The 55,017-nt window shown below is 63.6% G+C and carries 55 protein-coding genes and 1 tRNA gene (2 of these 56 only partly in view); 27 read left to right on the top strand and 29 right to left on the bottom strand.

Going from position 1 to position 55,017, the window contains the following annotated elements:
• From BSL82_RS02870 to BSL82_RS02850, 5 genes are all read right to left on the bottom strand, one after another.
• Positions 1-1,345, bottom strand: the 5' portion of a protein-coding gene (locus tag BSL82_RS02870; RefSeq protein WP_072595951.1) for a bifunctional protein tyrosine phosphatase family protein/NAD(P)/FAD-dependent oxidoreductase. The gene continues 233 nt to the left of window position 1, outside the view; 1,345 of the gene's 1,578 nt are visible here — the first part of the coding sequence; the start codon lies at positions 1,343-1,345; its stop codon lies beyond the left edge, outside the window.
• Positions 1,346-1,350: 5 nt separating this feature from the next.
• Entirely contained in the window at positions 1,351-1,800 is a 450-nt protein-coding gene (locus tag BSL82_RS02865) for a YeeE/YedE family protein (RefSeq protein WP_072595950.1), read from the bottom strand.
• 1 nt (position 1,801) lies between these two features.
• Complete coding sequence (locus BSL82_RS02860) at positions 1,802-2,239, bottom strand: YeeE/YedE family protein (protein WP_072595949.1); 438 nt, start codon at positions 2,237-2,239, stop codon at positions 1,802-1,804.
• Positions 2,236-3,114, bottom strand: coding sequence for an MBL fold metallo-hydrolase (locus BSL82_RS02855; RefSeq protein WP_226998684.1), 879 nt, complete (start codon positions 3,112-3,114; stop codon positions 2,236-2,238). The genes BSL82_RS02860 and BSL82_RS02855 overlap by 4 nt, the downstream gene beginning before the upstream one ends.
• 289 nt (positions 3,115-3,403) lie before the next feature.
• A complete protein-coding gene (locus BSL82_RS02850; protein WP_072595947.1) occupies positions 3,404-4,747 on the bottom strand; it encodes an erythromycin esterase family protein in 1,344 nt (447 codons plus the stop codon).
• A 209-nt stretch (positions 4,748-4,956) separates the two neighbouring features.
• Here BSL82_RS02850 and BSL82_RS02845 point away from each other — a divergent pair, with 209 nt between their 5' ends.
• The 4 genes from BSL82_RS02845 to BSL82_RS02830 are packed head-to-tail and all read left to right on the top strand — an operon-like array spanning position 4,957 to position 8,598.
• Entirely contained in the window at positions 4,957-6,510 is a 1,554-nt protein-coding gene (locus BSL82_RS02845; RefSeq protein WP_072595946.1) for a PAS domain-containing sensor histidine kinase, read from the top strand.
• Positions 6,500-7,129, top strand: a complete 630-nt coding sequence (fixJ, locus tag BSL82_RS02840) for a response regulator FixJ (RefSeq protein ID WP_072595945.1) — start codon at positions 6,500-6,502, stop codon at positions 7,127-7,129. The genes BSL82_RS02845 and fixJ overlap by 11 nt, the downstream gene beginning before the upstream one ends.
• A 57-nt stretch (positions 7,130-7,186) precedes the next feature.
• A complete protein-coding gene (locus tag BSL82_RS02835; RefSeq protein WP_083579005.1) occupies positions 7,187-7,603 on the top strand; it encodes a response regulator in 417 nt (138 codons plus the stop codon).
• Positions 7,603-8,598 (top strand): zinc-dependent alcohol dehydrogenase family protein, encoded by a 996-nt coding sequence (locus BSL82_RS02830; protein ID WP_072595944.1) that lies wholly within the window; start codon positions 7,603-7,605, stop codon positions 8,596-8,598. Before BSL82_RS02835 ends, BSL82_RS02830 begins: the two co-directional genes overlap by 1 nt.
• 8 nt (positions 8,599-8,606) lie before the next feature.
• On the opposite strand, the gene BSL82_RS02825 is transcribed toward BSL82_RS02830, so the two are convergent.
• Entirely contained in the window at positions 8,607-9,755 is a 1,149-nt protein-coding gene (locus BSL82_RS02825; protein ID WP_158010639.1) for a L,D-transpeptidase family protein, read from the bottom strand.
• Positions 9,756-9,908: 153 nt separating this feature from the next.
• On the opposite strand from BSL82_RS02825, the gene BSL82_RS02820 reads away from it, so the two are divergent.
• Positions 9,909-10,718: a universal stress protein gene (locus tag BSL82_RS02820; protein ID WP_072595942.1), complete on the top strand. Its 810-nt coding sequence runs from the start codon at positions 9,909-9,911 to the stop codon at positions 10,716-10,718.
• A gap of 14 nt (positions 10,719-10,732) precedes the next feature.
• Positions 10,733-11,401 (top strand): phosphoribosyltransferase, encoded by a 669-nt coding sequence (locus BSL82_RS02815; protein WP_072595941.1) that lies wholly within the window; start codon positions 10,733-10,735, stop codon positions 11,399-11,401.
• A gap of 18 nt (positions 11,402-11,419) precedes the next feature.
• Here BSL82_RS02815 and BSL82_RS20285 read toward each other — a convergent pair whose 3' ends face one another.
• The 4 genes from BSL82_RS20285 to BSL82_RS20895 all read right to left on the bottom strand — a co-directional run bounded on the left by BSL82_RS20285 (position 11,420) and on the right by BSL82_RS20895 (position 14,039).
• On the bottom strand, positions 11,420-11,569 hold the full coding sequence (locus tag BSL82_RS20285) for a hypothetical protein (protein WP_158010638.1): 150 nt from the start codon (positions 11,567-11,569) through the stop codon (positions 11,420-11,422).
• The gene (locus BSL82_RS02810; RefSeq protein WP_083579003.1) at positions 11,566-12,963 is read right to left on the bottom strand and encodes a bifunctional aminoglycoside phosphotransferase/ATP-binding protein; all 1,398 of its coding nucleotides are present in this window, start codon (positions 12,961-12,963) and stop codon (positions 11,566-11,568) included. The genes BSL82_RS20285 and BSL82_RS02810 overlap by 4 nt, the downstream gene beginning before the upstream one ends.
• A gap of 156 nt (positions 12,964-13,119) precedes the next feature.
• On the bottom strand, positions 13,120-13,623 hold the full coding sequence (locus BSL82_RS02805) for an Hsp20/alpha crystallin family protein (RefSeq protein WP_072595939.1): 504 nt from the start codon (positions 13,621-13,623) through the stop codon (positions 13,120-13,122).
• A 209-nt stretch (positions 13,624-13,832) separates the two neighbouring features.
• Positions 13,833-14,039, bottom strand: a complete 207-nt coding sequence (locus BSL82_RS20895; RefSeq protein ID WP_158010637.1) for a hypothetical protein — start codon at positions 14,037-14,039, stop codon at positions 13,833-13,835.
• Between the two features lie 158 nt (positions 14,040-14,197).
• On the opposite strand from BSL82_RS20895, the gene BSL82_RS02800 reads away from it, so the two are divergent.
• On the top strand, positions 14,198-14,776 hold the full coding sequence (locus BSL82_RS02800; protein WP_158010636.1) for a murein L,D-transpeptidase catalytic domain family protein: 579 nt from the start codon (positions 14,198-14,200) through the stop codon (positions 14,774-14,776).
• Positions 14,777-14,824: 48 nt separating this feature from the next.
• Here BSL82_RS02800 and BSL82_RS21525 read toward each other — a convergent pair whose 3' ends face one another.
• On the bottom strand, positions 14,825-15,154 hold the full coding sequence (locus BSL82_RS21525; protein WP_226998600.1) for a PfkB family carbohydrate kinase: 330 nt from the start codon (positions 15,152-15,154) through the stop codon (positions 14,825-14,827).
• Between the two features lie 49 nt (positions 15,155-15,203).
• On the opposite strand from BSL82_RS21525, the gene BSL82_RS02790 reads away from it, so the two are divergent.
• Positions 15,204-15,602, top strand: a complete 399-nt coding sequence (locus tag BSL82_RS02790; protein ID WP_072595937.1) for a hypothetical protein — start codon at positions 15,204-15,206, stop codon at positions 15,600-15,602.
• Here BSL82_RS02790 and ppsA read toward each other — a convergent pair.
• Positions 15,599-17,980 carry a phosphoenolpyruvate synthase gene (ppsA, locus tag BSL82_RS02785; RefSeq protein ID WP_072595936.1) on the bottom strand — a complete coding sequence of 794 codons (2,382 nt, stop codon included), beginning with the start codon at positions 17,978-17,980 and terminating at the stop codon, positions 15,599-15,601. The genes BSL82_RS02790 and ppsA overlap by 4 nt on opposite strands.
• Positions 17,981-18,195: 215 nt before the next feature.
• On the opposite strand from ppsA, the gene BSL82_RS02780 reads away from it, so the two are divergent.
• Positions 18,196-19,794 (top strand): MBL fold metallo-hydrolase RNA specificity domain-containing protein, encoded by a 1,599-nt coding sequence (locus BSL82_RS02780; RefSeq protein WP_072595935.1) that lies wholly within the window; start codon positions 18,196-18,198, stop codon positions 19,792-19,794.
• A 228-nt stretch (positions 19,795-20,022) separates the two neighbouring features.
• On the opposite strand, the gene BSL82_RS02775 is transcribed toward BSL82_RS02780, so the two are convergent.
• Positions 20,023-20,098 (bottom strand) — tRNA-Lys (locus BSL82_RS02775).
• A gap of 417 nt (positions 20,099-20,515) precedes the next feature.
• Between BSL82_RS02775 and BSL82_RS02770 the strand changes: the two genes are divergently transcribed.
• Together BSL82_RS02770 and BSL82_RS02765 are read left to right on the top strand one after the other, a co-directional pair.
• The gene (locus BSL82_RS02770; protein WP_072595934.1) at positions 20,516-20,803 is read left to right on the top strand and encodes a hypothetical protein; all 288 of its coding nucleotides are present in this window, start codon (positions 20,516-20,518) and stop codon (positions 20,801-20,803) included.
• Between the two features lie 195 nt (positions 20,804-20,998).
• Positions 20,999-21,613: a PEPxxWA-CTERM sorting domain-containing protein gene (locus tag BSL82_RS02765; protein WP_072595933.1), complete on the top strand. Its 615-nt coding sequence runs from the start codon at positions 20,999-21,001 to the stop codon at positions 21,611-21,613.
• 405 nt (positions 21,614-22,018) lie between these two features.
• On the opposite strand, the gene BSL82_RS02760 is transcribed toward BSL82_RS02765, so the two are convergent.
• From BSL82_RS02760 to BSL82_RS02750, 3 genes are all read right to left on the bottom strand, one after another.
• Entirely contained in the window at positions 22,019-23,035 is a 1,017-nt protein-coding gene (locus tag BSL82_RS02760) for a GNAT family N-acetyltransferase (protein ID WP_158010634.1), read from the bottom strand.
• Positions 23,035-24,153: a polysaccharide deacetylase family protein gene (locus BSL82_RS02755; protein ID WP_083579002.1), complete on the bottom strand. Its 1,119-nt coding sequence runs from the start codon at positions 24,151-24,153 to the stop codon at positions 23,035-23,037. The genes BSL82_RS02760 and BSL82_RS02755 overlap by 1 nt, the downstream gene beginning before the upstream one ends.
• A gap of 70 nt (positions 24,154-24,223) precedes the next feature.
• The gene (locus BSL82_RS02750; RefSeq protein WP_072595931.1) at positions 24,224-25,465 is read right to left on the bottom strand and encodes a multidrug effflux MFS transporter; all 1,242 of its coding nucleotides are present in this window, start codon (positions 25,463-25,465) and stop codon (positions 24,224-24,226) included.
• 147 nt (positions 25,466-25,612) lie between these two features.
• Between BSL82_RS02750 and BSL82_RS02745 the strand changes: the two genes are divergently transcribed.
• Both BSL82_RS02745 and BSL82_RS02740 read left to right on the top strand, forming a co-directional pair.
• The gene (locus tag BSL82_RS02745) at positions 25,613-26,203 is read left to right on the top strand and encodes a CAP domain-containing protein (protein WP_083579001.1); all 591 of its coding nucleotides are present in this window, start codon (positions 25,613-25,615) and stop codon (positions 26,201-26,203) included.
• A gap of 137 nt (positions 26,204-26,340) precedes the next feature.
• Positions 26,341-26,949: a PilZ domain-containing protein gene (locus BSL82_RS02740; protein WP_072595930.1), complete on the top strand. Its 609-nt coding sequence runs from the start codon at positions 26,341-26,343 to the stop codon at positions 26,947-26,949.
• A gap of 13 nt (positions 26,950-26,962) precedes the next feature.
• Here the strand turns inward: BSL82_RS02740 and BSL82_RS02735 are convergent, their stop codons facing one another.
• Genes BSL82_RS02735 through BSL82_RS02720 form a run of 4 tightly spaced genes read right to left on the bottom strand, consistent with a single transcriptional unit; the run spans position 26,963 to position 31,635 of the window.
• Positions 26,963-28,171: an ABC transporter permease gene (locus BSL82_RS02735; RefSeq protein WP_072595929.1), complete on the bottom strand. Its 1,209-nt coding sequence runs from the start codon at positions 28,169-28,171 to the stop codon at positions 26,963-26,965.
• A 2-nt stretch (positions 28,172-28,173) separates the two neighbouring features.
• Positions 28,174-28,881, bottom strand: coding sequence for an ABC transporter ATP-binding protein (locus tag BSL82_RS02730; RefSeq protein WP_072595928.1), 708 nt, complete (start codon positions 28,879-28,881; stop codon positions 28,174-28,176).
• Entirely contained in the window at positions 28,874-30,220 is a 1,347-nt protein-coding gene (locus tag BSL82_RS02725) for an efflux RND transporter periplasmic adaptor subunit (protein WP_072595927.1), read from the bottom strand. The genes BSL82_RS02730 and BSL82_RS02725 overlap by 8 nt, the downstream gene beginning before the upstream one ends.
• Positions 30,217-31,635: an efflux transporter outer membrane subunit gene (locus BSL82_RS02720; RefSeq protein ID WP_072595926.1), complete on the bottom strand. Its 1,419-nt coding sequence runs from the start codon at positions 31,633-31,635 to the stop codon at positions 30,217-30,219. Before BSL82_RS02720 ends, BSL82_RS02725 begins: the two co-directional genes overlap by 4 nt.
• Before the next feature lie 200 nt (positions 31,636-31,835).
• Between BSL82_RS02720 and BSL82_RS02715 the strand changes: the two genes are divergently transcribed.
• From BSL82_RS02715 to BSL82_RS02700, 4 genes are read left to right on the top strand one after another with little or no spacing between them, the layout of a single operon-like run.
• Complete coding sequence (locus BSL82_RS02715; protein ID WP_226998599.1) at positions 31,836-32,792, top strand: bile acid:sodium symporter family protein; 957 nt, start codon at positions 31,836-31,838, stop codon at positions 32,790-32,792.
• 57 nt (positions 32,793-32,849) lie between these two features.
• Positions 32,850-33,386: a DUF1285 domain-containing protein gene (locus BSL82_RS02710; RefSeq protein WP_072595925.1), complete on the top strand. Its 537-nt coding sequence runs from the start codon at positions 32,850-32,852 to the stop codon at positions 33,384-33,386.
• Positions 33,383-33,982, top strand: a complete 600-nt coding sequence (locus BSL82_RS02705) for a CoA pyrophosphatase (RefSeq protein ID WP_072595924.1) — start codon at positions 33,383-33,385, stop codon at positions 33,980-33,982. The genes BSL82_RS02710 and BSL82_RS02705 overlap by 4 nt, the downstream gene beginning before the upstream one ends.
• A complete protein-coding gene (locus BSL82_RS02700; RefSeq protein ID WP_072595923.1) occupies positions 33,979-35,226 on the top strand; it encodes a CCA tRNA nucleotidyltransferase in 1,248 nt (415 codons plus the stop codon). Before BSL82_RS02705 ends, BSL82_RS02700 begins: the two co-directional genes overlap by 4 nt.
• On the opposite strand, the gene BSL82_RS02695 is transcribed toward BSL82_RS02700, so the two are convergent.
• The 5 genes from BSL82_RS02695 to uvrC all read right to left on the bottom strand — a co-directional run bounded on the left by BSL82_RS02695 (position 35,186) and on the right by uvrC (position 43,030).
• A complete protein-coding gene (locus tag BSL82_RS02695; protein ID WP_083579000.1) occupies positions 35,186-36,940 on the bottom strand; it encodes a putative bifunctional diguanylate cyclase/phosphodiesterase in 1,755 nt (584 codons plus the stop codon). The genes BSL82_RS02700 and BSL82_RS02695 overlap by 41 nt on opposite strands.
• 115 nt (positions 36,941-37,055) lie before the next feature.
• Positions 37,056-39,305 carry a DNA topoisomerase IV subunit A gene (gene parC / locus BSL82_RS02690; RefSeq protein WP_072595922.1) on the bottom strand — a complete coding sequence of 750 codons (2,250 nt, stop codon included), beginning with the start codon at positions 39,303-39,305 and terminating at the stop codon, positions 37,056-37,058.
• The gene (gene welK, locus BSL82_RS02685; RefSeq protein ID WP_072595921.1) at positions 39,302-40,327 is read right to left on the bottom strand and encodes a beta-1,4-glucuronosyltransferase WelK; all 1,026 of its coding nucleotides are present in this window, start codon (positions 40,325-40,327) and stop codon (positions 39,302-39,304) included. Before welK ends, parC begins: the two co-directional genes overlap by 4 nt.
• Before the next feature lie 48 nt (positions 40,328-40,375).
• Positions 40,376-41,107 carry a DNA repair protein RecO gene (gene recO / locus BSL82_RS02680; protein ID WP_072595920.1) on the bottom strand — a complete coding sequence of 244 codons (732 nt, stop codon included), beginning with the start codon at positions 41,105-41,107 and terminating at the stop codon, positions 40,376-40,378.
• Positions 41,108-41,113: 6 nt separating this feature from the next.
• A complete protein-coding gene (gene uvrC, locus BSL82_RS02675) occupies positions 41,114-43,030 on the bottom strand; it encodes an excinuclease ABC subunit UvrC (protein ID WP_193408604.1) in 1,917 nt (638 codons plus the stop codon).
• 56 nt (positions 43,031-43,086) lie between these two features.
• On the opposite strand from uvrC, the gene BSL82_RS02670 reads away from it, so the two are divergent.
• Together BSL82_RS02670 and BSL82_RS02665 are read left to right on the top strand one after the other, a co-directional pair.
• Complete coding sequence (locus tag BSL82_RS02670; protein WP_072595918.1) at positions 43,087-43,851, top strand: SDR family NAD(P)-dependent oxidoreductase; 765 nt, start codon at positions 43,087-43,089, stop codon at positions 43,849-43,851.
• Between the two features lie 9 nt (positions 43,852-43,860).
• Positions 43,861-44,265 carry a dihydroneopterin aldolase gene (locus tag BSL82_RS02665; protein ID WP_072595917.1) on the top strand — a complete coding sequence of 135 codons (405 nt, stop codon included), beginning with the start codon at positions 43,861-43,863 and terminating at the stop codon, positions 44,263-44,265.
• A gap of 6 nt (positions 44,266-44,271) precedes the next feature.
• Here the strand turns inward: BSL82_RS02665 and BSL82_RS02660 are convergent, their stop codons facing one another.
• Positions 44,272-45,123, bottom strand: coding sequence for a hypothetical protein (locus BSL82_RS02660; RefSeq protein ID WP_158010633.1), 852 nt, complete (start codon positions 45,121-45,123; stop codon positions 44,272-44,274).
• A 279-nt stretch (positions 45,124-45,402) separates the two neighbouring features.
• Between BSL82_RS02660 and BSL82_RS02655 the strand changes: the two genes are divergently transcribed.
• From BSL82_RS02655 to BSL82_RS02635, 5 genes are all read left to right on the top strand, one after another.
• Positions 45,403-46,023 carry an energy transducer TonB gene (locus BSL82_RS02655; RefSeq protein ID WP_335743902.1) on the top strand — a complete coding sequence of 207 codons (621 nt, stop codon included), beginning with the start codon at positions 45,403-45,405 and terminating at the stop codon, positions 46,021-46,023.
• A 74-nt stretch (positions 46,024-46,097) separates the two neighbouring features.
• Positions 46,098-46,847, top strand: a complete 750-nt coding sequence (locus BSL82_RS02650) for a MotA/TolQ/ExbB proton channel family protein (RefSeq protein ID WP_072595915.1) — start codon at positions 46,098-46,100, stop codon at positions 46,845-46,847.
• Between the two features lie 110 nt (positions 46,848-46,957).
• Positions 46,958-47,440 carry an ExbD/TolR family protein gene (locus BSL82_RS02645; protein WP_193408603.1) on the top strand — a complete coding sequence of 161 codons (483 nt, stop codon included), beginning with the start codon at positions 46,958-46,960 and terminating at the stop codon, positions 47,438-47,440.
• A 25-nt stretch (positions 47,441-47,465) separates the two neighbouring features.
• A complete protein-coding gene (locus BSL82_RS02640; protein WP_072595913.1) occupies positions 47,466-47,894 on the top strand; it encodes an ExbD/TolR family protein in 429 nt (142 codons plus the stop codon).
• A gap of 78 nt (positions 47,895-47,972) precedes the next feature.
• Positions 47,973-48,692, top strand: coding sequence for an NYN domain-containing protein (locus BSL82_RS02635; protein ID WP_072595912.1), 720 nt, complete (start codon positions 47,973-47,975; stop codon positions 48,690-48,692).
• A 43-nt stretch (positions 48,693-48,735) separates the two neighbouring features.
• Here the strand turns inward: BSL82_RS02635 and BSL82_RS02630 are convergent, their stop codons facing one another.
• The 3 genes from BSL82_RS02630 to BSL82_RS02620 form a co-directional block, all read right to left on the bottom strand.
• Positions 48,736-50,547, bottom strand: a complete 1,812-nt coding sequence (locus BSL82_RS02630; protein ID WP_072595911.1) for an ABC transporter transmembrane domain-containing protein — start codon at positions 50,545-50,547, stop codon at positions 48,736-48,738.
• Positions 50,548-50,604: 57 nt separating this feature from the next.
• Complete coding sequence (gene gor / locus BSL82_RS02625) at positions 50,605-51,951, bottom strand: glutathione-disulfide reductase (RefSeq protein ID WP_072595910.1); 1,347 nt, start codon at positions 51,949-51,951, stop codon at positions 50,605-50,607.
• Positions 51,952-52,026: 75 nt separating this feature from the next.
• Positions 52,027-52,416, bottom strand: a complete 390-nt coding sequence (locus BSL82_RS02620) for a GFA family protein (protein ID WP_226998596.1) — start codon at positions 52,414-52,416, stop codon at positions 52,027-52,029.
• 50 nt (positions 52,417-52,466) lie between these two features.
• Between BSL82_RS02620 and BSL82_RS02615 the strand changes: the two genes are divergently transcribed.
• The 3 genes in view from BSL82_RS02615 to BSL82_RS02605 are tightly spaced (each overlapping or abutting the next) and all read left to right on the top strand, a layout consistent with a single transcriptional unit that may run on beyond the window.
• On the top strand, positions 52,467-53,639 hold the full coding sequence (locus BSL82_RS02615; protein WP_072595909.1) for an aminotransferase class I/II-fold pyridoxal phosphate-dependent enzyme: 1,173 nt from the start codon (positions 52,467-52,469) through the stop codon (positions 53,637-53,639).
• The gene (locus BSL82_RS02610; protein ID WP_072595908.1) at positions 53,639-54,283 is read left to right on the top strand and encodes an alpha/beta fold hydrolase; all 645 of its coding nucleotides are present in this window, start codon (positions 53,639-53,641) and stop codon (positions 54,281-54,283) included. Before BSL82_RS02615 ends, BSL82_RS02610 begins: the two co-directional genes overlap by 1 nt.
• Positions 54,280-55,017, top strand: partial view of a methyltransferase domain-containing protein gene (locus tag BSL82_RS02605; protein ID WP_072595907.1) — the 5' portion only. 30 nt of this gene lie beyond the right edge of the window; the window shows 738 of its 768 coding nt (coding positions 1-738); its start codon is at positions 54,280-54,282; the stop codon falls past the right edge of the window. The genes BSL82_RS02610 and BSL82_RS02605 overlap by 4 nt, the downstream gene beginning before the upstream one ends.

Here is a 55,017-nt window from a genome sequence, read left to right as displayed (position 1 = left end):
CGGCCACCGGCTCCCGGCCGTCGAGCGTGGCAAGGGCGTTGACCGCCACCACCGGTGCCTGCTTGCGTACTGCCGCCGCGGTCTTGGCATTGGAGGCCGAGCAGGCGTCGCCCAAGGCAAAGACATTGGGGTAGCGCGGATGGCGCAACGTCGCTTCGCTCACCTCTATGAAGCCGGAAGGGGCCGCCAGGGGACTGGATCGCACGAAATCGGGCGCGGTTTGCGGCGGCACGACATGGATCATGTCGAACCGCTCTTCGACCCGCGTGAGTTGATCACCGCGCTTCTGTTCAAATGTTGCGATCCGGGCTTCTCCGTCGATGGCGACCAGTCTGGATTCCAAGTTAAGATGCGCACCGTAGCGCTCGATATATTCCATAAGCGCCGGAACATAGATTGGCACACCGAACAGCACGGCACCGGCGGTGTGGAACTGCACGTCGATGTCCTTGAGGACTCCGGCGCGCTCCCAGATGTTGCACGAGAGGTACATGGCCTTCTGTGGTGCACCAGCGCACTTGATCGGCATGACCGGCTGCGTGAACAGCGCGCGGCCGCCCTTGAGCTCCGTTACCAGGCGGTGGGTATAGGGAGCGAAATCGTAGCTGTAGTTCGAGGTGACGCCGTTGCGCCCCAGCGTGTCCCGCAAACCCGGGATCGCATCCCAGTCCAGCTTGATGCCCGGACAGGCGATCAGCACGCGGTAGGACAGGTTTCTGCCATCGCAGAGCAGCACCTTGTTCTCGTCAGGGGCAAATCCGCTGGCCGACGCCTTGATCCATTTTGCGCCCTCCGGGATCAGCCTTGCTTCCGCCCGCCGGGTGAACTCCCGGTTGAAGATACCGGCGCCCACCATTGTCCAGCCGGGCTGGTAATAGTGCGCTTCGCTCGGCTCGACGATTGCCAAGCTAAGCCCGGGATTGCGCCTCAGAATGCTGGCTGCAGTTGCGATGCCCGCGCTGCCGCCACCGACGATGACGATGTCGTAAGTATCTCCCTCGGCGTCTGGGGGGGCGCAGGCACCCGCCATTTCCGCCAGCTTCCTGGATCGCGCTCCCGATCGGCAGTAGGCCAGCACCGGGGCAGGCAGTTCCTCGAGCGCCCGCTTCATGGCAAGCCCGTCCTGGCCCGTAATGGACCCCGACACGGCCGGAACATGCGCAAATCCAAGGCCGCCGCGCCTCGCCGCCGCGCCGATTTCCTGCGCGGCGGGTTGCCCCTGATCTTCCCCATCCGGCCGATTGCAGATGATCGAGCGGAAACCGGCGGCAGCTATCTCTTCCACCTCGTCAGGGCGAATCTGCGGGGAGGTGCTCAGGCGTGACGTCAGCTTGGTAAACTTCATGCCACTTACTCCGGAACTGCTTGCCGGCGCAGCGGCTTGGCAGCGATGAACCGCTGAATGCCCATGCCCGCGAGCATGGCAACGACGAAAGGCAGGACACTGAGCGGCGACAGGGCCAGCGACGCAACCGCCGGGCCGGGACAAAGGCCCGCGAGGCCCCAGCCGACGCCGAACAGGATCGAACCCGTTATCAGGCGTCCGTCGAGATCCTTGCGGTCGGGCAGCGAAAATCGCTCGGCGAAGATCGGCGTCCCCATCCGGCTGCGGATTCGCCATGCCACCGCCATCACGAGCACCGCGCTGCCCATGACGAAGGCCAGCGTCGGATCCCATGCGCCGAAGACGTCGAGGAAGCCCCGCACGCGGGCAGGATTGGTCATTCCGGAGAGGGTGAGGCCGGCGCCGAACAATGTCCCCGAGACGAGCGGCGGAAGAAGTTTCCTTACAAGCGACATGTCACCCTCCGATCATCGATTGGATGAACACCGTTACGATACCGGCCGCGATGAACGACAGGGTTGCAACGATCGACCGCTGAGACAATCGGCTCACGCCGCAGACCCCGTGCCCGCTCGTGCAACCGCTGCCCATGCGGGTGCCGAATCCCACCAGCGCTCCGGCCACCACCAGCACCGGCCACGCGGCAAAATCGGCCGGCTCCCAACGGGTGGTCAGAGCGATCAGGAGTGCGCCCAGCGGAAGCCCGACAAGGAATCCCCAGGCGCTGGACATCTCCATGTCGCCTGGCGCGATTCCGGTGCCGCGGGCAAGAATGCCCGACACCCCTGCGATGCGGCCGGCGCCGAGCAGCATCAGCGCTGCGGCCAGGCCGATGAGCACGCCGCCGGCAAGGCCGTGCAGCGGCTGGGCGTCGGGAAAGCCGGGGAGCATCATAGCACGTCCACCGGCAGCTTGAGGTAAGACACACCGTTTTCCTCGGGCTGGGGCATGTGCCCGCCGCGCATGTTGACCTGGATCGAAGGCAGGATGAGGCGCGGCATCTCCAGAGTCGCGTCACGCTGGGTGCGCATCTCCACGAACTCGGCTTCGGTCACGCCTTCATGCACGTGGACGTTTGCGGTGCGTTGGGCGAGCATGGTCGTCTCCCACACGAAATGATCCCGATTGGGCGCCTTGTAATCGTGACACAGGAACACTCGGGTTTTGTCGGGAAGGCGCATCAGGCGACGTACCGAGCGATAGAGCCTGGCGGCATCCCCGCCCGGGAAGTCGGCGCGAGCCGAGCCATAGTCGGGCATGAACATGGTGTCGCCGATGAACGCGGCGTCGCCCACCACATAGGCGAGATCGGCAGGGGTATGCCCCGGCACGTGAAGCGCGATCAGCGGGATCTCGCCTATCATCAGCTGTTCGCCGTCGGCAACGAGCTGGTCGAACTGCGAACCGTCGCGCGCGAACTCGGTGCCTTCGTTGAATATCTTCCCGAACACACCCTGGACGGTGACGATTTCCCGACCGATGACGAGCTTGCCGCCAAGCTTTTCCTGAAGATAGGGCGCGGCCGAAAGGTGATCGGCATGGGCATGGGTCTCGAGAATCCAGTCGACCGTGAGGCCCTGTTCCCGAACATGGGCAACGATCTCGTCGGCGGACTTGAAGCTCGTCCTTCCGGAGGGCTGATCGAAGTCCCACACGCTGTCGATGATCGCCGCCCGCTTTGCGACAGGATCACTGACCACGTAACTTGCGGTGAAGGTCGGCTCATGGAAAAATGACTTCACCTGTGGCGCGCGCAAATCTCCAGCCATTACACTCCGGACTTGAGCGATCGCCTGCTCAATAACGGTGTCGTTGGTCATTGCTCGTCTCCAATCGGCTTGGCACCGGTAGCTTCGCGCCCAGTTCCGGAAAAAAGATCTTGATGAAGCGTGAGTATCCGCTGCGCACGCGGATCGCATATACGGTAATATACGCTCTGCGCTTCCTTGCGGGTCGCCACGAGCCCCTCCTCGCAGGTTCGGGAACGCGCAGAAGCGCCTTCAGGCCCAGTGGCGGGATATGACCTGCGCAGGGCACTTGTGGGCGGCGTGCACCATTTCACAATCCAAAGGGCCAGGTTTCAGGTGCTCCATGCGGGCGTTCATGGCCCAGGGGCGTGACGGCGCTCGTCTGCTCGAACCAAACCCAGGCGTCGAACTGTTCGGCCATGACCGCCTCGAAATAATGGCTCGCGCGTTCGGTTTCGGGCCGATAGACAACCCCGATCGCGCGTTCCAGCAATGGCTGGGAAAGCCGCGACACCAACTCGCTTCCTCCCCTGTGGCGCCAGTCGGTCAGGCTGCGGGCGATGCCGGTGCGGCGGAAAGCGTGCTCGTAGCTGTCGGCGCGCGCCGGCCGCACGGTCTTGATCTGCATATCCGCGCCCCAGTCACTCGCCGCCGCGACCGTGCCGGTATCGGTGCCGAAGCCGATCAGCACCGCTTCATCGCCATGCGCCATTCGGCAGAGCTCGCCGATGTTGAACTCGCCCTGCCACCCCATGGCCGTTGCCGCGGCATTGCCGATATGGCTGTTATGGGCCCAGACCACCGCTTTTGCGCCATCGCCCCGATGCGCAAGAAGCGCCTGGAGCGTTTCGAACATGTGCCGGTCGCGCAGGTTCCAGCTCTCGGTCGAGCTGCGGTACATGGCACGGTAATAGCGTTCGGCGGCGCGAACGATCCGGGCGTTCTGCATGGCGTCGAACCAGCTCTCGCCGTCCTGCTCGAGATAGTCGAGCCTGGAAGAGAGCATTGCGCGCAGCTGTTCCACCGCACGATCCTCGCAGCTTGGGCGCCCTTCCAGCATGACGGCCCTTCCGTAATGGGCCGGTTCGTCCTGCCACGGCGTCAGGCAGCCATAGCGCTGCCGTGCAATTTCCGCCGCCTTCGCATCGACCTTGTCCAGATAGGTGAGCACTGCGTGGATCGATTCGCTCAGGCTGTACACGTCCAGACCGTTGAAGGAAACGCGGTCCCCCTCCGCCAGCGATGCGTTGTGGCCCCGCAGCCAGTCGGCAAATTGCAGCACTTCCTGATTGCGCCACATCCAGGTGGGGAAACGCGCGAAGACGTCGCCCCTACGCGGACGCGGCGCCTGATGCCGCACATAATCGTCTATCCGCGCGGCGTCCGGCCAATCGGCCTCCACCGCCACGACGTTGAAGCCATGTCGTTCGACAAGACGCCGCGTGATCGCGGCGCGCGCCAGATAAAATTCGGACGTGCCGTGCGTCGCCTCGCCAAGCAGGACCACGCGCGCGTCGCCGTAGCGGTCGAAAAAAGCTCCGAACTCCTCGGCCGGTTGGGGTGCGGGCAAAGGCTCCGCCCGGGCGCGGAGCACTTCGATCAGTTCGGCCGGCGCCTGGCGCGCGATGCGATCATAGGTGAACGACTTTGCCATGAGCTTGCCTTGTGGTGGAAAAGGGCTGCCGCAATGTCTGTGCGACCATGGTCCTCCGGAAGACTGCCGTCCATAAGGGCAAATCCGGATAGCGGCTTTTCAAATGAAGCACATTAAAGGCGATCCGGTTCGCCATTCCTGCATGAACTCTACTCACCCAAGGCAAATCGCGTTAACCTATCGCTTTGGCGACGAGTTGGTTTCGATTCATGGATGAGACGAAGAAGCGGCTCTCCGACAGCAAGGCCGACGCCGGCGAAGCCATTCGCCAGCCGGATATCGTCGCGGATGAGCTTAATCTTCTGATCGACGGCGCGCTTGGCTATGCCATTTACATGCTCGATCCAAACGGCAAGGTCACGATCTGGAACGAAGGCGCAAGACGCCTGAAAGGCTGGCCGGAAGCGGAGGTGATCGGAAAGGACGCCGCCCTGTTCTATCCGGTGGAAGCGGTTGCGCAGGGAAAGCCGCAGGAGGACCTTGCCGCCGCGCGCCGCCTCGGGCGCTTTTCGGCGGAAGACTGGCGGCGGCGCAAGGATGGTTCGGAGTTTCTGGCGCATGTCACCATCACGCCGCTTTATGACGATAGCGGCAGGCTGCGCGGCTATGGCAAGGTCGTTCGGGACATAACCGAGGAAAGGGCGGCCGAGCGGCGACAGGCGCAAAGCGAGGCCCATGTCCGCTCGATATTGTCGACCGTGCCGGACCCCATGGTGGTGATCGACGATCACGGCGCAATATTGTCGTTCAGCACCGCCGCCGAACGGCTGTTCGGATATGTCGAGGAAGAAGTGGTGGGCAAGAATGTATCGATGCTGATGCCCTCGCCCTACCGCGAACAGCATGACGGCTATCTTCAGCGCTACCTGCGTACGGGGGAAAAGCACATCATCGGCATCGGACGCGTGGTCACCGGCCAAAAGCGGGACGGCACGACATTTCCGATGGAGCTTTCGGTCGGCGAGGCGACCAGCGATCAGCGCATCTTCACCGGCTTTATCCGCGACCTGACCGAGCGGCAGCGGGCGGAGGAGAAAATGGAAGAGTTGCGGGCCAGCCTCATTCATGCCGCCCGCGTAAGTGCAATGGGAACGATGGCGTCCACCCTGGCGCATGAGCTGAACCAGCCCATCACCGCCGTGAACAATTATGTCGAGGGCGTACGGGACATGCTTCCCGACGCTGACGCGCTCATCAGGGAAGCGCTTGACGACGCCTCAAGGGAAGCGCTCAGGGCGGGCGACATCGTCCACCGTCTGCGCGATTTCGTGGCCCATGGCGAAGTCGGCCGGAACCTCGAGAATCTTCCGGCGCTGATCGGGGAAGCCGTCGCGCTGGGCGCGATCGGCGCGCGCGGCGGCGGTGTCGAGGTTCGGACCGATCTGGATCCGGCGGCCAGACTCGTTCTGGTCGACAAGGTGCAGACGCAGCAGGTGCTGATCAATCTCATCCGCAACGCGATGGAGGCGATGAGTGGCTCGCCCGTGCGACAGCTCGTCATATCAAGCCGCATACAGGACCGGCAGTTCGTGCGGGTCTCGGTCGAGGACAGTGGGCCAGGCGTTCCAAAGGCGATCGCGGAGAATCTGTTCCGCGCATTTGTCAGCACCAAGGCGCAGGGCATGGGGCTGGGCCTTTCCATCTGCCGGACGATCATCGAGGCCAATGGCGGGCGGATATGGCTGGAACCTCGCTCCGGTGGCGGCTCGATTTTTCATTTCACACTGGCGCGCGTGGAGGGGGAGGGGGTCGATGAGCGGTAAGGGGATCGTGCATCTGGTGGACGATGAGGAATCGCTGCGCCGATCGACGAGCTTTGTTCTCAAGACTTCGGGATACGGCGTCGTCACCTATGAATCCGGCCCGGCCTTCCTGCAGCAGGTCGCGCATGCCGAGCCGGGCTGCGTTCTTCTGGACGTGCGCATGCCGGAGCTTGACGGCCTTGAGGTGCAGCGTGCGCTGCATGAACGTGGCGTCGCGATGCCGGTCATCGTCTTCACCGGCCATGGCGATATCTCGATCGCCGTCCAGGCGATGAAGCAGGGGGCGGTGGATTTCATCGAAAAGCCTTTCGAGAAGGCGACGTTGCTCGGGAGCCTTGAATCGGCGTTCGATCGGTTGCGCGACAGGCACAGGCAGGCCGCCGCGGCGTCCGAGGCGTCGGTGCGTATCGCTGCGCTGACCGGCCGTGAACGCGATGTGCTTGCCGGGCTGACGCGGGGGCATCCCAACAAGACGATCGCCTATGACCTGGGCATTTCGCCTCGCACCGTGGAAGTGCACCGGGCCAATCTGATGCAGAAGCTTGAGGTGCGCAGCCTGTCCGATGCGCTGCGTATCGCCTTTGCCGCAGGCCTTGCGGACGACGATCCATCTGTATGACTACGTAATGACCTGAGCCACCCCGATGGCAGTATGCGCGTATGAGGCGCGACTGGCATGTTGATGATCGATCGGGATGAAGGGCTCTGGCATCCAAAGATCCTGTTGGCGGAGGATGACACGGCCGTCCGGCGTTCCCTCCAGCTCCTGCTGCTGGGCCAAAATCTGGATGTCCGCTCCTATGCGACCAGCTCGGAGCTTATCGCCGATGAGACCAACCGCGACGCGCTTTGCCTCATTTCCGACTATCGGATGCCCGGGCTGGACGGCATTTCCCTGCTCCGTCAGATGCGGTTTCTCGGTTGGGGCGGGCGGGCGGCCCTGATCACCGCCTATCGCTCCCCCAAGCTTGAGGCAGAGGCGGCTTTGACCGGCTATGAACTGATCATCGACAAGCCTGTCCGGGGACAGCACCTTCTGGATACTGTTTCTCGATTGACGGCCCGACCGACGATCGAGTCCGGAGAGGGCTGATGCGCTTCATGACGGCGATGCAGATCGACGCGCCGGGCAGGCCGTTGCGGCGCGTCCAGCGCCCGGTCCCGACGCCGGGCCGGAATGAATTGCTCATCAGGGTGTCGGCGTGCGGTGTCTGCCGGACGGACCTGCATGTGCTCGACGGAGAGATCGCGGCCAGCTACCCCATCATCCCGGGGCACGAGATTGTGGGAGAAGTGCTTGAGGTCGGCGCGGAGGTCGAGGGATTTTCGCCCGGGCAACGTGTCGGCGTTCCCTGGCTTGGCCATAGTTGCGGGGTCTGTCCCTATTGCCTGTCGGACCGGGAAAATCTCTGCGATCATCCGGAGTTCACCGGCGCCACGCGGGATGGCGGCTATGCTACCCATGTCGTTGCGGACGCGCATTTCTGCTTTGCGCCGCCGTCGCGTTTTTCCGATGTGGAGGCGGCCCCCCTGCTTTGCGCAGGCCTGATCGGCTGGCGCGCGCTGCGAATGGCAGGCGACGGCAGACGCATCGGACTTTACGGCTTTGGCGCGGCCGCGCATATCCTCGCGCAGATCGTCGCCTGGCAGGGGCGTGAAGTCTATGCCTTCACGAAGGAAGGCGATGAGGGCGGGCAGCAATTCGCGCGGTCGCTGGGGTGCCGCTGGGCGGGCGGGTCGACCGACCTGCCGCCCGAAAAACTGGATGCCGCGATCATATTCGCGCCGGTCGGCTCCCTCGTTCCCGCAGCGCTGAAGGCGGTTCGCAAGGGCGGCAAGGTGGTGTGCGCGGGCATTCACATGAGCGATATTCCCGGCTTCCCCTATGCCGATCTGTGGGGTGAACGCCAGATCGTCTCGGTCGCCAACCTCACGCGGGACGATGGGCTGTCATTCTTCGATGTCGCCGAACAGGCGCCCATCCGCACGGTCACGGAAACATTCGCGCTTGAAGAAGCGAATATCGCGCTGGAGCGGCTGAGGTCCGGACGGCTCACGGGCGCGGCGGTTCTGATCCCCGGCCGATAGGAACATGACTATTGGAGAGCGCACCTGTCCTCGTCGCTCCCCGCCTTCACGGGCCGCGGATCACGGCCGTAGATGTCCGGGAAAAACCTGATCCCGCCCAGATCGTCCGGTTCCGCGGTGAAATAGGTCACATAGACCGGAATCTGGCGGTCGAGCGGCACCGTCAACGTATGGCCCGCCGCGACAAGCGCATCCACCTTTTTCCTGTTCCAGTCGGACTGCGCTTCGAGCAGAGCGGTCGCAAGGCCCAGTGCATCCCCCACCCGAACGCATCCATGGCTGAAGGCTCGCACATCGCGTTCGAACAGCGATTGCGCGGGCGTGTCGTGCAAATAGATGCTGTACGGATTGGGCATCACCAGCTTCATCCGACCAAGGGCGTTCTGGGGGCCGGGCCGCTGGCGGTAACGCCCGTCCTGCACGACATAACCCCTGCGGGCGGCTTCGGCGGGTCTGGTTCGCACCAGCTTGCCGACGCTTTCGGCGACGATGCTTTCCGGTATCTCCCACCAGGGGTTGAAGGTTACGCCGGTGACCTGCGCCGCAAATACGGGCGTCGGTGTTTTCGTCTTGCCGACGATCACCTGCCAGCGGCCGAGGCGCTGGTTGTTCTGCCACAGCGTCGCCTCGAAAGCAGCCGCATTGACGACCAGATAACGTGCGCCGAGCGCCCGGGGCATCCAGCGCCAGCGATCGAGGTTCGCGGCAATAGCGGCGCGGCGGTCGGGATCGGTCTCGGACGCATAGGCGCGCGCCAGCGCCAGATAATCGGGATGGATCGGCCGCGCCTCGGCGAACAACGCGTCGATTTCACCCCGCCCGACCGCGTCGGCGACCGCCGCCTCGGCATCTTGTCGCTTCTCTTGTCCGATCCTCCAATAGGCGGGGGCCTCATCCTGACAGCATCCTGTCCGATGGGCCTTGAGCAGACGGACGGCCGCGGCCGTGGCGGCCTGATCGACCAGTCCGGAATCATGCTGCGCGAGGGCGGCGCGCACCTTGCCCGCCTCCCTTGCCGCCGGCTCAAGCCCTTCACTGCCGGAGGATTGGAGGCGGCCGAGAAGCTGCCGCACTTGTTCGCCATTCCAGTGAGGCGTACCGGCAGCGGCGGCGGCAGGGAGGAGAAGGGCGAGCAGAAGCAGAAAAGTTCTTTTCATCGGCAGGTTTATCGCTGTCCGCGATACCGTGGACAATAGGGACTTTCCCGAAGTGGCTAGGGTCAGGACCCTCGTAATGTTCCTTAATGAACGCATTGCCATTCCGGTCCAACATCGCCCTCGACTCCGAAAGGATATTCGAGGGAGACGAAGATGAAGAACGTGCTGCTTCTGGTTCATGACGATTCCGGCCAGGAAGCCAGGCTTCAATGCGCGCTTGACCTGACCCGCGCCTTGTCCGGCCATTTGTTCTGCATGGATGTTGTTCAGGTGCCGGTGCTTGTCGGGGCCGAGTTCGGAGCGGCGCAGGCCCAGGCAATGCTGCTGGAGGACACGCGCGAAACCGAAGCTGCAAATGAAAGGAAGATCAAGGCGCGGCTGACGGTTGAAGATATCGCCTGGAACTGGCGGAATGGCGTGGGTGACATGGCGCCTCTTCTGATCGAGGCTTCAAACCTTGTGGATGTGCTGGTGCTCAACACCGCCTTGCCCTCCGGTTCGGGGCCGGACATGAGGTGGATCATCTCCTCTGTGGTCACGGAAAGCGGCAAGCCGGTGCTTGCGGTGCCGCCCGCCACCAAAAAGCTGGACGTCACCGGCGAGGCGCTGGTCGCGTGGAACGGCTCGCCCCCTGTGGCCGAGACGCTGCGGGCGGCGGTTCCGCTTCTCTCGCTCGCGGCCGGCGTCAAGATACTCCAGATCGGCGAGGCCGAAGGCGAAACCGCCGAAGAGGCGGCGGCCTATCTGTCGCGCCACGGCATTCACGCTAGGATCGAGCGCCAGGATGCTTCAGTCGACGGCGGCAGCGATGGCGAGAGATTGCTGGCCTACTGCCGGTCTATCGAGCCCGCATATTGCGTGATGGGCGCTTATGGACATGGGCGGATCAGGGAAAGCCTGTTTGGTGGCGTCACCCGACTCCTGTTGAGAGATTCGCCTGTGCCACTGTTCATTGGCCGGTGATTGGAAGGTGAGCGATGATCTTTCGTGACAGACAGGACGCAGGGCAACAGCTTGCGCGCCGACTTCGGCATCTTGCGAACGAGCATCCGCTTGTTCTGGCCTTGCCCCGTGGCGGCGTTCCCGTCGCATTCGAGATCGCAACCGCGCTGAAAGCGGATCTCGATCTGCTGTTCGTCAGAAAGCTGGGCGCGCCCGGTCATGAGGAACTTGGATTGGGCGCGGTCGTCGACGGTGCCGACCCGCAGCTCGTCCTCAACGAGGATATCGTTCGCGATCTCGCCCCCAGCCCCAATTATCTGCACGCGGAAATGCAGCGGCAGCTCGCCGAAATCACACGGCGGCGCGAGATATACATGCACGGCATCCCGCCGATCGACGTCGCCCGGCGCACCGTGATCCTGGTGGACGACGGCATCGCGACGGGGGGCACCGTCCGGGCCGCGCTCAAAGGCCTGCGCAAGCTTGGTCCGGCAAGGCTGATACTGGCGGTGCCGGTTGGCCCACCGGACATGCTGGCAAAGCTTAGACAGGAATGCGACGAGCTTGTCTGCCTGGCCGAGCCCGCACCCTTTTTCGCGGTCGGCGCGCATTACGGCTATTTCGACCAGACCAGCGATGAAGAGGTCGTGCGGCTGCTGCAACAAGCCCGGCTGGAGAAGGCGGGAAGCGCCGCAGCCCGATGACCGGCTCCCCCGTCATGGTCACCCCTGGCGGGCTTGCAGCAGGGTGTTGACCATCACCCAGAAGCCGGGCCAGCGACCGAGCGCGATCAGGATGCCAATAGAGCAGAGCGCGACCAGCCCGAGCAGGCCCGCGCCCACCAGCATCTTCCCGCGTCGCTCTCCGGTCATATCAGCCTCAGCGACAGCCGCGCGGCTTCAAGCGTCCTTTCAAAAGCGCCCGAGGCATCGATGGAGACCCAGCCGTCCAGCCGCCCGATGGCGTATGCAGACTGCGTCCGCGCAATTATGACGTCGGCATCGGATGCGTCGCTTGTGCGGGCAAGAACGCGTTCGACACGCCGTTCTTCTTCCGTCGCCAACCATATACCGGTGAAGGTCGTACCAGTATCTCCGGCTACCGCCTCTATGGCTTTTCGTTCGGGCTGCCTTGCGAACACCGCATCGGCGACGGCTGAATGTCCATGCCCCAGCGCGTCGACCGTGAGCGAGCGCAGCAGCCCGTAAGCCTGAGCATTGGCCGCCAGCGAATAGCGACTTTCATCAAGCGATGTTTCGGGAGCAACACCCGCCAAGCGCTTCCGCAACACGTCGCTGCGGAATATGCGTGCGCCGGGAGCCCTGCCAAGCTCATGCGCAAGCGACGCCGCCAGGGTCGACTTGCCCGAACCTGAAAGGCCGCCAATGGCGACGAGCCGGGGCTCGACCGGCTCGACCAGTTCGGACGCGAGCCTCAGATAGGCCTGCGCCTGTGCGGCAAGCTCCTTGTTTCCTGCCCCCTGCGCCTGAAGCGCAAGGACATGGGTGAGCACCGCCGCGCGCATCGAAAGGAACAAGGGCAGCAGCGGCAAGCCTGCCTCGTCCTCCGGTGAAAGGTCGAAATAGCGGTTGAAGACAAGGTTCGCTTCCTTCCGACATCCGTAATGCCAAAGGTCCATCAGAAGAAACGCCAGATCGTACAGCACATCGACCGTCGCTAGATCGGGGCTGAACTCCAGACAATCGAACGGAACCGCCTCGCCGTCGATCATCGCGATGTTGGTGAGGTGCAGATCGCCATGCCCATGACGGACGCGCCCCATCCGCCGCCGCTCTTCCAGCAACGGCGCAAGGCTTCGCCACAAGGTGCGATGCTGACCGGCAAGATCGCGGACGAGGGTGCGGTCCAGAATGTCGGGAAACTTCCGCATGCTTGAGACATTGCCCTCGATAACCTCCAGAAGGGCGAGAGCGGCGCCGGGGGAACTGCTCACCTCTACCGATGCGTGAAAGCTGTGGATTCTGTCGCCGAGCCTCCGCAGCACGGCCGGCGGCAGCGGGTTGGCGGCGATGTGCCTGTCCAGCCGCGCATCGTCCGGAAAACGCAGCATCTCGAGCAACCATTCGACCGGACGCCCTTCGCCGTCGAGAGCGAGCCCGCCATCTACGTCGCTGGTGATTGCATGCACGGCGATATAGAGCGCGGATGCGGTTCGCCTGTTGAGCCGCAATTCGGTCTCGAGAGCGGCCTTTCGAAGCTCCAGCCTTGAAAAATCCAGATAGTCGAGATGGACGGCGCGCTTCATCTTCCAGGCGCGATCGCCGACCAGGAAGATGGAGGCGGCATGAGTATCGATCCGTTGCGCTACATCGCCGCCCAGCCCGCCGGTTTCGATAAAGGAAACCGCATCCGCCTGACGATCTGCCGGGGCAGCTTCAGGACGGATGCGGGGGGGAGGTGTTCATGCCTTTTCGACTGTGATCTTGCGAGTGTGCGCCGCCGCTTTCTCGTCCTTTGCAAGGGTTACGGTCAGCACTCCGTCCTTGAACTGAGCCTTGATCGCATCGGGATTCACGTCGCTGGGTAGCGGAACGTCACGCTCGAACGCGCCGTAACGGCGCTCGCTGAACAAGAAGCCCTTTTCCTTGCGCTCGGTTTCTTCCTTCTTTTCGCCCGAAATACGGAGGACGCCATCGGCAACGCTGATGTCGATGTCCTTCTCCGCAAGACCAGGAAGTTCGGCAGTCAGGCGGTACGCCTTTTCATCATCCACCATGTCCAGCGCGGGGACGGGGGCGAGACCACGCTGGCCAAAATTGAAGACACTCCGCGTGGGGCGACCGAAATCATCGAAGAGCCGGTCGATTTCCGTGCGAAGCCAGCCCAACGGCTCGCCCAATGGCCGATCGAAGATGGATAGGGGAGACTGAGATTTGCTTGCAGGAGCCTTGGTCATCTCGTTCATGATGCTTTCCTCCGGTTGGGTTCTTCTCGCCGGCACGCCGCCGTGGAGCGAGGAGGTTTCAAGTTACCGGCACGGGGGGAAGAAGCTCTATTCGCAAATCTACCTATGCGACGAAAGACCAGCGAGCCTGTGAGTGAAGTTGTCGCTTGATTTTCAAGGATAGTTCCGAAGATCGCTTGGTGAAGTTTCGTTGCGTCGACCCGATCCGTTCAACCGCAGATCACATGACGCAGTTCCCGTCGCTGCGCGTGAGGAACTTCCGGACCATATCCAAGCCTCAATCTGTTTTGGGGAAAGCCGGAGACGCCGAACTCCCGCAGGCGGAGACGCGGCGCAGGCACTTCGACAGGCTGGTTGAGATAGGCGGTGCACAATCCGGCTGCTGTCACCTGCAGCAATATGTCCCCACGCGCCAATCCCGTATTGAGCCCCGCCAATGGCGTTTTCGCCAAAATAGGTGTATGATCTTTCTTTCAGACGACCCGCGAACGGGATCGTTTTCTACACTTGCATGGGATTGAAAGCGCTTCTGTTGGACAGACCATTGATTTCGCGACGCCAAATATTGGCGGGCATGGCGACGGCCGTGGCCATTGGAATATCCCCCCCGTCGGCGGCTTCGACGATCACCAAAGCGCGTGGAATATCGCCCGGGCTATTGGACGACGCGCTGAATGCATTCGACCGTCATCGCGCGGTGATTCAGCACCGGGACTATATCGGCATTGCCGATTTTTCCCTGCCTTCGTGGAAGCCCCGTTTTCACATCGTGAATCTGGAAGATGGGCAAAGCCGCTCGTTTCTGGTCGCGCACGGCCGCGGCTCGGACCCGGCGCACCAGGGGTGGCTGCAACGGTTCTCCAACTTGCCCGGCTCGAGCGCGACATCCTCGGGCGCGTATCTGACGGGCTCGGATTATCAGGGACAGCACGGCCTTTCACAACGGTTGACCGGTCTTGATCCTGACAACAGCAACGCCGCCGTGCGTGCAATCGTCATCCATTCGGCATGGTATGTCAGCCACAAAATGATCGACGATCACGGTAAGCTTGGGCGGAGCGAGGGCTGCTTTGCTTTTGATGAGGCTGATCTGAGCGCGGTGATGTCCCGCCTGAAAGCCGGTCGGATGATCTACGCGGCCAAGCCCGCATGAACCGGAGCCAGGCAGATGTTCATGCGCTTGTCCCGTGATCGGCCATAGTCACGATTGTCCGGTGACCGGTACGAGCATCTCAAAATAATGCTCGATGTCCTTCCGGTGGCAAAGGCCGGTGCCGGGAGTCATCACTGCGGCCGTTCCTGCCGCCCTGCCGAGCCTGAAGGCGTCTTCGGCGCTCCATCCTTGCGCAAAGCCGTGGGTCATTGCGCCGACGAAGCCGTCGCCCCGGTCTCCCTCGTCATGCGCGTCTTGTGCGTGTGCCGCGCCTTTTGCGCTTCCGGGGCTCCATCGATTGCCGGACTCAACGTCAGGGTTATAATCTTCGTTATCGGAATATCGCCTCGATAGATCTGGCTGTTTTGACAATGGCATCCTCGGGTGCAGAATTGAAAACCGCCTCAACCGACACAGGACCCACATCATGCGGCTGACGTCCGATCACAAGTCCAACGGCCTGATCCTGGCGACGCTGATCTTCGCCGCCCAGTCTGCGCACGCGCAATCGCTTCCCGTCGAGGTTGTCGGAGAGCGGCGAGCGAGCGCGGTCGAGAAGGTGGAGATCGAGGAAAGCGCGGTCGTCGACGGCACGGCCGATATCGAGGTGATCGAGCACCGTCAGGTCCGCGATCTCAATCGCCAGACCGCAGCGCGCCTCGCGGCGGCCGAAGCGAAGGGGGAGGCGGCGCGGCGCGAGCATGAAGAAGCGGTCGCACGGGCGCGCATCGAACGGCAACTCTATGAGGAGGCGCTCGCCAGGCACCGCGCCGCGACCGAACGCTGGCGACAGGACGTGCAACGCGCCTCAGCAAAGACGCCCTAGCCGGGCGCGGTTTCGGCGCGCGCGATCTCGGCGATCGTGGCGACGAAGCTGTCGGGGTTCAGCGAAATGGAATCTATGCCTTCGCCCACAAGGAAGCGGGCGAACTCCGGATAGTTGCTAGGCGCCTGACCACAGATTCCGATCTTGATCCCGGCTTCGTGCGCCTTGCGGATCGCCTCGGCGATCATCCGGGTGACGGCCGGGTTCCGCTCGTCAAACAGCTGGGCGAGGATGCCCGAGTCCCGGTCCACGCCAAGCACAAGCTGGGTCAGGTCGTTGGACCCGATCGAAAAGCCGTCGAACCGCGTCGCGAACTCTTCGGCCAGCACGACGTTGGACGGTATTTCGCACATCATATAGACCTGAAGGCCATTCTCGCCCCGGCGAAGGCCGTTTTTCGCCATTTTCTCCAGCACGCGGTCTGCCTCCTCCGGCGTGCGGCAGAACGGCACCATGATGACGACATTGGTGAAGCCCAGCGTTTCGCGGACCCGCTTCAGCGCACGGCATTCAAGCGCGAAGCCTTCACGATAGCGGTCGTCATAATAGCGGGAAGCGCCCCTGAAGCCGAGCATCGGATTCTCTTCCTCCGGCTCGAACACTGATCCGCCGATCAGATGGGCATATTCATTGGTCTTGAAATCGCTCAGCCGGACGATCGCCGGGTAAGGATGATAGGGGGTGGCCAGCCTTGCGATGCCCCTCGCCAGCGTATCGACGAAATAATCGGCGGGTGTGTCATGGCCGCGCGTCAGTTCGCGGATGCGGCGCTGGTCTTCGGCGCTGGTCCGCTCCGGATGGATGAGCGCCATCGGATGCGCCTTGATCAGCGCGTTGATGATGAACTCCATCCGGGCGAGGCCCACGCCGCGCGCCGGGAGACGCCACCATTGAAACGCCGCCGCCGGATTGGCGATGTTCACCATCACGTCGGTGCGGGTGTCGGGCAGGGACCCCACGTCGATCTCCGACTGGTCGAAGCCCAGCAGGCCCTCATAAACCGTCCCGGTATCGCCCTCGGCGCAGGATAACGTGATGTCCTGCCCGTCGCCGATGACGCTGCTCGCGTCGCCCGTGCCGACGATGGCCGCTACCCCCAGTTCACGGCTGACGATCGCCGCATGGCTGGTGGTTCCGCCATGATCCGTCACGATTCCGGCAGCGCGCTTCATGATCGGAACCCAGTCGGGATCGGTCGCTTCGGTGACCAGAACCGCGCCGTCCTGGAAATCGGCAATGTCGGCGGCGCTGCGGATCACGCAGGCCCGGCCCGATGCAATCGCGCTTCCGATCGCGGCCCCCGTGGCGAGGACCTTTCCCTTCTCCTTCAGCCGATAGTGTCTGAAAGCGGTGGCGCTGCCCGTCGCCTGCACCGTCTCCGGCCGCGCCTGGACGATGTAAAGCTCCCCGGTCTCGCCATGCTTTGCCCATTCCATGTCCATCGGGCGGCCGTAGTGCTGCTCGATCAGCACCGCCCAGCGGGCCAGCTGGAGAATGTCCTCGTCATCAAGGACGAAGCTCTCCCGCTCGGCCGCGCTCGTATCGACGATCCGGGTGCGCCTGCTGCCGCCTTCGGCATAGACCATCTTCAGCGCCTTGCCGCCCCTGGTCTTTTCGATGATGGGCCGCGCGCCGTCCGTCTGGAGCAGCGGTTTGAAGACCATATATTTGTCCGGATTGACGCTGCCCTGGACGACCATTTCGCCAAGACCCCAGGCGGCGCTGATCACCGCCGCATGCGGAAAGCCGGTCTCGGTATCGATGGAGAACATCACGCCCGACCCTGAAAGGTCGGACCGCACCATCTGCTGCACGCCGATCGAAAGGGCCACGTCCATATGGTCGAAGCCCTTGGCCTCGCGGTAGCTGATCGCCCGGTCGGTGAAGAGCGATGCATAGCAGCGGCGGCATGCGTCAAGCAGCGCCCGCCGGCCCCGGACGTTCAGAAACGTCTCCTGCTGGCCGGCAAAGCTGGCGTCGGGCAGGTCCTCGGCGGTGGCGCTGCTGCGAACGGCGGTTGCCGGATCGGGCAGGCGCAGCCTTTCGCCCAGCTCCTCATAGGCGGCGCTTATCCGGTCGGCGATGGCGGATGGAAATGCGCTGTCGAGAAAGCGGCCGCGGATCGCCCGGCCAGCCTCCGCAAGGCTGGTCTTTCCCGCACGATAGGCCTCCAGATGGCTGCGAATATCGGGCTCCAGATCATTGGCCGAAACGAACTCGCGATAGGCGGCGGCCGTGGTGGCGAAACCCGCAGGAACGCGAACCCCTGCGGAGGAAAGTGCGACGATCATCTCGCCCAGTGAGGCGTTCTTCCCGCCGACCGCAGCGACGTCGCCAATACCGATTTGGTCGAACCAGATTACGGACTGCTGTTCCATTCCACCCTCCGGCTGGTGCGGCGCATCGGCGCATCGGACGAGTCCCGGCACAGGTTGCGCTCGCCCTGGCGCTCCATCAACCTTGCCGCAACGACCATCATACAGGGCGGGCCTTCGGATTGCGAGCAGCCACCCATTAACGCAAGTGGCGCTGCGGGCTATCGCCGCGCTACAAGGGCTGGCGGAAACCCTGCGCCAGAAGGATGGGAGTTCAAATGGGGGAGAGCCTCGAAATCACCTTTCACGGTGCGGCCCGCACGGTCACCGGCTCCTGCATGCAGTTGAGATATGGCGATCTGGCGGTGCTGATCGACTGTGGGCTCTTCCAGGGTTCGCGGACGCTTGAAACGCTCAACCGGGAAGCCTTTCCCTTCGATGCGTCGAGATTGGCCGCCGTCATCCTCAGCCACGCCCATATCGATCACAGCGGGTTGTTGCCCAAGCTGGTGGCCGAGGGCTATGGCGGCCCGATCTGGTGCACCTCCGCCACCCGCGACCTGCTTTATCACATGCTGCCGGACGCCGGACGCATACAGGAAAGCGAGACCGAGCGGCGCAACCGTCGCGCCGACCGGGCCGATGAGGAGCCGGTGCCGCCCATCTACACCGAGGCGGATGCAATGGCCGCTTATGCCCAGACCAAAGGCGTCGAGTTCGAAAGCTGGGTCGCGCTTGCGCCCGATTTCAGGTTCCGGCTTTGGAACGCGGGACACATACTCGGTTCCGCCTCGATAGAATTGGAAGCCGGGACGACGCGCCTGCTCTTTTCGGGAGACGTCGGGCCGGATCACAAGGCGTTTCACCCCGATCCCACGGCCCCGGCCGGGTTCGATCATGTGATCTGCGAAAGCACTTATGGCGACCGCATTCGGGAGGAGGTCTCGATAGAGGAGCGCCGGACCCTGCTGGAAGCGGAAATCAGCGGGGCGCTGGTCCGTGGCGGCAATCTGGTCATCCCCGTGTTCGCGCTGGAGCGGACGCAGGAGCTACTGCTCGACATCGCCAGCCTCATCAACGCCGGCCGCCTCCCGCATCCGCGCGTCTTCATCGATTCACCGCTGGCGACGCGGGCGACCAGCGTGTTCGCCAAATACGCGGGGCATCTCGAGGACATGGGTTCGGGCGAGATATTCGGGCATCCGGCCTTTCATTTCATGGGCAGCGCCGCTGAATCGATGCGCCTCAATAACCTGTCGGGCGCGATCATCCTCGCCGCATCGGGCATGTGCGAGGCGGGCCGCATCCGTCATCACCTGCGCCACAATCTCGGCCGGCGTGAATCGACCATATTGTTCGTCGGCTTTCAGGCGGCGGGCACGCTGGGGCGCGCGATCGTCGACGGGGCGCGGCGGGTACGCATATCGGGGCATGACGTGGCGGTGAAGGCGCAGGTCCGGCGAATCGACAGCTATTCGGCCCATGCCGATCAGGACGACATCCGCGCCTGGATCAAGGCGCGTAGGCCGATAGCGGGCAGCCTCTTTCTGACCCATGGCGAGGCGGACGCCATCGAAACGCTGCGGCGGCGGCTGCAATCGGACGCTGCGGCCGACTCCATCGTCACCCCGCAGATCGGCGAGCGCTATGCGCTGGCGTCGGGCGAGGCGGCGCGCCGTCTCTCGACCGGCCGGGTGAATGTACAGGAGGCGGTGGAGCGCGACTGGCAGAATGACTACGCCGACTTCGCCACCAATCTGAAGCGGGAACTGCAACGGATCGACGACGCCCGCGAGCGGCGCGAAGCCGTGCGGCGTATGAAGGAAGTCCTGCAATCCTATCACGACCAACGCGGGAGGAAGAAGGCTGGGCACTAGGCGAAGAACATTGGCTGCAATGCTCATGCTCGAGTGCTGACCGTTTCTCATCGTGGCAGCCATAACGGTGGTACATGCCCACGATGCCGGCCTTTGATCCGCTCAAATTCAGGACCGCTTCCACCACTTCCAACCGGATCCCCAATCTTTGGCGACAAATAAGGAAAGCCCCGGACGTGGGGGATACGTCCGGGGTTCCAGCGCAGATTGCCCTGCAAATCCTAACTGTGGTGAACGGGGCGGGACTCGAACCCGCGACCAGTTGATTAAAAGTCAACTGCTCTACCGACTGAGCTACCCGTCCACTCGCCGCCGCGTGTAGCCATCTCGACCCACCAAAGCAAGGGCAGCTCGGACGTGGGGATTTGCTGTCAGATTGCCACCATTTGTCCCCACACTGACCATTTTTTGATGGTAGGGATATGGCCAAAAAGGTAGGGTTTCCGGGGCTTTTCGGCCCCTCGCTCAGACATGACATACTAACTGTTGATCAGTATGTCGCTGGTTCGAATCCAGCTGGGCTCGCCAGAAACCCTCGTTTAGGCTAACATTCTGGCCAACTTCTCAGGCAAGCAAACAGCCCCAGCCATGAGGCTGGGATGGGCGTGGTTTGCCGTGCTATCAGGCGGCCTGTAGAGGCTGGACTCTCCCGTGCCAAAGTATCGATAACTCACTGCTTTTGTGGCCTCGACGATTTCCGAGCCTGTTTAGAAGGTGCTTTATGGACCGCCCCCGACAGCCTGGAGAATGGAAGAATCCGGATCGAGAGCGCTCCGAGCTCGAAAAGGGTTGGCCGCCCCATGTCTGGGGAATAGGCCTCGACCGTCTCGGTTACCTTGGCGTTGATCAGGACGCGAATCTCTATTGGGATGGAAAGCCGATTGAGATCTCCCGCCAGGTTGACCTGAAGTTCTGGCAGAAGGTTGGTGCGGTGCTCGTGACCATTTCTGCAATTGTCGGTGCCGGAGCAGCCGTTGCTTCGGCTATTGCGGATTGGGTTCGGCCATAATCTGAGGCAAGTTGACGTGGCCTGCAGGGGATGAGCCTTGGTTAAGCCGGGGGCGCTCACTGTCCTGCCGCTCCCGCGCCATGTCGGCCTTCTTTACAGCGTTCCCCAATCGTTTCTGTGCCGAATTGATCCGACACCCCGTTAACCGTGATTGGTCCCCTTCTTGCTTATCTCCCTGCAACAGGGAGATCAGACATGAAGTGGTTGCTCAGCCTTTTGGCTCTCATGGTTCCAGGAACTGCCGACGCCAATATGGTGAGAGAAGGGTTCATTAAGAATTACGAACTCACGATAAATTACACAACGCCAGGCACGGGTGGGCACACCATCTTTGATCTCCAGATTTTCCCGACTGAAGAGCAGGGTGAGATCACAAGCCATTTCTTCGGCCTGTTTACCCTGCTCGGCATGAATGACGAGTTATACTGGAGTAGCGAAGGGACTTTGGATACCCGGCCCATCGGCGTTGACACCATGGGGCAGGAGATCATTCGCCAGCCAACGCATTACCGCTACAGAATCGATGGCATCACCCCCTACAACAATTGTGGTGACACGGCCGGCCCTGTCGGCGTGACATGTGGCATTTCGTGGTTTTCAGGATGGGCTATCAATGATGCTCAGCTTTATATTGGTCCCGTGTGGCCAGACGATCGGGAGTTCGCATACCGTCTTGAGATCACCAACTACCCACCCGCCGTCCCCGAGCCCGCAACATGGCTCATGATGATATCAGGCTTTGGGGTGATCGGGCTGGCCTATCGTTGGCGGCTGCGTATCGCCTCCTCGATCTCGCGAGAGGGCATTTAAAAGGGCTGATCTTGGGTTTGGCTCAGCGTTCTCAGTTGGCAGGCTTCGGCAGACAAGGACTGCAAAATCCCCGCATATGTCCTATTATGACACATGCGGAACTATTAACCTTTGCGTGGGTTCAAATGTCACGCGGCTCAGGCGACACCATACAGCTGCGTGTCGGGGTTGATCCAAACATGCCCCCGCTTTGGTCAGCCACGAACCCCCTGTCGTTTCATGCGGCAGGGGGCTTTTCGTTGCGCGGTGTACGGAGTGCGAAAAAGATCAGGCTCCGCAACCGAAGTCGGGAGCCTGGTCTCTACCTGCTTCATCGGCGATAGATGTTTCCACCTATGCTCTTTGAGCAAGCAGAAATAATACGCTCGATGCCGGAGGAGGTTCCACCGCCAGCCGAGGCGGGCGTCATTCCGCAGCCGCCTGCTGCTCGGCCAGCCGCCGTGATCGCCAAGCCCTCAGCTTCTTGTATGATTTGAGCGCCGGTCCGCGCACCTGGTCCAGCCATGGCAGGGCCGATCTATACTGGCGGATATAGCGATATTCATCCGGCCCGTAGTTCTTCTTATAGTCGCCGGTGCCGCCCCAGTCGTGCAGATGCACGCCGCGCGCCTTCCAGTATCGCATCGCATGCCAGTGAAGCGCCTGATTGGGCCTCAAGTGAAGCATGTCCGTCACGCTGCCATTGCCCCAGAAGGTGGAATAGCGACCAAAGCCGGCGAAGATGCCGGTGGCGATGCTCTCTCCGCCGGGCGCGCGTGCGCGCAGGAGCAGCAGCGATCCCGATGGGTGGACATGCTCGATCAGCTTTTCCACCCGTTCGCGGGAATAGGTCGGCATCAGCCCCTGTCGTGCGAACACCTCTACGAGCTGGGCATGAAACTCCGCCGCAAAGCCTTCGGGCGCAGCTTCTTCCACCGTCACGCCTTCGCGCTCCGCCTTGCGGATGCATCGGCGGGTGGCGCTCGCCATGCGGGCGAAAAGCGCGTCCTCCGACAGCGTCAGGTCGGATGCAAAGCCGCTGATCTTCACGGTTGAATAGCCCGCCGCCGCCGCGCTGTCGAAATCGGCCATCGGGTCCGACAGCTCCAGATAGGCGCAGCCCTGGTCCCGGAAGGCGAAACGGCTGAGCGCGTGAAGCGCGTCGGCGCGGGGCGCCTCGGGGGCCAGGTTCAGGCCCATGTACCCCGTGTTCCATCCGGGGATCGGAGAGCCCAACACCGGCAAGCCCAGCCTTTTGCCGCGCATCGCCGTGAAGCAGCCGATGGTCTTTCCCTCATCCTCCAGCAGCGCCACCAGCGGCTGGCCCGCGCCGATCGCCGTCAGATAATTGAGCCAGGGCAGGCGCTGGGCATGGGTGCGGTCGGCAAAGCGGTCAAGCTCGGCCCAATCGACGTCGTTCAGGGGTACGCGACGAAAACGCATCAGCCTTGCGCCTCCGCAAGCGTGGGCGATGCGCGCGCGACCGGCGGGAAGGCGCGTTGGGCCGCCCATGCATCGGCCGTTTCAGCGATAGTGGCCGAGGTCATGCCATATTCGTCCGCAAGTTGACGGTAGCTCTCCAGAATCCGACGGAGGAAAGCCATGTTTTCAGTAATGTCCGCGCCGAAATTGTGGGGATGCCACCAGAGGTGGAAAACCGATCCCGAAATCGCCGCCTGCCGCATCGCCCGGCAGATACGGCTCAGCCTCATCTCTTCAAGCGATTTCAGACCGGGCTTGTACGGGCGCAGGAAACGGCTGGAACGCACGTTCATCAACGGATCGCCGCTGCAAGGTTCAACGGCGTTGCTCCCGGAAAGCGGCAGATAGGTGTCGGCGAGTCGCGCCGCCCGTCGCGCCAGCGATTGCGCCGCGCCATTGCCCGGAAGGTACATCCAGTTCGTCTCGGTGCCGCGAAAGGCGGAAAGCCCTTCGGCCGCGCACAGTTCCAGATGCCTGCGGTCATATTGGTTGCGGGGGAATACGATGGACCGGCAGTCGATGTTCCACTCGCGAAGCTGGGCGGTGGCGGCGCGCAGATCGGCCCGGAACTGGTCATCGGTCTGTCCCGGCTCCAGACAATAGTAATGCGAATAGCTGTGCGTGGCGATTTCCTGATCGGGGCACTGCAATATGCGGCGGACCATCGATGGCGCGAAATAATAGGGGTCTACCCGCTCGCTCACGCCCACTTCATCCAAATAGCTGTAGTTTGAAAGCCTGGGATCGGCATAGGTCGGCCGGTCTTCCGGCGCGCGGGTGAGAAGCTCGTCCCGCCCGTCGCACATCAGGAACCCCACCGTGGCCCAGGTTGCGTGGATGCCCGATTTCTCGAACAGCTCCAGCATCGCGGGGATCGCCTCGCGTTCACCCAACACCCGATGGCCGTAATCGCTCGTGGTCGCATGGTCGCGCATGCCCCACATCAGTTCCAGATCCAGCGATATGACCAATGCGCCGCGTCCGGCGGACGTCGCCCGTCCCGCGCCGGGTGAATCCGCGCTTCGCGGCCGGATCGCAACACCAGATCCGGACAAACTACGGCTTTCGTCCTGCGCCATGGCCAAACTATAGACACCGATGTTCGAGCTGGGGCCTACGAGTTGGTAGTAACCCGGATTGGCAGGGTCTTCATGCCCTTATGTTCTGGGGGCGAAACAGCCTGCCTTTCTCCGTGATCAGAACGATAACGAGCGCGGATGCGCCCAGCAGCGTGAAACCCAGGGTGATTGGCGTGGTGGTGCCGTCGAACTGCTGCCCGATAAGAAGGCCCAGCAGCGCCCCACCGATCGTCACGACAGCGCCTTGAACCGACGCAGCGGTCCCGGCTAGGCTGCCCATATGTTCCATGGCCATTGCGCCGAAGTTGGAACTGGAAAGCCCGAAACACGCCATCATCAGCGATTGCAGCACGGCGAAGGTCCAGATCGTCTCCAGTCCCGCGATCGCAACGCCTGCATGGACCGCGGCGAACGCAGTGAAGCCGATCAGCCCGGCGTGCGAGATCCTCCTCGTGCCGACCTCTTCAACGAACCGGGCGTTCAGAAGTGAAGTAACGGCCATCATCGATACCAGAGCCGCGAAAATCAGCGGGAACATCTGCGGCAGCCCAAAGACATCGAAAAATATCTGCTGCGAACTGTTGATGAACCCCATCAGGCTGCCGAACAATAGCATGAGCGCAAGCGAATAGCCGACCGACATGCGTTCGCTCACCACCGTCAGCCATGCGACTTTCCATCTTTGCAGCGAAATTTCCAGGCGATGTTCAGGGTGCAGAGTCTCCGGCAAGCGTATGAAAACCCATATGAGCACGGCGAGACCGGATAGCGCCAGCAGCCCGAATATCCAGCGCCACGGTGCGAACAGCAATATGGCCTGGCCCAGCGTGGGCGCCAGCATCGGTACGGCGAGAAAGACGATGAACGTGAGCGACATCACCTTTGCCATAGCGCGACCGGCAAAACGGTCACGGACGATCGACACGGCCAGCACCCTGGTTGCAGCGGCCGAGGTGCCCTGCATCACCCGGGCGGCGATCATCATTGCAAAACTGCCAGCCAGGGCGGCTGCAACGCTGAACAGCACATAGCTGGCGACGCCCGCCAGCAGAACGCGCCGCCGTCCGAAGCGGTCGGCAAGCGGACCCCAGAAGAGCTGCGCTGCGCCCAGGCCAAGCACATAGGCGGCGATGATCCATTGCCGATCGTTCTCGTGAACAATATCCAGCGCGTCGCCCATGGCGGGCAGGGCCGGAAGCATGGCGTCGATCGCAAGCGCATTGAGCGCCATCAGGGATGCGATCAGCACAACAAACTCCTTGAAACCGATCGGGAAGGTGGTTGCTGCGGGGCGGGCAAGGGTGCCGTCCATGGATTGGTCCGGAAATGCTGTTGAACGAAACGGGCTTGCCGCACCCTTTGCGCGAAATGCGCCGCCCAGTCCACCTTTTGAGTGATTCCGCAACGTGTTTGCCCGATGTCGGCGCGCGTTAACCTGCTGATAGGAGATGCGGAATAATTGTGGCGGCTGCTGGACGGGCATCAGGACCTGACTCATGCCGACGATTGCGATTGTCTGATGCGCGGCTTGGTCGTCGTGATCGGTGTATCCGGACTGCTGGCGCTGGCGTGCGTCGGCCGCGCGCATGGCCATCCCCATGCCGTCGGTCGCGATCCCGGCGGACTGATGGAGGCGGTGCTTGCGGTGCATAACGAAGTCCGGGGCGCGGCGAATCTTCCACGGTTGAACTGGAGCGACGCGCTCGCCCGCAGGGCGGCGCAGTGGGCGACGTATCTCGCCGCCCGTCAGCTTGTCGCGCATTCCGAGACGAATATGGCGGAAGGCGAAAACATCTGGGTCGGGACGGCGGGCGCGTTCAGCTATGAGCTGATGTTGCGCGACTGGGCCGACGAGGCACGCTTCTTTCGCGCGGGGCGATTTCCCCACATCAGCACGACGGGGAACTGGGAAGACGTGGGCCACTATTCGCAGATGATCTGGCGCGGCTCGCGCCATGTCGGCTGTGCGGTGGCGACTGGCGACGGGTGGGATTACCTCGTTTGCCGTTATGATGTGCAGGCCAATTTGTTCGGACAAATGCCATATTAGAACCTACCCTAAAGGGGAGTAAATTATCCGTATCGGACTGATTTCTCGGATAGTTTGCGCGCTGTTAACAATCTGGAAAGTTCGAGTCACCACTGTCGCTTTCAATATTTACAAACGGGTCTGCTGGGAGTGCTGCTGTGTTCGGAAATCGCGCACGCAATTTGTCCGCTACGAAGGATGCCGATCAGGCCGTGGATGGCCGGACGGATTATCGCGCGGAAACATCGGGACTGGCGGCGACGATCACCGGCTCGACGGGGCCGATCACGGCCACCATCCATAATCTTTCAACGCGCGGGCTGATGGCGTCCGCGCCACAGCCGCCGAAGACGGGTGAGAGCGTTGTCGTCAGCCTGGGCTCGCTTCCGGCCGTCAACGGACAGGTGCGCTGGGTCAAGGGCAGCCGCTTCGGCGTGCTGCTGTTTACCGCCCTTCCGGTGGGCGCGTTTCGTGTCGCCGATCAGGGCAGGGGCCGCCAGCCCCGCCCGCCGCGTCACATCGTCCGCATTCCTGCGCGCATCGAAGGCCCGGGGGTCGATCGCTCGGCGACGATCCAGAACATTTCCCTCAGCGGCATGGCGCTGGAGGCGGGGTTGCCCGTCAACCCCGGCAAGATGCTCACCATCCATCTTGAAGGATTGCCGCCGATGGAAGGCCGGGTGCGCTGGTCGCGCGGCAGCCGCTGCGGTGTCCTGCTTGCGTCGCCGCTCGATCAGGACGTGCTCGATCAACTGACCAAGCGATAGGCGGTTCTGCGGCCTATTCGTGCCGCAGCGCCTCGATGGGGTTCAGCGCAGCCGCTCGCCGGGCCGGGAAATAGCCGAAAACGACGCCGATCACTGCCGAAAAGGCGAATGACGCCAGGTTGATGAACGGGTCGAAGGTGAAGCCGATGCCCATGACAGGGGCCAGCACCAGCGTTGCGATCAACGCCAGCAATATGCCGATCAGGCCGCCCAGGCAGGCAAGCACGATCGCTTCCACCAGAAACTGAAGCAATACTTCGCGGGCGACCGCGCCGATCGCCAGCCGAATGCCGATTTCCCGCGTCCGTTCGGTCACGGACACCAGCATGATGTTCATGATCCCGATTCCGCCCACGACCAGGCTGACGGCTGCCACCGCCCCCAGTAGCGCCGTCATTATCTGCGTCGTTCCGGATACGGCGTCGGCGATCTGCCTGGTGTCGAGGATGTTGAAATTGTCGGGCTGACTCGATGTCAGGTGCCGCTGTTCGCGAAGCAGCGCGGTCAACGACGCCTGCACGTCGCTGGTTTCATAGGCGGTATCCACCGCAACCATGATGGACCGGATGTCCTGATTGCCGGTGAAGCGGCGCTGGACGGTCTTCAGCGGCATGATGACGACATCGTCCTGGTCGTTGCCGAAGCCGCCCTGGCCGCGCGTGGCAAGCACGCCGATCACCTCGCATGCCGTGTTCCTGATGCGAAACCGCTGGCCGACCGGATCGGCCCCGCGAAACAGGTTCTGCACGATCGTGTTGCCGATGATGCAGACGGTCTTGCCCGCCTGTTCTTCGGCCGCGGTGAAATTGCGGCCGCTCTGGATTTGCCAGTTCTGCGCCACGAAATAATCGTTGGTCGTGCCGTTGATGCTCGTCGACCAGTTCTGCGCATTGCGGATCGCGACGCCTGATGACTGTGCCTGCGCCGCCACCGCCCGCACGCCGCTGATCTGCTCGCGGATCGCCTCGACATCCTCCGGCTTGAACGAGGGCGGGCTTTCGCCGCCGCCGCCCGGCCCCATGCGCTGGCCCGGCCGCACCATCAGCAGGTTGGACCCAAGGCTGGAAATCTGCTCCTTCACGGCCGCAGTCGCGCCATTGCCCAACGTCACCATGGTGACGACGGCGGCGACGCCGATGACGATGCCAAGGATCGTCAGGAAAGATCGCAACAGGTGCCGGCGGATTTCGCGAAGGGCGAGGGTGATTGTGGTGCCAAGCATTGTCAGGCCTTCACCCGGTGGGCGCGTTCGATGTTCTCGATCAGCCCGTCGCGCACCTGGACGATGGTTCGCGCATAGTCCGCCATCTCCTGCTCATGCGTCACCATCAATATGGTGATGCCGCTGTTGCGGTTCAGATCGGTGAGCAATTCCATGATCTCGATCGAACGCTGGGTGTCCAGATTGCCGGTCGGCTCGTCGGCGAGCAGCACGACCGGATTGGTCACGATCGCTCGCGCAATCGCGACGCGCTGCTGCTGCCCGCCGGAAAGCTCGGAAGGTGTGTGCGTGGCCCAGGGCGCAAGTCCCACCTTGTCCAGCGCGGCCATTGCGGCCTCGTGCCGGTTTTCGCGACTTTCCCCGCGATAGATCAGCGGAAGCTCCACATTCTCCAGCGCGGTCGTGCGCGCCAGCAGGTTGAAGCCCTGAAAGACGAAGCCCAGATAGCGCCGCCGCAGCAAGGCGCGCTGGTCGCGGCTCAGATCTTCGACCGCAACCGATTTGAACAGATATTGCCCCGTCGTCGGCACGTCGAGGCAGCCCAGAATGTTCATCAGCGTGGATTTACCCGAACCCGAAGGCCCCATCACCGCGACGAAATCACCGGTGTCGATGTCCAGATCGACGCCTTTCAGCGCCCGGAAAGCGGTCTCTCCCGATCCGAACGTCTTGGTGATCTGGCGCAACCTTATGATAGGCGCATCATTCACCGGAGCTTGCCCGCCTTGCCGTGACGACCTGCATTCCGGCCTTCAGATCGCCGCTGATCACCTCGGTCTCGCGTCCGTTGGAAGCGCCCGCCGTGATCTCGATCGCTTTGGGTTCGCCTTTTTCATCAAGGATATAAACGGTCTGTTTGCTGCCGCGTCCGATATTGCCCTGCTGCCCGGAGCGCGGGCCGCGCAGGCTTCGGGGGCCGCGCGGCGTGAGCGAACCGACCAGCGTCGAATCCCGGTCGCCGCCGGTGTTTGGCTTGAACCTGAGGGCTGCATTCGGGACAAGCAGCACGTTGTTGCGCTCCTCAGTCATGATGTCGGCGGTCGCCGTCATTCCGGGCCTGAGGCTCTGGTCGGGGTTCGCGACGTCCAGCATCGCCGTATAGGCGACGACCGTGCTTGCCGACGCAGCCGAAGAGGATGACGAGGAACTGCTGCCCGATGACGCGCTTGTGTTGTTGGCGCCAAGGTTCACCCGCTGGATGCGGGCGGGGAAAGTCCGGTTCGGGAAGGCGTCGACGGTGAAGGTCGCGGATTGCCCGGCCTTCACCTGTCCCACGTCGGCCTCGTCGATGCTCACTTCCAGCTTCATCTGGGTGAGGTCTTCAGCGATGGTGAACAGCACCGGCGCCTGAAAGGAGGCCGCGACGGTCTGGCCCGGCTCGATCTGGCGCGACAGCACCACGCCGCCCACGGGGGAGCGGATCGCCGCCTTCCGCCGGTTGGTTTCGTCCGATGAAAGCTGGGCGCGGGCCTGCGCCACGCTTGCGACTGCGGAATCGACATTGGCCCTCGCGCGCGCTTCGGCGGCGACGGCGGCCTCCATCTCGGTCTTGGCCGGCACCTTGCCGCCAGACAGTCGCGACACCTCGCGAAGCCGCGACAGGGCGGCTTGCGATTCGGCACGCGACGCCCTGGCCTGCACGACCTGCGCCTCCGCGGCGGAAAGGCCGGCGCGGGCGCGGATCACCGCATCGTCGAGGCGGGAGGTGTCGAGAATGGCCAGCACCTGGCCCCTGACCACCCGGTCGTTGTCGTCGACCAGCACCTGCTCGACCAGGCCCGAAAGTTCGGAGCCGACGTCCACCTGATTGGTCGGCGCGACATTGCCGGTGGCCGACACGCTGACGCGCAGGTCGCCGCGCTTCGCTTCCTGCGTGAAATAGGCGGCATCGTCGGAACCGCCGAAGCAATAGGCGAGCAGCGCGCCAAGCAGGACGACAAAGGCGGCGATCACGCTGACCTTCACCCAGCGCGGCCGCTCCTTAATGCTTTCGACGCCCAGAAAGGCATCGAGCGACTGGCGGGATCGGGAAAGGCTCGGGTCATTCATTGCACATTACCTGCGGTCAGAAGCGCTTGCGGGTCGATCGGCCGCCAGCCGCCGCCCAGTGCGCGATAAAGCTGGATGAGCGCCGATGCGCGATCGGCCTCGGCGCTTGCAAGGCCGTCCTGCGCGGAAAGCAGCGTGCGCTCGGCCGTCAGCAATGTCTGGAAATCGGTGAGCCCCGCCCGGTACTGGCTGCGCGCAAGGATCGCGGCGTTGTTTGCCGCATCATAGGCGACCGCAAGCTGGGTCCGGCGCAGGCGGGCGGACTGGACGGCGGCAAGCGCATTCTCGACGTCCTCAAGCGCGATCAGCACCGACTGGCGATATCCGGCAAGCGCCGCTTCCTGCTGCGCGGTGCGGATGTTGATCTGCTGGCGGATGCGCCCGCCGTCGAAGAGAGGCGCGGCGATGGAGGCGAAGAGCCCGCCCGTCACGACATCGCCAAGCCCGCCCAGGCTGAGCGCGGACGTCCCAATATTGCCGCTGAGCCTGAGCGCCGGATAAAGCTGCGCCTGCGCCGCGCCGATGCGGGCCGTGGCGGCCGCCAGCGCGCGTTCGCTCGCCCGCACGTCGGGCCGTTGGGAAATGGTCTCGGCCGGGATGCCGGTCGCGATCTGCTCCGGACCCCGGGGGATCGGCGCGACCGGCGAAAGAAGCGGCCTGACCGATCCCGGCGCGTCGCCGATCAGCACGCCGATGCGGTTCAGAGCGGCCGCAAGATTCGCTTCCAGCGTGGGAATGGTGGCGGCTGTCTGCGCTCGGCTGGCACGCGCCTGCTCGGCGTCCAGCGACGAGACCAGCCCCGCCTGCACACGCCATTCGGCAATCTGAAGCGTTTCATCCTGCGCCGCCAGATTTTCCCGCGCGATCCCCAACCGCGCCTGGGTGGCCCTCAGCGCCACATAATTGGCGGCCAGTTCGGCGGCGATCGACGTCCTTATCGTGTGGAGGTCATAGCCCACCGCCTCGAAATCGGCCCGTGACGCCTCGATCTCGCGGGCCTGGCCGCCGAAGATGTCGGCTTCCCAGGAGGCATCCGCGCCGCCGCTGTAGCTGTCGCTGTCCGGACCGTTCGATCGGAAGTCGCGTCCCCCGCCGCCCGATGTGGTGATCGACGGAAGCCGCTCCGCCCGTGCGCCCGACAGCGACGCGCGCGCCTGTCTCAGCCGCGCCACGCCCTGAGCGATGTCCAGATTGTCGCTCAGCGCCCGCTCGATCAGTTGCGACAGGATCGGATCGTCAAAGCTGGACCACCAGGCGGAGAGATCGGCCCGCTGGGCGGTAGCGCCGTCCGCCCCATAGTTCGTGGGCACATTGAGGCTTGCCGGAGAGGGCGCACGATAGTCTGGCCCCACCGCGCAGGCGGAGAGAAGGGCCAGCACGGCCATGGAGCCGGGAGCATAGGATCTTGCCGTCATTTATCGCGCTTCTGGGTCATTCCACCTGAACCGAGGATGATCGCATTTCATGTCGTCGGCGAAACTTATTTCGCGAACCGTTCTCAACTAGTGCGAACAGGCCGCTCGATCCAGCAGGATTTGCGGACCGGATGCCAAGGGATATGACTTAGGCGACATCATCGGCTAATGCGGTCGCGTTACAGGGGGCGATACCGCAAGTGCGACGTTTCTTTCCGGGTTTCGACCCGTTCATTCTGCTGCTGATGGGGACTGTCGTTCTGGCGGCGCTGGTCCCGGCGCGTGGCGCTGCGTTCCAGCTTGTGGACGGGCTGGCCGTGACGGCCATCGCGCTCCTGTTCCTCCTGCACGGGTTGCGGCTGCCGAGGGCGGCGGTGTTGCAGGGGCTGGGCCATTGGCGGCTGCATCTCGTCATCCTTGGCGTGACTTTCCTCGCTTTTCCGGTTTTCGTCGTTCTGCTTCAGATGCTGATGCCGGGCTTTGTCGCCCAGCCGCTCTGGGCGGGCATGCTGTTCCTTGCCGCGCTTCCCTCCACCGTCCAGTCGTCGATCGCCTTTACCTCCATGGCGCGCGGCAATGTCGCGGGCGCGGTGGTCGCGGCGGCCGCGTCGAACCTGCTCGGCATCGTGCTGACGCCGTTCATCGTCATGCTGTTGTCGGAGGCGACGGGGGCTTCGGTATCGCTGGCGGGCGTCGGCCGCATTGCGCTTCTGCTGCTCGCGCCATTCGTGCTGGGGCAGATCCTGCGGCGCTGGCTTGCGGACTGGGTGGAGAAAACCCGGCGGATCACCTCGTTCACCGACCGCGCGACGATTATCCTCGCAGTTTACGTCGCCTTTTCCGAGGCGACGAACGAAGGCCTGTGGCAGGTGCTGCCGGTGTCTGACATTCTGCGCTTGGCGATGCTTTCGGTGCTGCTTCTGGCCCTGGTGATGCTCACAAGCGGTGGTATCGGGCGCATGCTGGGCTTTTCCCGCGAGGACAGGATCGCGATCGTCTTCTGCGGCTCCAAGAAAAGCCTGGCGACCGGCATTCCGATGGCGAAGCTGCTTTTCGCCGGAAGCATGGTAGGGCCGGTGGTGCTGCCGCTCATGATCTTTCACCAAATACAGCTCGTGATATGTGCATGGCTTGCCCAGCGCTGGGCACGGCGCTGATCAACAGAACTGGCACCAACCGAGGCGAATGCCTAACTATGCCCTGTGACTGACAATATGAATCAAGGGCTCGCGGCCCTGCTCCGGCAGATTGGGGACACCAGGCTGCCTCCCGTGGACAAGTGGAACCCGCCCCATTGCGGCGACAGCGAAATGCGGATTGCGGCCGACGGCACATGGTTTCACCAGGGCACGCCAATCCGCCGCCCGGAGATGGTGCGCCTGTTCTCCCGCATTCTCCGGCGTGAGGCGGATGGCGGCTATGTGCTTGTCACTCCGGTCGAAAAGCTCGACATTCTGGTGGAGGACGCGCCGTTCGTGGCGGTTGCCGTCGAAAGCGAGAGGGAGGGGAGGGACCGCCGCCTCGGCTTTCGCCTCAACACCGGTGACGCGGTGATCGCCGGGCCGGAAAATGCGCTCCGGATCGAGGACGGCGAGGCGGGGCCGAGGCCCTATGTCCATGTGCGGGCCGGGCTGGATGCGCTGGTCGCCCGCGCGCCTTATTACGAGCTTGTCGCATGGGCGCTGGAAGAGGAGGGCGATCCGCCCGGCCTGTGGAGCGGTGGCGTTTTCTTTCCGCTGGGGGCGATGTGAGCCTTATCCAGCAGATCAGGCATGTGCTTCAGATGCCCCATCCCCAGCCGGCCGAGCTTCTGGCGGGAGATTTTCCCGACAGCCTGCCAACGGGCGGGCGGATCGTCGCTGCGGCGGTGCTGATGGCCATTGTCGAGCACCCCAGGCCCACGCTCATTCTGACGCGGCGCACCGACACGCTCAGGCGGCATGCCGGGCAGGTGGCTTTCCCCGGCGGTCGCGTCGACCCGGAGGACAGCGGCATCGTTGCGGCCGCCCTTCGCGAGGCGGATGAGGAGGTCGGGTTGCCTCCCGGAAAAGTCGATGTGATCGGGGTGCTCGAACCCTATCAGACGGTAACCGGTTTCCATGTGACCCCGGTTGTAGGTGTGGTGCCGCCGGGGCTGGAGCTTGTTCCCCATGCGGCCGAGGTAGCGCGGGTGTTCGAAGTGCCGCTTGATGTGATGCTTGAACCGGCCAACCATATCGAGCAGGCGGTGGAGTGGCAGGGCCAGGATCGCCATTATTACGAGATCGGGTGGGACGGTGAACGTATCTGGGGGGCGACTGCGGGGATGATCGTCAATCTTGGCAGACGGCTGGCCTACGACCGATGAAGCTGCCGCCGCAAGCCTGGCAGGCGCTGCCCGGAGCCGGGGCGATCATGGCTGCGCTGGATGTGGCGGCCGGAACGTCGCGTGTCGTCGGCGGCGCGGTGCGCGACGCATTGATCGGGCTGCAGGTATCGGACGTGGACCTCGCCACCCGCCTCCAGCCGGGGGAGGTGGTCGAACGGCTGGAGGCGGCGGGTCTGAAGGCGGTGCCGACGGGCATCGATCACGGCACGATCACCGCCGTCGCACCCGATTTCGTGATGGAGGTGACGACGCTGCGCCGCGATGTCTCGACCGACGGGCGGCGGGCGACCGTGGCGTTTACCGATGACTGGCGCGAGGATGCGGCGCGACGGGACTTCACTTTCAACGCCTTGTCGGCAAATCCGGTCACCGGGGAAATCTTTGATTATTTCGGCGGCCTTGAAGATCTGCGGCGGCACCATGTGAGGTTCATCGGGTCGCCGTTGGAGCGGATCGCCGAGGATCATCTGCGCATCCTGCGCTTCTTTCGCTTCCACGCGCGGTTCGGCGAGGGCCTGCCCGATCCGGAAGGCCTTGCCGCATGCGCTGACCGCGCGAACGACCTGATGGCGCTGTCGCGCGAACGCATCCGGGAAGAACTGCTGAAGCTTCTCGCCGTGACAGACCCTGCGCCCACCGTGCGGCTGATGGTGGATCATGGTATCTTCAGCCCCGTTCTCCCTGAAATCGGCCCGGGATCGGTTGCGCGGCTGGCGGCGACGGTCGAGGCGGAGCGGAAGGCGGGGCAGGCCGCCTCATCGATAAGAAGGCTGGCGGCCCTGTTCCCGCCCGATCCTGAACTTGCGGCGGACGTGGCGCGCAGGTTGAGATTGTCCAACGCCGAACGCAAGCGACTGGTGACGGCCGCAGGCAGGACGTCTGCTGAGGTGGCCAGCGAACCGGCGGTGCTCGCCTATCGGCTGGGTCTGGAGGAAGCGGTGGATCGCCTGTTGCTGGCTGGCGCTCCGCCCGCTTCGGTTCAAAAGCTACAAGGCTGGGAACGCCCGAGGCTGGCTGTGACGGGCGGCGATTTGGTGGCGCGCGGCGTGGAGAAAGGACCGCAGGTGAGCGCGCTTCTGAAGGCGATAGAGGATGACTGGGTGACGGCGGGCTTTCCGCCGAGATCCTCGGCCATCGAAGCGATCGTCGCGAAGCGCCTGGGCCAGTCGGCGGCCGAAAAGCCTAGCAATTCTCCAGATACGCAGGGAAATCCGCGGCACTGAGCGGGCGGGCATAGAGATAGCCCTGGCCATAGACGCAGCCCATGGTACGCAAGCGGGCGGCCTGTTCGGGCCGCTCGATCCCCTCGGCCACGGTATCCATCATCAGCGACCGCGCAAGGGAGATGATCGCGTTCACGATCTCGAAGCTGTCCTCTTCCTCAAGCATGCCCTTCACGAAGCTGTGGTCCACCTTCAGGACATCGATCGGAAGCCGCTGAAGATAGGCGAGCGAGGAATAGCCCGTGCCGAAATCGTCCATCGCGATCTGCGCATCAAGGCCCTTCAGGGCTTCGAGCACACGCTTCGTGCGTTCCGGATTGTCGATGATCGCGCTTTCCGTCAGCTCGATCTTGAGATGCTCGCCCGGCAGGCCGGAGCCGGCCAGCGCCTCGCGCACCGCTTCCACCACATCGTCGCGCGCAAGCTGAATGCCCGATACGTTGACGCTCATCTGGATTCGGCTGGCAGCGCTGATGGTGCGGTGCCATTCGGCCAGCTGCTGGCAGGCTGTGTTCAGCGCCCAGCGACCCAGCGGGAGGATAAGGCCGGTTTCCTCGGCCAGCGGAATGAACTCCGAAGGGGAGATCGGACCGCGTTCGGGGTGGTTCCACCGCGCCAGCGCCTCCACCGCGCGGATGCGCCCGGTCTTCAGTTCGATCATCGGCTGGTAGGAGAGGGTCAGTTCGTCCCGCTCGATCGCCTGCCGCAATTCGGTCTCAAGCGTGAAGCGTCGCCGCGCGGCCGTGGCGTCCGCCGGATGATAGATTTCCACCCGCCGCCCCTGACGCTTTGCACGGGTGACGGCGAATTCGGCGTTGCCGATCAGTTCCTCGCTGCTGACGCCGTCCGCATGAGGCGTCGCGATGCCGATTGTGGCGCGGACGATCAGTTCGCGTCCGTTGACACGGAATGGATGGGAGAGCGCTTCCTGGATAAGGCTGGCGACGTTCAGCGCGTCGCCGGGACCATCGGTCAGGCGCACGATGACGCCGAACACATCGCCGCCGATACGGGCAAGCACATCGCCTTCGCGCATGGCCGACAACAGACGGCGGGCGATGGTCGCAAGCAGCTCGTCGCCGGCCAGATGACCGAGGCTGTCGTTGATGCGGGAGAAACGGTCGAGATCCGCCACAAGTATCGCGGTTTCCAGCATCGCCTGCCCGTCCGCCTCAGGCCCGTCGAGCCTTTCGGAAAAGGCGATTCGATTGGGAAGGCCGGTCAGCGCGTCGCGCAGCATCTCGTTGCGCAGGCCATGCTCGGTTTCCACTTCGGTGGTGCAGTCGCGCAGGGTGATCTGGATGCGACCCCGGTCGGCCATGCGAACGAAGCGGATCGCGAAATGGCGGGCGCGCGGCGATTCATCGACAGACCAGCGATAGTCCGCGACTTGGCTTCCGTCATCTTCGGCAAAGCGGGTGAAGAGCTTCAGGAAATCGCCTTGTTCAAGAAAGGCGATCATTTCCAGCGGCAAACCGAGCGCACTTGCCTCTTCCAGCGAGGACCAGCGATCAAACAGCTGGTTGGACGCCGCCACGATCCACCTGCCGTCGGCCGCAGGCTGGGCGATCACCACGCCCAGGGGCAGGGCGTTGAGTATCATCTGGGGGTCGGCCACAAGCGGAAGCGCGACGCGGCTGGGCGCGATATGGCGAAGGGTTTCGCGGACCCGCACGGAAGTGACAGGCGTTTGCGCTGCCTTCCGATGATCCATTGTACGAGACCCCTAGCTGGCCCTGCTGAAACTTACAGCAGTGTTCTTTGCCTATGCGGGTCTCGTGAACTTTTGGTAAACACCTGAATGGGCTTGGTGTTTTTTCACCATGACGTCATCCAAAGCGGTTGTCGCGCGGAAATCCGTTGGGCGGCATGCGTCCCGCGGCCCCGCGCGCGGCGCGCCAGGGCAGAAGATCGGTCTCCGTGCGGGTGCGTCCGGTCTCGCCCCCCATGGTCCATGAAAGTCCGTCCGCAAGCCGGAACCCTTTGGCGTCGCTGAGGCCGCCGTCACGATAGCGCTGAAGCATGACCCCCTGTCCCCGGCTCATCACCGGGATTTCGGACAGGGGGAAGATCACGAGCTTGCGGTTGTCGCCGGCGACGGCGAGATAATCGGCGTCGGCGGGCAATGGCCGGGACACCTTCAGCCGCGCGCCGGAGCGTGGCGTCACCACTTGTCGGCCCTTTCGCGTTTCCGCGAGAAGATCGTCGCTTTTTGCAATGAATCCACGGCCGTCCGATGCGGCGAGGATGAACTGTTCGCCCGCCCGCCACGGCGCGAAACTCACGATCTGGGCTTCCGTCTCTATGTCGGCCAGCAGCCTCACCGGCTCACCGAATCCCCGGCCACCGGGAAGCTTGTCGGCAGCCAGCGTGTGGAAACGGCCGCTGTCGGTCGCAAGCAGCAGCTTGTCGGTGGTCTGCGCGTGAAAGGCGAATGCCGGGCCGTCGCCCTCCTTGAACTTGACCGCATCGGCCGAACCAAGATCGATATGCCCCTTCATCGCCCGGACCCAGCCCTTGGCGGACAGGATAACCGTGATCGGCTCTTTCTCGATCATCGCCTCAAGCGGGATTTCGCGGGCAGGCCCGGCCTCGGCAAAGCTCGTCCGCCGTTTACCCAGCTCCGTCTCGGGGCCGTAGAGCGCGCGCATCTTCGTCAGATCGTCGCGCAGCCTGGCGCGCTGAAGTTCGGGCGAGGCGATCAGCGCCTTCAACTCCTTGCGTTCAGCCTTCAGCTCCTTTTCCTCGCGGCGGATCTCCATTTCCTCCAGCTTGCGCAGCGAGCGCAGCCGCATGTTGAGAATGGCCTCCGCCTGCCGGTCGGAAAGCTCGAAAGCCCTGATCAATACGGCCTTCGGCTCATCCTCCTCGCGGATGATGCGGATCACCTCGTCCAGGTTCAGATAGGCGATCAGATAACCGGCGAGCAGCTCCAGCCGGTCCTCGATCTTGGCCAGCCGGTGTTCCGACCGGCGGACCAGAACCTCGATCTGATGCGCGACATAGGCGTTGAGCGCGTCTGCAAGGCTCATCACGCGCGGCGTGCGGTCCTTGTCCAATACGTTCAGGTTCAGGCCGAAGCGGGTCTCCAGCTCGGTCAGCTTGAACAGGCTTTCCATCAGCACTTCGGCTTCCACCGTCCGCGCGCGCGGTTCCAGCACCAGCCGAAGCTCTGCGTCGCTTTCATCGCGCACATCGGCGAGGATCGGCAGCTTCCTGTCGTTGATGAGCCCCGCGATCTGTTCGACCAGCTTCGATTTCTGCACTTGATAGGGGATTTCGGTGACGACGATCACATAAGTGCCGCGCCCCTGATCCTCGACATGCCAGCGCGCCCGCACGCGCATCGATCCGCGCCCGGTCGTATAGGCCTCGCGGATGCTGCGTGGGCTTTCGACGATGATTCCGCCGGTCGGGAAATCCGGGCCCTGCACCGGTCCCATCAGTTCCTCGACAGTGGCTTCCGGATTGCCGATGAGAATCATCGCGGCGTCGATCAGCTCGGCGACATTATGGGGCGGGATGGACGTCGCCATGCCCACCGCGATCCCGCTTGCGCCATTGGCCAGCAGATTGGGGAAAAGGCCGGGAAAGACCTCCGGCTCCTCATCCTCGCCGTTATAGGTGGGGCGGAAGGGAACGGTGCCTTCGTCCAGCCCATCCATCAGCGCGCCGGCGGCGGCCGTCAGCCGTGCCTCGGTATAGCGCATCGCGGCCGCGTTATCGCCGTCGATGTTGCCGAAATTGCCCTGGCCGTCGACCAGCGGATAGCGAAGCGAAAAGCTCTGCGCGAGGCGGACCATGGCGTCATAGACGGACTGGTCGCCATGTGGATGATATTTGCCGATGACGTCGCCCACCACGCGGGCGCATTTCTTGTATCCGCTGGCCGGGTCCAGCTTCAAAAGGCGCATGGCCCATAACAGGCGGCGGTGGACCGGCTTCAGCCCATCCCGCACATCGGGAAGCGAGCGTGCCGTGATGGTGGAAAGCGCATAGACGAGATAGCGCTGCGACAGCGCCTCGTCGAACGGGCTTTCGACAATCCGGTCAAAGGGGTCGGCAAGGTCGTTGGTCATTTGCTCTCGCTGTCCGGAAACCATTCGGCCATCAGCTGGCGCAGGCGGAAGATCAGTTTTTCAGGCTCGGTCGTGGCGCGCACCGGCTCCGTCGTGCGGCCGGCGGCAAGCGCGGCGGGAAGATCGTCCGTCTCGCGCACGGTCTGGATCAGCCCCCGTTCGGCAAAGGCGGTGACAATCTCTTCCTGATGATTGTCATAGTGCTCGTTGCGCTCCGGGTCGCGGGGAATCGCGATCACGCGGCATCCGGCCTGGCAGCCGGTGACGAGCGAGCCGGTGCCGCCATGGCAGAAGACGATGTCCGCCTTGTCCAATATTGCCCGGACTTCGTCGAACGGCAGGCGCTCATGCACTTCCCAACCCTCGGCGCGATAGCCGCCGTCGCCGACCTGCGCGATCACCCGCTCCGGCAGCAGACCCTGCTTCTGGAGGGATTCGACGCCCTTCACCAGCCGGTCGAACGGCATCACCGTACCCACGGTGACAAAGACGAGCGGCTCCTTCTCCGGCCTGCCAGCGCCCAGCACCTTGAGCGGATCGCAGACTTCGGCATGGGGCCATCTGCTCTTCAGCGCCTCCGACTGGACGATGACCTTGGTTGCGAAGCGGTGTGCCATCCGGCCGAAAAGCGAGGGGCCGCGCACCCGCGCAAAGGATTCGATCAGCACGAACCGGGCGCCGGTCAGACGGCCCAACAGGGCGGTGAAGAGCGCGGAGCCCGCGCCGGTGGAAATCACCACGTCCGGCCGTTCGCGAAGCGTGTGGCGCAGCGATGCCCAGAAATTACGGAGCCCGGATGCAGCCAGCGTCGCCCGTGACGCGATCCGCGCCTGACCGAAGGCGAAATGGTCGACAAAGCGTGTCGGATATTCCGTCGCAAGGCTGTGGCCAAGCGCGGTCGGTTCGGTCACCAGATAATGGTCATGTTCCTGCCAGAACGGCTTCAAGTCCAGTATCTGGCGGACGTGTCCGCCCCCCGAGGCGGCAAGGCAGATGCGGGGGCGGCGTTTTCGTACGGTCATCGGCTTCCGGTTAGCAGCCCGAAGCCGCGCTTGGAAGGCGGCATCTGCTCAGCCTGCCCGCGCAAGCCGCTCGATCAGCCGCTCGCGCGTTTCGCATATGTCGGCGAGCTTGCCGGTCAATATGTCGCGCGCCAGGAAATATCCGGTCAGGCGAAACCCCTCGGCGATCTGCTCCCATCCCGGCGCTGCGTCGCCTCCCGTCAGGAAACCGGGCAGGGGCAGCAACCGTTCCGCATAGGGCGCGCCCATCGCGCGGCTGACGGCGATCGAGCTTTTCGGGCTGACATAGGCGAGGTCACCAGCGTCGCCGCCGCCCGCGCAATGGCTCAGGTCAAGCGCAAAGCCAAGCTGGGCCAGCAGCAGCAGTTCATAGCGGATGACCGACGGAGCCCAACCGCGCGCGCTGTTGGCCGATTCCACGGCAGACAGCACGGCTTCCAGCGTATTGAAGAGGGCCGGATAGGGCTGGCCTTCGGGCAATGTCGCGGCGGTGAGCGTCGTCAACCAGTCGATCGCGGTGGAGGGCAACCTCTCGGCGAGCAGGGGCGCGCGGCTGTGAACCAGCTCGACCGAAAGCTGGGCAAGCTGCTCCGGCACGCGGGCGCGATATTCCGCCTGAACCATGTTGCCGGGGAGCAGCACCGGCCGCAGCCGCCTGGACCGGCCGCCGCGCACATAGCCGGGGAGAAGCCCGGCCTCATGCGTCATCAGCCGTGCAATAGCGCCATGTTCCCCATGCCCAAGCACGGCGCAGACGATGGCCTGCGTGTTCAGATGCATGATCGGCTATCGTACATGAAAATGGTCGTGGATCGCCCGCGCCATCGTCCTGGAGATTCCGGGGGCCTTCTCCAGGTCTTCCAGCGCCGCCTCGCGCACCGCGCGGGCCGTGCCGAAATGCATCAGCAGGGCACGCCTGCGGGCCGGCCCGATACCGGGAACGTCATCGAGCGGGTTGGCGACAATGGCCTTGGCGCGCTTCTGCCGATGGGCGCCGATCGCAAAGCGATGCGCCTCGTCCCGCAGGCGCTGGAGGTGGAAGAGCACCGGCGAATTGACCGGCAGCGTCAGTTCCCGCCCGTCCGGCAGGTGAAACACCTCGCGTCCGGCGTTCCGGTCCGGACCCTTGGCGACTCCGACGATGGCGACGTCGTGAACGCCCATTTCCTCCAGCGTTTCGCACACTGCGTTCAACTGCCCCCGTCCGCCGTCGATCAGCACCAGATCGGGCCAGTCACCGGATCGACGGTCCGGGTCGCTGGTCTCCAGCCGGCCGAAGCGGCGCTCCAGAATCTCGCGCATCATTGCGAAATCATCGCCCGGCGTCGTCTCCGCCCGCCTTATGTTGAACTTGCGATAGGCGTTCTTGATGAAGCCTTCCGGCCCGGCGACGATCATAGCGCCAAGCGCGTTCGTGCCCTGTATATGGCTGTTGTCGTACACCTCGATGCGGCGGGGCGGGGCCTCAAGCTCGAACAGATCGGCCAGTTCGCCCAATATCCGCCCCTGCGTCGTGGTTTCGGCGAGGTGCCGGTCCAGCGCTTCCTGCGCGTTGCGGCGCGCCTGATCCATCAACCGCCGCTGCGGGCCGCGTACGGGCTGTCGGATGGCCACCCTGCGGCCAGCGCGTTCCGACAGCGCCTCGGTCAGCAGTTCCAGCTCTTCCGGCTCCCTGTCGATCAGCACCAGCCGGGGCGGGGGGACTTCCTCATAGAATTGGGCAAGAAAGCTGGTCAGCACCTCGTCTTCGGGCACGTCCGCTGTGTGGGAGGGAAAGAAGCTGCGGTGGCCCCAGTTCTGCCCGCCGCGAATGAAGAAGCCCTGGATGCTCATTGCGCCGCCCTTGCTCGCAAGCGCGAAAACATCCGCGTCGGCGGTTCCTTCCGCGTTCACCGCCTGCGCGCCCTGGATATAGGTCAGCGCTTTCAGCCGGTCACGATAGACGGCGGCGAGTTCGAAATCGAGATTGGCCGAGGCCGCCTCCATCGCTTCGCCCAGCTTTCTCTGAACGGCGGACGATCGCCCCGACAGGAACGCCTCGGCGTCGGCGACCAACTCTGCATAATCGTCCTGCGATATGCGTCCGACGCAGGGGGCCGAGCAGCGCTTTATCTGGTGCAGCAGGCACGGGCGCGACCGGTTAGAGAAAAAGCTGTCAGTACATGATCTTAAAAGGAATATCTTTTGTAATGCATTAAGTGTCTGCGTCACCGCCCCCGCGCTCGCGAACGGACCGAAATAGCTGCCCTTGTGCCGCCGCGCGCCGCGATGCTTCATCACCCTCGGGAAGGCATGATCGTCGCGTAGCAATATGAAAGGAAAGCTTTTATCGTCCCGCAGCAGCACATTATAGGCTGGTCGGAAGCGCTTTATGAGTTGCGCCTCCAGCAGCAGCGCCTCCGCCTCGGTATTCGTGGTGACGATCGTCAGGCTGCGCGTCTGCGCCACCATGCGCTGCAGGCGCTTCGGCAGGCGGGCGATCTGGACATAATTGGCGACGCGGTTCTTGAGCGCGCGCGCCTTGCCGACGTAAAGCACGTCGCCGCGCACGTCCTGCATCCGGTAGACACCGGGCCGGGTGGGCAGCGTTTTCAGTACCTGCCGGATCGCCGAGACGCCCGCCTCGATGTCGGGCGCGTCGCTGCCACGGACGACGCGGGCGGTCTGTTCTTCGGAAAATCGGTCTATCGGCGGTCTGGACATCATCACACAGGTAAGCGCGGTTGCCTGCGCGCTCAACCGGGTCTATCGCGCGAAACATGACACCGGAATTCGGCAGCCCCCGGACAGCGATCGTGACTGGCGGCGCAAGACGCATCGGCGAGGCGTTCACGCGGGCGCTCGCGGAGGACGGCTGGCATGTGCTCATTCATTGCAGCAAGTCCGTCAAGGAGGCCGAAGCGCTTGCCGCGGAACTGGCGAACGCGCGCGTGGTGTCGGCCGATCTTGCAGCCACCGACTGCGCCGACCGGATATTTTCCGCGCTCGACGGACTGCCGCCGCCGGGACTTCTCGTCAACAACGCCAGCCGCTTCGTCTATGACGATCTGGATGGCTTCAGCGCGGCGGACTGGTCCGCGCACATGGATGTAAACGCCCGCGCACCCGCGTTGTTGACGCAGGCTTTTGCCCGCGCGGTTCCCGAGGGGCGCGGCGGGTTGATCGTGAATGTCGCCGATGCGAAGCTCGCCTTTCCCAACCCGGATTTCTTCACATACACGCTCAGCAAGATGGCGCTGGCGGGACTGGCCGAACTCAGTGCGCGCGTGCTTGCGCCCCGGAAGATCAGGGTATGCGGTATCGCGCCTGCAGTGACGTTGGTCTCAGGCGCCCAGTCGCCCGAAAACTTCGAGGCGATGCACGAAAGAAATGCGCTCGGCAGGGGCATTACGCCAGGCGACCTGGTCGGCGCGTTGCGCTATATCATAGCCTCGCCCGGCCTGACCGGGCAGAGCATCGTTCTTGATGGCGGCCAGCACTTCCTCGGACTGCAGCGCGATGTGCAATTTCTGAATGGCGAGTAGGGGAAAACGATGACGGAATTCCAGCCTCGCCTTCACGGCCTTGTGCCGCCTGGCCTCCAGCCGAAGACGCGGCGCATGATGCTGGAGGATTTCGAGCTGCCGCTCGACATCGGTTTTCACGATTTCGAGATCGGCAATCCTCAGCGGCTGCTGGTGACGATCGAGGTCTGGCTCGATGAGGCGAGCTTTGCCGACAGCGACCACGTGGAACGGGCGTGGAACTATGATTTTCTGCGTTCGACGGTGATCGATCTGGTCCACGGGCGCCGATTCAACCTGCAGGAAACGCTGGTCCGCGAGATCTATGGCATCGTCGCCGCGCGCAAGGGCGTGGTTGCGCTCAAGGTTTCGACACGCAAGCCCGACGTATATCCTGATTGTCGCTCGGTCGGTGTCGAACTGGCTTCCTTCTAGGCGCGATCACGGTTTGATCTGGCGCGCACAGGGACCGAGCTGTTCCAGAATGAAACGATAGTCGGCGCGGATCGCCTCGGCTTCGTCTGGAGAGGCGTTTTCGACCGACGATTGGGGCAATTGCCCCGGCAGGAAACAGGCCAGCCGATACCAGAGCAGCGTGTCGCGTCCCGCCGGTGCGGACGATTCGTCGACCATCTCGTCGAGCGAGACCGACCATTTGGGCGCTTCGCCCGGACGGCGCAGCACTGAAAGCGAGACCGGGCGCTGATCGGATGTGCGTAGGAATATCTGGGTTTCGGATTCGCCGGGTATCGTGCCGGGCACATGAAAGGCGTCCCCGACGTCGGTGATCTTGAACCTGCGGGGGTTTGCGTTGGCCTCGGTCAGAATCGCGCGGATCGTGCGTGCGGCTTCCTCCGTCCGGGCGATCTGGCTGTGGGGTCCGGTAAGCACCATTTGGCCGGGCGACTGCCCCCGTTTCAGGAACAGCAGCGCCAGTTCGTTCTTTAGCTTCGGCAATTTGCCGCGCGAATCGAACGGAACGTCGACGAGATAATTGATGCGGGAGGGAAGGGCGTCTCGTCCCGAAATGAGCCGGACGACCTCCGCCGTGACCAGATAGCGGCCATGTCCGGCCGGAATGCCGGGCGATTCCTTCGCCTTGATACGGTAGGTTTTCCTGATCTCCGCTTCCACCACCATGGGGGCACCCAGGGCCAGGTCGGCCAGATCCGCATAGCCATTAACCGTTTGTAAAGAAGAGGCTTTGTTCGCCGCATGGGCGGGCTCCAGCGGCTGCAGCGCCAGCGCTGCAATGGCGGCGGACAGTGCTGACCAGCCCAACAACCTTGTCATATTTTCAACTTCCCTCACCTGACCGGTCCGGTAGATTCGATACGAAGGCTCCTAGCTTCTCGTGCGGCGGCAATGTTGTCAAAGTTCGTCGACACATGAGATAAAGCGGTTGCCCGGCGTGTTTGCTGAAGGTAATGAACCGGCCTTCGGAGGCTCACGCCTATTTGTTAACGTGTCCGATCAAGCGGGCGTCAGCTTGCATGGAGAGGGTCAATCTCTCCAGCGAGCGTCATGATTTGGAGGGAGTGTCGCGGGTTAATGGCTTACGCTGATCAGCAGATGAGCACCCGTCGAATCGTGTCGATTGGCATCGTCGCGCTTCTTCATGCCGCTTTGGGTTATGCCTTTGTTACCGGCCTGGCCTATAACGTCATCAAGCAAGTGCCGACCGTGCTCGAGACATTCGACGTCCAAGAGGCGAAGCCGCCGGAGGAGGAACCCCCACCTCCGCCGCCAGAGCCTGAAGCTGCGCCGCCGCCCGTTGCGCCGCCGCCGGAAGTTGTTGTGCAGACCGCCGCTCCGCCGCCCCCCGTGGTGGTTGCGGTGCCCAGGCCGCCGGTTATTTCCGCTCCGCCGCCTCCGCCTGTAGTGCAGCGGCCGAGTCAGGCTTCTCCACCCAGCCCCCGGGGCCGGCGCGCGGAATGGATCACGACTGACGACTATCCTGGCTCCGCACAGCGTGCCGGAGAAGAAGGAACGACGGGCATCCGGGTCCAGGTCAATGCGGACGGTCGGGTCGAATCCTGCACCGTGACCCAGTCCAGCGGATCGTCCACTCTGGATGATGCCACCTGCCGGCTCTATTCGCGCCGCGGCCGGTTCACGCCAGCGAAGGATACGGAAGGCAATGCGATTCCGGCGACCTATAACGACCGGATTCGCTGGCAAATACCAGATTGAGGGATGTGACCGGTTGCCCGCCGAAGGAAGCGGGCAGCCGGCTTTCTTATTTTGTGATTTGAGAGGTAATCAGAATGGAACACGCCGGTAATTCGAATCCCTATGGCTTGATGGCGGCCCTTGAGCAGGGCGGCACGATTGCATGGGCCACCTTCCTCATCCTCGTCTTCATGTCCGTGGTGTCCTGGTACATCATGTTTACGAAGGTGTTCGAGCAGCAGAAGATCTTCAATCAGGGCAAAGCGGCCCGCCGCACCTTCTGGGGCGCGCCGAGCCTGAAGGACGGCGCTGGAAAGCTCGAGAAGAACAGCGCCTATCGCCAGATCGTCGACGACGGCCTCGTCGCCGCCGAACAGCACAGCAAGCTGACCGATCCGATCGATCAGCACGAGTGGATGCACAGCTCGCTGGCCCGCAGCCAGGCTTCGATCAACTCCAAGCTGTCGACCGGTCTGGCGTTCCTCGCCACCGTGGGCTCGACCGCGCCGTTCATCGGCCTGTTCGGCACCGTCGTCGGCATCTACCGCGCGCTCATCAAGATCGGTTCCGCCGGTCAGGCGTCGATCGACGCGGTCGCCGGTCCGGTCGGTGAGGCGCTCATCATGACCGCTCTCGGTCTCGCCGTTGCCGTTCCGGCGGTGCTCGGCTACAACTGGGTGATGCGTCGCAACAAGGCGATTGCCGAGCAGCTGGGTGCCTTCTCGTCCGACCTTTATGGTTACATGATGTCGGGTGGTGCGGTTCGTCCGGTGAGCGTCGGCAAGCCCGCAGCGGCAGCACCCAAGACGCCGGCCGCGACGGCAACTGCGTCGCCGCGCGCCTGATTGTCGGAATGGACGCGGCAGCCAAGCTGGTCGCCGCGTCCTGGTATCCGGCCATATGAATGCCGGATACCCCGGCGAAAAGTATAGAGTAGGAACCTGAAACCATGGCCATGAGTGTTGGCTCAGGTGATGGCGAAGACGATCGCCCCATGTCGGACATCAACACGACGCCGCTGGTCGACGTCATGTTGGTTCTGCTCATCATCTTTCTGATTACCGTTCCCGTCGTTATCCAGACGGTGCCGCTGCAACTGCCTCAGGTCGTGAACGAGCCGACCACCACGAAGCCGGAGAATGTGGCTTTGTCGGTGCGTGAAGTGAACGGGCAATGCGAGACTTACTGGGGTGTTCAGCGGGTGCCTGACAAGAAAACCTTGCTGGATCGCGGCGTCGGCGCCTTGCGGGCCGAAATCGAGCGCCAGGAAGCGATGACCGGTAGCGTTACGGAACTGCCCGAGGTGCATATCCGCGGCGACGCGAATGCGAGTTACCGGTGCATCGGCGGTGTGATCTACACCATGCAGCGCGCCGGGTTCGTGAAGGTCGGCTTCATCTCCGAACCGCCCGCCGGCTACAGATCGGCTCGTCTGTAACACCCCCGCTTGAGGAGTTTATTTTATGGCAATGTCAGTTGGTGGGGGTGGCGACGACGAACCGATGATGGACATCAACACCACGCCGCTTATCGACGTGATGCTGGTGCTCCTGATCATGTTCATCATCACCATTCCCGTGCAGACGCACGCGGTGAAGCTGGACCTTCCGCAGAGCACGCCCCAGGACAATCCGCCGCCGATCGATCCGATCAAGAATGTGGTGCGGATCGACCAGGCGAACACCATCTACTGGAACGGCACGGCCGTGGACCCGGCGACGCTGAAAAGCTATCTGCGCCAGACCACGCAGATGGACCCTGAGCCTGAACTGCACCTCGAGCCCGATCCGAATGCGCGCTATGCGCTGGTCGATCAGGTGCTGGCGGTCGCAAAGCAGAGCCAGGTCACCAAGATGGGCTTTGTCGGCAACGAGCGTTATTACGCCGATTGATCCTGGCGAAGTGAGACAGCAGAAAGGCGGGTCCGGTCGGGCCCGCCTTTTTCATTTCCGGCTTGAGGGGAGGTTCACATGGCACCATCCGCGGCAAATGGTGCAGTGCCCAATATCGCGCTGCTGATCGACGCCGACAATTCCTCCGCCGCCAGCCTCGACGAGGTGCTGACCGTCCTGGCTGAACTGGGGACGGTCAATGTCCGCAGGGCCTATGGCAACTGGAGCAAGCCCGCGCTCAAGGGGTGGGTGCATATGATCCATCGCCACGCCATCGAACCGCAGCAGCAGTTCGACCTGACCAAGGGCAAGAACGCGACCGACATGAAAATGACGATCGACGCGATGGATCTGCTGTTCCGCGGGCGTGTCCAAGGGTTTGGCCTGATGACCAGCGACAGCGATTTCATGCCGCTCGCCATGCGCATTCGTCAGGACGGACTGCCCGTATATGGGTTCGGCACGGGAAAGACGCCGGAGTCCTTCCGTCAGGCCTGCACCCGGTTCATTGATGTGGGGGCGTTGATGGAAGCGGCGAAACAGCCGGCTCCGAAGGATTCATCCAACCCGATCGACGAGGAGCTGATCGACCTGTTGGGCGCGGCGATCAAGGCGTCGAAGAAGGACGATCAGGGCTATGCCAGCCTGAACGAGGTGGGCCAACGCGCAGCGAACCGGTCGTCCTTCGATGCGCGCAACTACGGCTTTTCGAGATTGTCGGAACTGGTGGAAGCGATTCCGAACTTCGCGACGGAAAAGCGTTCCGACGGCCGGTTCTATGTCAGACGGCTGAGATAGGTCGTTCCCCCGCGAAAAGCTGCCGACGGTCCAGCTTCCAGCTTCAGGCGGCCGCTGCGTCGAATTGCAGACGGGCCAGCCGGGCATAGAGACCGTCGCGCGCGATGAGTTGGTCATGCCTGCCCTGATCCACGATCCGCCCCTGATCCATGACGATGATCCTGTCCGCGTTCCGAACGGTCGCCAGCCTGTGCGCAATTACTAGCGTCGTCCGATCCTGCATCAGCCGTTCAAGCGCGTCCTGCACCAGCTTTTCGGATTCGGCGTCGAGCGCGGATGTCGCCTCATCCAGCAGCAGCACCGGCGCATTGCGCAATACTGCCCTTGCGATCGACAGCCGCTGGCGCTGGCCGCCCGACAGGCGAGCGCCGCCTTCGCCCATGAAGGTGTCGAGCCCATCCGGCAGCGCCTTCAGAAAATCGGCAGCATTCGCCGTTTCCGCCGCCGCCCATAGCTCGTCCTCACGTGCGTCCCAGCGTCCGTAGCGCAGATTGTCACGCGCGGAGGCGGCGAAAATGACGCTCTCCTGCGGGACAACCGCGATGCGCGCCCGCAGGGCCGCCGGGTCTACCTTTGGCAGCGGTGTGCCGTCGACCTTCACCACGCCCTGCTGCGGATCGTAGAAACGCTGCACGAGCTGGAAGAGGGTGGTCTTGCCCGCCCCGGAAGGCCCCACGATCGCGACCGTTTCGCCGGGTACGACCTCAAGCGAGAAATCGACAAGTGCGGCGAGATCAGGCCGGGTCGGGTAGAAGAACGTCACCTGATCAAAGCTGACCCGGCCCTGCGGGGGCTCCGGCAGTTTTACCGGATGGGCGGGCGCCTTGATTTCCGGGACCGCCTCGAGCAACTCGGCAAGGCGGCCTGCCGCGCCCGCGCCTCTCAAAAGATCGCCGTAAACCTCTGTCAGCGCGCCAAAAGCGCCCGCAACCAGACCACCGGTCAGCACAAAGGCTGCGATGGCCCCGCCCGATAGCCTGCCTGCCGCCACATCGCGCGCGCCCTCCCACAGGACAAGAACGATCGCCCCGAAGATCAGGCCGATAACGATCGCCGTCATCACCGCCCGGATGGCGACGCGCATGCGTGCGGTGCCGAACGCCCGTTCGACGGCGCTTCCGAAGCGTTCGGCCTCGCGGCCTTCCTGGGTGAAGGCCTGGACGATCTTCATCGCGCCAAGCGTCTCGGAGATGAGCGCGCCCAGATCGGCGATCCGGTCCTGACTCGCGCGCGAAAAGCTCCGGACCCGTCGGCCAAGCAGCACGATAGGACCGATAACGAGCGGAATGCCCAGCAGCAGCATGCCCGCAAGCTTAGGGGAAAGGGTGAACAGATAGATGATCCCGCCAACGCCCATCACGATGTTACGCAGCGCGATGGATGCGGTGCTTCCGACCACCTGCTCGATGACGGAAGTGTCAGCCGTCAGACGCGAAGCGATTTCCGACGGCCGGTTTTCTTCAAAGAAGCCGGGGGCAAGCGTCAGCAGATGATTGTGTACGGACAGCCGGATGTCCGCGACCACGCGCTCGCCAAGCCATGACACGAAATAGAAGCGGCAGGCCGTCGCCACCGCGAGCACGCCCACTACTGCCAGCAGGCCGTAGAAATAGGGCGCGATGTCGCCCGTTCCCCCGGCCCCGGCAAAACCCTTGTCGATCACAAGCATGAAGCCGCGCGGGATGGCGAGAGTGGCGGTCGCGGCCACCACCAGGGCAATCAATGCCCCGATGAGCTTTCCCGGATAATGGCGCACGAAACCCCAAAGCAGCGCCAGCTTTGAAAGCTTGCGCGGCGGCTCCGTCGCCGCCGGAGAGGAGGTTTCTATGCGATCAGCTTTGGGGGCGCTTGCCATATCGCGGCCTGCCTAGCAGCGTCGCGGCGCAGGCTCAATGAGCGGCACGGATTAATGCTATTTCAGCAGCACCAGTTCCTCGGCCATCGTCGGGTGGATGGCCACGCAATCGTCGAACTGCGCCTTGGTGAGCCGCGCCTTCACTGCAACGGCCACCATCTGCAGGATTTCGGGAGCGTCGGGGCCGATCAGATGCGCGCCCACCACGCGCTGGGTCGTATCGTCCACCACCAGCTTGTAGAGCGCCCGCTCGTTCCGTTCGGCGAGCACATTCTTCATCGGTCGAAAATCGGATGTGTAGACTTTCACTGCGCCAAGCCGGTTGCGGGCCTCGGCCTCGGTCATACCGACGCCGCCAAGCGGCGGATGGCTGAAAACGGCCGAAGGAATGCAGTCATAGCTGACCGTCGACGGCTTTCCGCCAAAGACAGTGTCGGCAAATGCCTGGCCTTCGCGAATCGCCACTGGGGTAAGCTGGACCCGGTTGGTGACGTCGCCCACCGCATAGATGGAGGGACAGGTGGACTGGCTGTGCTCGTCGACCTTCACCGCGCCATCGGCGTTCAACTCCACGCCCGCCGCTTCAAGCCCGAGCCCGTCCGTATTGGGGACGCGGCCCGTGGCGAACATCAATATGTCGCAATCCACCGGATCGCCGCCGCCGAGATGGACGCTCAAAGACCCATTCGCTTTCTTCTCGACCTTCCTGAACGGCGCGTTGAAGCGGAACTGGATGCCCTTGGTCATTGAAATCTGCAGCAGCCGGTCGCGGATCTGCTCGTCATAGCCGCGCAGAATCTGGTCGGAACGGTTGACGATGGTGACGTCCGCCCCGAATTCGTTGAAGATTCCGGCGAACTCGTTGGCGATATAGCCACCCCCGGCGATGACGATGCGCTTCGGCAGCTTTTCAAGATGAAAGGCGTCGTTCGACGTGATCCCCAGTTCATTGCCGGGGCAGTCGGGCACCTGCGGCCGCGCGCCGACTGCGATCAGGATCTTGCCCGCGCTCACTTCCCGGCCGCCCACGCTGACCATGTTCGGGCCCGTCACCACGGCGCGGTCGTGAATGATCTCCACCGAATGATTCTGGAGCGTCTGGGTGTAGAGGCCGTTCAGCCGCTCCACCTCGGCCAGCACATTGTCGCGAAGCGTACCCCAGTTGAACGTCGCGCCTTCGATTTCCCAGCCGAACCGGCGTGCGTCCTCCAGATCCTCGGCAAAATGCGCGCCATAGACCAGCAGCTTCTTCGGGACGCAGCCGCGGATCACGCAGGTGCCGCCGACCTTATGCTCTTCCGCCACCGCGACCCGCGCGCCATGTGCTGCCGCGACCCGCGCCGCCCGCACGCCGCCCGATCCGGCGCCGATGACGAACAGGTCATAGTCATAGCTTCTGGTCATCGGTGCGCTCCATAAACCTTTTTGCGGCGTATGCCCCCGGGCCTAGCCGGGCAACGCACATACATCAAACGGACATTATCGTTGAGACTGATCGAGCGTGGCTTTCGCATTTTCCCAATCACGTCCGTCGAATGACCGCACGGTCACGTTCAGCCCGTGATCCGGGTCCAGGCAACGCAGATTGACGCTGATGCCCTGGGGGTGGGAACGGGGCCGGTAAAAGCTCTTTATCCCGCATGTCGCGCAGAAGATGTGTCTGGCCTTGCCGCTGCCGAAGCGATAGCTCGTCGTCTCCGACTTGCCATCCGTCAGCCGGAAGGCGCTTTCGGGCACGATCAGGTGCAGATAGCCCGTCATCGCGCAGACCGAGCAGTTGCAGTCCAGCACTTCGACATCTGCCGAGGGAAGATCGGCCTCGAAATGGACGAGGCCGCAATGGCAGCCGCCGCTGACGGTGATCGACATGGCATACTCCTGATTGCGAAGCCGTGGCGTGCGGCCTAGGGAGAGGCGCTATGTCGAGGTTTGACGCCGATTTTGCAACCGTTCTGGACGCTGCGGCCGCAGTGGGGAACAGGCGTGTCCTCAAGACGGCAGACCCCGAGGGCGCTGCCCGCATGCGGCGGGAAGGGCGGCTCCTCACCGATTTTTCCGGCAATGATTATCTGGGGCTCAGCCACCATCCGCTCCTGAAGGAAAGGGCGGGGGAATGGGCCGCGCGCTGGGGCGCAGGCAGCGGCGCGTCCCGCCTTGTCAACGGAACGCGCTCCATCCACAGTGCGGTCGAAGAAAGGCTGGCCGGGCTGAAGGGTACGGAGGCGGCCCTGATCTTCGCCTCGGGCTGGCAGGCGAACGCCAGCATCCTGCCCGCGCTGTTCAGTGGCTGCGTTCAGCCCGCGACGGTCTTCACCGACCGGCTGATCCACGCCAGCCTGCACCATGGTTGCGCTGCGGCGGGGGTGAGGCAGGTCCGCTTCCGCCATAACGACTATGACCATCTTGAAGAGCTGCTTGCCGCGCGCGCGGGTGAGCCGGGCCGGCGCTTCATCATCACCGAAGGCGTGTTCAGCATGGATGGCGACCAGGCGGACGTCGCCCGTCTCGGCCAGATCGCGCGACGTCATGACGCCTTTCTCTATCTGGACGAGGCGCATGCGACAGGCGTGCTCGGGCCGCGCGGCATGGGCCTGTCCGGCCTGCATCCCGGAGAGGTCGATCTCTCCATGGGAACGTTCAGCAAGGGGCTTGGCAGCTTTGGCGCTTATGTCGCGGGCTCGCGGGTGCTGTGCGACTATCTGGTGAACGCCTGTGGCGGCTTCATCTATTCCACCGCGCCGCCGCCATCCGTGCTGGGCGCGATCGACGCCGCGCTGGACCTGATACCGGATATGGACCGCGAGCGGTCGCGGCTTTCAGAGATGGCCGACATGGTGCGCGGTCGCTTTCGCACCGCCGGGATCGATACCGGCCTGTCGTCGACCCAGATCGTTCCGGCGATCATTGGGGAGAGCGAAGCGACGCTGGCTCTCAGCGCGGCGCTGGAGGACGCGGGGATATTGGCAAGCGCAATCCGCCCGCCAACGGTGCCGAAAGGCACGGCGCGAATCCGCTTCACGCTGAGCGCCGCCCATTCAGACGATGACGTGGCGCAGATGGTGGAAACTGTCGTTCGCCTGGCGGCGCGCTGATGTTTCGCTTCGTGCATGGCTGGGGCTTCGATGCCGCGCTGTGGGACGCGATGCGCGCGACGCTGGGCGGCGACGCATCCGACCTAGGCTATTTTGGGGAGCTAAGGGAATTCGGCGATGATGGGCGGCCGTTCGTTGCGGTCGGTCATTCGCTTGCCGCGCTTCTCTGGCTGAAGGCGCTTCCGCCGAATTGCGCTGGGCTGGTCGCCATCAACGGCTTCGACAGATTCGCTGGCGAACCGGGCGATCCCACGGCCGTGCCGCGCCGGATGGTGGAACGGATGATCGCGCGCTTTCGTGAGCGCCCCGCGCAGGTTCTGGTGGATTTCCGCGAACGCTGCGGGGCGGAGAGACCGGTCACGGCCACGTTGCAGACGGAGCGGCTGTTGCAGGAACTTGAGGTGCTGCGCGATACCGACGCCCGCGAAGCCGCGCGGCGGCTGCATTGCCCGGTTCTGGTGCTTCACGGGAATGAAGACGCGATATTGCCGCCCGCCATGCGTGAAGCCGTGTTCTCCGGCAGTCGTCATGTGAAGCGCCACGCGCTTTCAGGTCATGGGCATCTTCTGCCGCTCACCGCGCCCGAGTGGTGCGCGGAGCATGTGCGCGCCTTTGCGCAGCGGCTCCCGGGTCTGGTGTCATGAACAAGCGGCTGATCGGCGGCGCGTTTGGAGCCGCGCTGCGCTATGACGACGAGGCGCATGTCCAGCGCGAAGTGGCGCAGGGTCTTGCCGCCCATATCGCGGGACTGCCGGTGCGGCGTGATCCGAGATTGCTTGAGATCGGCTGCGGCACCGGACTGCTTACCTCCGCGCTGGTGGAGGAGGGGCTGTCCGGCGATTGGGTGGTAAGCGATCTATCGCCCGTCATGGCCGCACGCTGTCGGGAAGGGCTGGGGGGGGCGCGCGGTCATTTCCGCTATGTCGCGATGGACGGCGAGCGCCCCTGCTTTGCCCCGGACGTGCGTTTCGACCTTGTCTGCTCAAGTCTCGCCTTTCAGTGGTTCCATGATCTTGAAGGCGCGGTGGCGACGCTGTGCGGCCTGATTGCACCGGGCGGCCATCTGGCGTTCACCACCCTGGCGGAAGGAAGCTTTGACGAGTGGCGTGCGGCGCATCGCATCTGGGGGCTGAAGGAAGCCGTGCCCGCATATCCGTCCGTTGCGTCGCTTCGCGCAATGGCGCCGGGCGGACATGAGGCGGACATCTTCGACTTTCGAATTCAGCCGCGCTTTGCCGATGCAAAGGCCTTTCTGGGGCATTTGCGGGGGCTTGGCGCGCATGTGCCGAAGGGTGGGGCCGCACCCCTGTCGCCGGGCGCGCTCCGCCGCGTGATGCGCGTGTTCGAGGATTCGGGGGCCGCCGCAACCTATCATGTT

Source organism: Tardibacter chloracetimidivorans, from assembly GCF_001890385.1.
GTDB classification, from domain to species: Bacteria; Pseudomonadota; Alphaproteobacteria; order Sphingomonadales; family Sphingomonadaceae; genus Tardibacter; species Tardibacter chloracetimidivorans.
Note: the sequence above shows the minus strand (reverse complement) of the source record. Positions and strands in the feature narration are given on the sequence as shown.

Bases quoted from the DNA above. Each gene is read 5' to 3' on its own strand.
- BSL82_RS02865 (WP_072595950.1), bottom strand. From the start codon at position 1,800: ATGTCGCTTGTAAGGAAACTTCTTCCGCCGCTCGTCTCGGGGACATTG.
- BSL82_RS02860 (WP_072595949.1), bottom strand. From the start codon at position 2,239: ATGATGCTCCCCGGCTTTCCCGACGCCCAGCCGCTGCACGGCCTTGCC.
- BSL82_RS02855 (WP_226998684.1), bottom strand. From the start codon at position 3,114: ATGGCTGGAGATTTGCGCGCGCCACAGGTGAAGTCATTTTTCCATGAG.
- BSL82_RS02850 (WP_072595947.1), bottom strand. From the start codon at position 4,747: ATGGCAAAGTCGTTCACCTATGATCGCATCGCGCGCCAGGCGCCGGCC.
- BSL82_RS02845 (WP_072595946.1), top strand. From the start codon at position 4,957: ATGGATGAGACGAAGAAGCGGCTCTCCGACAGCAAGGCCGACGCCGGC.
- fixJ (WP_072595945.1), top strand. From the start codon at position 6,500: ATGAGCGGTAAGGGGATCGTGCATCTGGTGGACGATGAGGAATCGCTG.
- BSL82_RS02835 (WP_083579005.1), top strand. From the start codon at position 7,187: ATGTTGATGATCGATCGGGATGAAGGGCTCTGGCATCCAAAGATCCTG.
- BSL82_RS02830 (WP_072595944.1), top strand. From the start codon at position 7,603: ATGCGCTTCATGACGGCGATGCAGATCGACGCGCCGGGCAGGCCGTTG.
- BSL82_RS02825 (WP_158010639.1), bottom strand. From the start codon at position 9,755: ATGAAAAGAACTTTTCTGCTTCTGCTCGCCCTTCTCCTCCCTGCCGCC.
- BSL82_RS02820 (WP_072595942.1), top strand. From the start codon at position 9,909: ATGAAGAACGTGCTGCTTCTGGTTCATGACGATTCCGGCCAGGAAGCC.
- BSL82_RS02815 (WP_072595941.1), top strand. From the start codon at position 10,733: ATGATCTTTCGTGACAGACAGGACGCAGGGCAACAGCTTGCGCGCCGA.
- BSL82_RS20285 (WP_158010638.1), bottom strand. From the start codon at position 11,569: ATGACCGGAGAGCGACGCGGGAAGATGCTGGTGGGCGCGGGCCTGCTC.
- BSL82_RS02810 (WP_083579003.1), bottom strand. From the start codon at position 12,963: ATGAAGCGCGCCGTCCATCTCGACTATCTGGATTTTTCAAGGCTGGAG.
- BSL82_RS02805 (WP_072595939.1), bottom strand. From the start codon at position 13,623: ATGAACGAGATGACCAAGGCTCCTGCAAGCAAATCTCAGTCTCCCCTA.
- BSL82_RS02800 (WP_158010636.1), top strand. From the start codon at position 14,198: ATGGCGACGGCCGTGGCCATTGGAATATCCCCCCCGTCGGCGGCTTCG.
- BSL82_RS21525 (WP_226998600.1), bottom strand. From the start codon at position 15,154: ATGCCATTGTCAAAACAGCCAGATCTATCGAGGCGATATTCCGATAAC.
- BSL82_RS02790 (WP_072595937.1), top strand. From the start codon at position 15,204: ATGCGGCTGACGTCCGATCACAAGTCCAACGGCCTGATCCTGGCGACG.
- ppsA (WP_072595936.1), bottom strand. From the start codon at position 17,980: ATGGAACAGCAGTCCGTAATCTGGTTCGACCAAATCGGTATTGGCGAC.
- BSL82_RS02780 (WP_072595935.1), top strand. From the start codon at position 18,196: ATGGGGGAGAGCCTCGAAATCACCTTTCACGGTGCGGCCCGCACGGTC.
- BSL82_RS02770 (WP_072595934.1), top strand. From the start codon at position 20,516: ATGGACCGCCCCCGACAGCCTGGAGAATGGAAGAATCCGGATCGAGAG.
- BSL82_RS02765 (WP_072595933.1), top strand. From the start codon at position 20,999: ATGAAGTGGTTGCTCAGCCTTTTGGCTCTCATGGTTCCAGGAACTGCC.
- BSL82_RS02760 (WP_158010634.1), bottom strand. From the start codon at position 23,035: ATGCGTTTTCGTCGCGTACCCCTGAACGACGTCGATTGGGCCGAGCTT.
- BSL82_RS02755 (WP_083579002.1), bottom strand. From the start codon at position 24,153: ATGGCGCAGGACGAAAGCCGTAGTTTGTCCGGATCTGGTGTTGCGATC.
- BSL82_RS02750 (WP_072595931.1), bottom strand. From the start codon at position 25,465: ATGGACGGCACCCTTGCCCGCCCCGCAGCAACCACCTTCCCGATCGGT.
- BSL82_RS02735 (WP_072595929.1), bottom strand. From the start codon at position 28,171: ATGCTTGGCACCACAATCACCCTCGCCCTTCGCGAAATCCGCCGGCAC.
- BSL82_RS02725 (WP_072595927.1), bottom strand. From the start codon at position 30,220: ATGAATGACCCGAGCCTTTCCCGATCCCGCCAGTCGCTCGATGCCTTT.
- BSL82_RS02720 (WP_072595926.1), bottom strand. From the start codon at position 31,635: ATGACGGCAAGATCCTATGCTCCCGGCTCCATGGCCGTGCTGGCCCTT.
- BSL82_RS02710 (WP_072595925.1), top strand. From the start codon at position 32,850: ATGAATCAAGGGCTCGCGGCCCTGCTCCGGCAGATTGGGGACACCAGG.
- BSL82_RS02700 (WP_072595923.1), top strand. From the start codon at position 33,979: ATGAAGCTGCCGCCGCAAGCCTGGCAGGCGCTGCCCGGAGCCGGGGCG.
- BSL82_RS02695 (WP_083579000.1), bottom strand. From the start codon at position 36,940: ATGGATCATCGGAAGGCAGCGCAAACGCCTGTCACTTCCGTGCGGGTC.
- parC (WP_072595922.1), bottom strand. From the start codon at position 39,305: ATGACCAACGACCTTGCCGACCCCTTTGACCGGATTGTCGAAAGCCCG.
- welK (WP_072595921.1), bottom strand. From the start codon at position 40,327: ATGACCGTACGAAAACGCCGCCCCCGCATCTGCCTTGCCGCCTCGGGG.
- recO (WP_072595920.1), bottom strand. From the start codon at position 41,107: ATGCATCTGAACACGCAGGCCATCGTCTGCGCCGTGCTTGGGCATGGG.
- uvrC (WP_193408604.1), bottom strand. From the start codon at position 43,030: ATGTCCAGACCGCCGATAGACCGATTTTCCGAAGAACAGACCGCCCGC.
- BSL82_RS02670 (WP_072595918.1), top strand. From the start codon at position 43,087: ATGACACCGGAATTCGGCAGCCCCCGGACAGCGATCGTGACTGGCGGC.
- BSL82_RS02665 (WP_072595917.1), top strand. From the start codon at position 43,861: ATGACGGAATTCCAGCCTCGCCTTCACGGCCTTGTGCCGCCTGGCCTC.
- BSL82_RS02660 (WP_158010633.1), bottom strand. From the start codon at position 45,123: ATGACAAGGTTGTTGGGCTGGTCAGCACTGTCCGCCGCCATTGCAGCG.
- BSL82_RS02655 (WP_335743902.1), top strand. From the start codon at position 45,403: ATGAGCACCCGTCGAATCGTGTCGATTGGCATCGTCGCGCTTCTTCAT.
- BSL82_RS02650 (WP_072595915.1), top strand. From the start codon at position 46,098: ATGGAACACGCCGGTAATTCGAATCCCTATGGCTTGATGGCGGCCCTT.
- BSL82_RS02645 (WP_193408603.1), top strand. From the start codon at position 46,958: ATGAGTGTTGGCTCAGGTGATGGCGAAGACGATCGCCCCATGTCGGAC.
- BSL82_RS02640 (WP_072595913.1), top strand. From the start codon at position 47,466: ATGGCAATGTCAGTTGGTGGGGGTGGCGACGACGAACCGATGATGGAC.
- BSL82_RS02635 (WP_072595912.1), top strand. From the start codon at position 47,973: ATGGCACCATCCGCGGCAAATGGTGCAGTGCCCAATATCGCGCTGCTG.
- BSL82_RS02630 (WP_072595911.1), bottom strand. From the start codon at position 50,547: ATGGCAAGCGCCCCCAAAGCTGATCGCATAGAAACCTCCTCTCCGGCG.
- gor (WP_072595910.1), bottom strand. From the start codon at position 51,951: ATGACCAGAAGCTATGACTATGACCTGTTCGTCATCGGCGCCGGATCG.
- BSL82_RS02620 (WP_226998596.1), bottom strand. From the start codon at position 52,416: ATGTCGATCACCGTCAGCGGCGGCTGCCATTGCGGCCTCGTCCATTTC.
- BSL82_RS02615 (WP_072595909.1), top strand. From the start codon at position 52,467: ATGTCGAGGTTTGACGCCGATTTTGCAACCGTTCTGGACGCTGCGGCC.
- BSL82_RS02610 (WP_072595908.1), top strand. From the start codon at position 53,639: ATGTTTCGCTTCGTGCATGGCTGGGGCTTCGATGCCGCGCTGTGGGAC.